Source organism: Pseudomonas sp. Irchel 3E20 (assembly GCF_900187645.1).
GTDB lineage: Bacteria > Pseudomonadota > Gammaproteobacteria > Pseudomonadales > Pseudomonadaceae > Aquipseudomonas.
Genome location: NZ_FYEE01000004.1, coordinates 169073 through 226743 on the forward strand (window position 1 = coordinate 169073; position 57671 = coordinate 226743).

Genomic DNA, 57671 nt, shown 5'->3' on the forward strand with positions numbered 1-57671 from the left:
ATGTATCCTGAAGCATCTGGGGCCTGCATGCTTCCTCCCAGCGCTGCACGACATCCGCCACCGTCCATACCTTCTGGCCGACCTGGAAGACGTGATTTATACCGTTACGAACGAATGGCTGGCTGAACTCCAGGTAGCTTTGCGGAAGGAAGATGTTGAGGTGTGCGTGATCGAGGCTTGCCAGGTTGTAATCCAGCTCTTCTTCAAGGGAATGACGACGGCTGATGAGCAGGACAAGCGCCAAGGTCTCCGAGGGTGAGCTACTCAAACGCTTCAACTCGGCGGGATCTTTGTCGGCGCGTGCTTTGAGATAGCCGAAAACGTTCTCTGCCGACAGCAACGGCTGGGCAAGTCGCCCCTCGTGCTCAACGAGCGCGTTAATCAGCGTACTGACGACCAATTCGCCAAGGCCATTCGCGTCATCCGTTTTAATGGCTGTGAGGAACGCGGCCCAGTACGGTGCTTCGTCTTCGCTCATGCCCGCACAGGCGCTAGCGTAGTGCTCCACCAGTAGAGCACTCATTTGCTCCAGAGCCTCTCTGAGATTAGCGTCTCTGACGCCAAGCTCCCGAGCCAAGTGCACCGCTGCGCCTGCCCAGCCTAAAATTCGAGAAATGCGTTGCGGGAGGTAGAACAGATCGGGAATGCCATGCCGGGACAGCGAACAAGGGTTTTCTCGAAGCCCATTGACGATGTCCCAAAGCCGGTACTCAATCTCTGTCACGATCTCGTGAGCGAGTCCCAGAATGCAGTCGCGAGAGGCATTGTCCTTCTGGGACGGCTGGAGGAGCAGCGCTGCGCACGTTGCGCTCAGTTCGACCCGAGAAAAGCTATTGGTGTGGCGCCATGCACCCTTCTCCAATGATTGCCAGATGCCGCCGATAAACGCGCCGGCTGCGTTCGGTATGTCGGCCAGGCGATCGACGCACGTGGAAAGGACAGGAAAAAGCTTTTCGGCGGTGAGTTCATGTTCCGGGGCAAACATCAGCTTGTACAGCTCGGCGGAATGAGCACTGATGGCTTGTCCGGCCAGGGACGCGGGTGAGATGCCTGTGATCCCCAACAAAGAGGACGCCGGATTGTCGGAAGCATGCGGATTGCCGAACAGTGGCATATGACCGTATAGGTTGACGCCCCACACGGATGGCATCTGCCCTCCCCGCGTCTGCTCCGACACGAACTGTGCAGCTGGTCGGCCTATATCCAGCAAATCGAGCATGCCCGCTCGCGACCCGGTATCGATCTCACCACTCAACACTTTGAGCAGTGCAAGGGTTCCACACCCGCCTTGACTGGTTTCGCTGGCGTACTGATCTGCCGCTGACGATACAAAAAACGACACGCCAAATGTCTTGGCTTTACCAATCACTTCAGGCTTGAGCAATATACCGAGGTTGGACACCATGCCACCGGCGTGGCACGCATCAATGATCACATTGCAGTGGGCAGCTTTGAGTTCGTTGAAGTATTCGAAGAGTCGACTGAGCGCAAAACCCGTGGTGGAGAGACGATCTGCACGGGTATCGCTGAGGCAGAGAAAATAGCTGTCGTTGGCCTCACCGCCATGCCCGGCGAAAAATAGCGTGAAGCTGTCGATTTCATCGTACTTGTCCTGAATCTCAAGCAGCATTGCATCCAACTGACTCCTGACAGGAGAGCGTAGCAAGTACGCGTCCTCTGACTGGATACGGCTCAATGGCCCTATCGAGAGTGCAGAGTGGATGGAGAGCGCGTCACGCTCGGCACCGGACAATTGGCTGAGCGATGGAGATTGGTAATTGTCACAACCGATGCACAGCAAAACCCCGGCGCCCATCACTGCCCCCTACTACGAAATTTAGATTTTCGCGCGGCTTCCGCTGCCAACGCCTGGGTGATTTTGATCTTCTTCACCTCCTCGACCCTGGCAAGCAATTCTGGCTCATGCAGCGAGGGATCTGTGTGAAGGCGTTTCGCGAGGCTGGGATGCATGCGAAACTCTGGAAGCGATACCTGACCATCTCGATCAACCGAGTATTCGACTGTTTCGATAGCCTTGAACATCTGTTCGCCAAGGTTGGACGCGGAACCATCGATGACATTGCCGTGTTCTTCGCAGGTATCGGAGAGCATCTTGTAGAACGCCTTGGCGTAGCTGTCGGCCATGCTGCTGGATATTTCATCAACCGTACGTTCAATGACGTCTAGCCGGCCCCCCATGATGTCCTCAAAGCGCAATCTTGTTTCGTGCTCGATCGTCTGCATCTGGTCGACGCGATCAGGATCGTAACTGTGGTGCGACTGCCACGAGCCACCGTGACTGAATCGCTGGACGTTATCTCCTCCACTGACCTGTCTTTGTGCCCAGTTGAGTTTTTCTCCGGTGGCTTGCATTAACGTCTTCATGACGATTTCTGCTTGCGCATCAAATGGGAAAGGATGGGCTTTATCCCTCATGTCTGACTCCTGACTGACCATGCGCGAATTATTAGACGCCATGATTCAGAGAGATGATCTTTCCAGCTCCCTCTTCGTGGCATGGCAATAGTATGACCTCAATTCTCCATTCAATGCGCTGAACAACCTCCATGGAATGAAGGGGTGGCAATGGATGGAAATTGAAGGCTGAAAGCAACTCAAGCTCTCCTGCGCGCCCGAGTCGCCTTGCCCCCAACCTTCTGGTTTTGAGGCCCGCTACACGCGGAACCTTTTTTTGCCGTATCGATTGCCTGTATACCGAGCTTTCTTCGCGGGCTTTTTCTTGGGAGGCTTGTAATCGCACTCCGGGAAGTTGGTGCATCGAACGAACGGGCCGTTCTTGCTCTCCTGCACGACCAAGTCGCCGACGCAGCAACGGGGGCATGGATGGAGCCTGACCGGAGCTCCGTGTACGTCCTCAACCTGAAGCGCACTGTCGCTCGCCAGTTCCTTTATGAAAATCGAGACCTTGCTCGCAACGGTGTACATCACCACTGTACGTCTAGCCCGGGTCAACGCAACGTAAAAGAGGCGGCGCTCTTCTGCGAACGGATAAGAATCCCCATTGGGCATGACGAGACCAAGGACTGGGTCGTCAGTCATGGTGCTGGGGAAGCTGCGGCCACGCTTCATGCTCACCATCGATGGCAAGATCACGTAGTCAGCCTCGGTACCCTTGGAGCGATGTACGCTTAAGAATGACACTTCAATAAATTGACCGAAGCGCGCCTTCCAGTTGCCGGGGACGAATTTGATCTCTTTGTTGTACCTTCCGAGAATGCAAACCTTGATCAACCGGTCATCTGCTTTAGGGATCGTGCCATCTTTCAGCCCTGCTACCAGGCTTTCCAGGAAGCTGTTGATGCCGTGATCAATACTATCTGCATCCGGCACCATTACCGCCTTAAGCGCAGGCCCCACAGCGGGAGTCTTCGAGTACACCGTCTTAGTCAGCTGCACCGGGTTTCTACTCACGAAGCGGCTGGATACGTCACATAAAGCCTGGGGGCACCTGAAGGTCTGCTCCAGCTTCAACAACTGACCAGATCCGAAGTACTCCCTGAACTCAGTCATCACCGACACGTCAGCGCCGGCGAATCTGTTGATGGATTGCCAGTCGTCGCCGACAGCAAAGAAGTGGCGACCCGGGACGCTCACCAGCGCCCGACAAAGGCGCGCTCTCGCTTTTGATGCGTCTTGAAACTCATCGGCCATGACCAACCGGAAGTTCGGTACGCATCTGCCCTGCTCCACATGCTCGGCGGCCTGCACCAGCATGTCCTCGAAATCGAGACCTTTATCATCCTTGAGGGCCTTGTTCCACGCTTCCATAACCGGCCAGAATATGTCGAGGAACATCTTGTAGCGATGTTTGAACAACCCCATAGGAAGCTCATCCACCCGCTTGAGCAACTCATCTTCCGTCAGGCAGTTACTTTTGACATGGGCGATGAAGGTGCGGATGAGACCAATCAGCTTGGTAGTGGATAGCGGCGGCTGGCGGTCTGGGGGAACGGGACGATCGGGGTTCGGGTCGAGCTCAATCCCCCGGCTGGTGAGTTCATGCGTGAGATGTTCAACCCACGTGTTCTGTCGGATTTGGTGCGATGTTGTTTCGATCAGATGGGTACCACGCTCACGGTGCAGCGCGCGTTTCCATTGCGCGTCTTGCAGATACCCCTCGAAGTGCTCCGGTGGCTGCCCCTGCTCGTCCAAAGCAAAATGCTCGTGATACAAGCCGATATTTGGGTAGTAAAAGTCGGGATGGTACTGGCTATGAGTCGCAGTAGCTGTGTCATGCTCGTAGGGGCGCTCATAGACGTACCCGACACCGTTATAGTGGAGCCAGTTCGCAATCATGCACTCCTCCAGGCTCTTCACCGGATCACCTTGGATCGGGTTGAGCCGGCCAGCTTTTGTCCCGGCCTTTGGAGGTGCTTTCATGGATTTAAAGTCGGGAAGATCCCGACCGAAGACCAGGCGGAACAGATCCCAGCGACTGCGGAATGCCACCGAGTTGTCCTTGAGATGATCGACCAATTCCTCCAGCTTCTTAAATGCCAACGGCTCTTTTACAACCCACTCAGGAACTCGTGGTTTCTTTTTGGTGGCATAGCCAATTATGGCGAGGCCGAGCCGGTGGAACGTCTTGGCGCGTACCGTGACGCCCTCCATCTTCAGCCGCTTGAACGACTGCTCGGCGCGCTCCGCCAGCTCTTTGGCTGCATCCTTGTTGAAGGCCAGCATGACGATTTCTTTTGGCTGAAAAAAACCTCGATCAATCGCGTACGCTGCCTTGGCAACCATGGTCGAGGTCTTGCCGGAGCCCGCTGAGGCCGCAACCAGAACGCGATTATCAAAGCAGATCACCGCCCGCGCCTGCTCATCGTTCAGAGGCCGCTTTTCGACCTTTGACAGGAGCGGCTCACAAGCAACGAGTTCTCGTTTGGTGTGTTCTTTGTTGAACTCGCGCCACTTAATGCTCCAGTCCGCTCGCCAGAAAGTAAGCACGCGCTCGATATCTTCAAGGCGAATGCTCAGAGCAACCCTCAAGTCATGGTCTTGAAGTAGCTCATTCAAATCTGTCTCAGCGATTCCCAGTCTTGGCCTGGTTGCCTGCAAACCCATCTGCTGCTCATGAGTTACCCATCGCCGCTGGGTCATCGCATCATTGAAGATACGAGCAGCTTCCCCAAGCCAGTCTCGAATCTGCATGTACGCGGTTCGAAAGCGTTCATGCCGCGCCAGGGTGCGTTTCTCGGCCTCACGCAGCGTCTCCTCGCGCAATCGGTCGTGGGCCTTGATGACATCTTTAATGACCGCGTTGAGCCCCGAAACTGAAGCTTTCGGTAACCCACCTACGCTGCCGCCCGGGTAACTCACTCGGCCCGAGAACAGACCTCTTGTCGCCTGCATGCTGGATACTTCGTCGGATCGAATCACCACGCGCTCGCCATGAACATTCAGCTCAAAAAAGCCGTCTGCAAGACGCAGTGACCATGGTACTGACAACGACAGTATCCGGCCGAAAAACGAGGGGCCCCAAACGTATTCCTTACTCAAACCTTCCTCCGTTACGACGATTGATCGCGAGCGAACAATTGCTCGCGACCCTGTGAGGTCGTCATTCATACCTTAAAAAAGATTCGGCCCCAACGGCCCAAAATTAAACACCGACCCTAATGAGCCACCCTGATTGATCACAAAGTGGGTTGAAGGCAGAGCAGCCTGGCATCGTGAGTTTCGGTCAGATCACAGCCGTGGTGATCAGTCACAGCGCCCTGCGGGTCGGTTAACAGCCCTATCAACCTCAAGCTGTTGATCCGCAGGCGTACGCATGGCTATAACCGATAATCAACGAGCTCTGCCGCCAACCGACGTATCTCGTCCGCCGCATGCGAATCGGGGGAGATATCCAGGACGGAGTCGAAGTACGAAAAACCTTCCATGGATGGTTGGTCATAGTTGTATTTATCGATCACGACTTCATGAGCGTTGGTCAAGTGAGTCATCAGCCGAGTCAAAGGCAGGGACTTGATGTTCTTGAGAATATGTTCTCGGAATTTATTGGAGCTGAGTCGCCTTGCTTCCAGCCCTTCTGCCAGTGCAGGAGAAATCTCTAAGCCTCCACAAAATTCCTCCAATTCTTGGCTTCTGCCCCCTACATCATTGCACGTGACTAACCCATAGCATCTCGGTGTACGGCGTCCGCCCTTGCTTGTAAGCAATCGCACATTCAATCGCTGGGCGCTATCCACTGATTGATGGCAGGCGCTGTCGATGATGATCACAACCAGGTCTGAATGGGCGCGAATGAGGTCGACCTTGAGATTGAGGTCAAGCAGGACATAGTCATAGTCAGCCTTGATGTCCTTGAACATTCTGGAGGATGCGATCCTTTCGACCATTGAATCCAGCGTTCCACCCATTTCGAACTCCAGTCCGCTGCGATCCATGGGGGATCCATGATCCACGATGTGTCGCAGTCGCTTGGTGAAACTGCTTTTTTCGGCCACGCTAAAAAATACATCTGTATAGCCAAAGAAGTCGACACCGGCAGCCAGTGAATGGGCCTTGGGGTGCTTCCCATTTGAAACGTCATCCTCATAACAACAGTCGTGCGTAATGATTGCGACGTTGCTTCCTCGCTCCACCAAACATGCTGCTACATCAACGGTAATCGGCGACTTACCGACCCCTCCCTTGAGAGATGTAATGCTCAGCACGCGGGCTGATCGCGCAACCTTAAGCAGCTTGGCGATGTTCGGGGGCATCGAAATGCCCGATCGGTCAAAAAAATTTCGTACGACGCTTTTGCGCGGTGAGCGCTGACCCTGCTCGTAATATCTCCAGGTTCGTTCGCTCACGCCTGCGCATTCTGCGGCCCTGAATCTGGACATCGAATGTTCGATCCGGGAATTCATGAGCGCAGTGGCCAGTGGGGACATAGCAATTCTCCTTGTCTGTCGAAACAGCCTAAGGGTTTGCGAGACGAGAAAAAAGATGGCACAGAGTTCCGCAGGATTCGCGCGCAAAGGGCACTAAATTAGTTGAGCGCGGAGTACCAAGCGTGATCGTTGGACTGATCTCGTAAGAGGATGGAGGAAGGGATGGGGATGAACCTGACCACCCTGATGTGGGCCAGCGTCGCAAGTGGACAATCACTCAGGCTCAAACCACCGAGCATCAGGTGATCATGCCGGCGTCAGGGACTAGATCGACTTAACCTCCACCACCTCGACGTAGCGAAATTTCTTCCGGGCAGCCTTCACCGCCTCCTGCTCCGCCAGCAACTTGCTCAGGGTGTCGGCTTGATGGATCAACTCAAACATCTTGCCTTCGTATTCGTTGCCGACCATCAGGGTCACTTGCAACCTGGGTGTGAAGGCCTTTGCCACCTTCTTTTTCTGCAAATACGCCTTCGGTTTCTCGAACTCGAGTTCAGCAGTCGCCTCCGGCACCGGTGGAGGCGTCACCAGCGGTGCGGGCTCAGCATCACCAAAAAGCGCCCTGCGCATTTCCTCTTCACTTAGATCTGAAGTCATCGTAATTCTCGGTGGGGGTCATCTTTAGATGACCAGATTCTACTAGGATTGCTGCACACGGCTATCGGCGATGCTCACGGGGGTAACGTCTGCAGCTCAACCAGGCTGCTCGTCAGAGCCCGGCTAGCTGCGCAGCATGCGCAGATTTCTGGATTGAGAGACCGATCGCGATGCGCCTTGTGTAGTCACGCTTCCGGATCGTGTGGGCAGCATTGGACGTTTACTACAAACTGACCAGTCGTCTACAAGCCCTTCACAAGCCATTGCATTCAAGCGTGGCTCTCGGAGCGGCCCATTTTGGGTAGATGATTGAGCGCCAGTCGATCGGCCTCTCCTGGTCGAATTCCTCGCCCATATGGCGCAGTTGCTTAAGGTGCGGAAAGTCCTTCGCGGCTGCACTCAATGCTGCCAACGCACCAGGCGAGTCGCCAGCCAGTCGGTATCGCTCGGCCAGCGCGAGCCCCATGCACGCTTCCACGTTCTGCGACACCTTGATACCGGTCTTCGTGTGGCGTTTTTTGTAATATTGGTCGAGCTGCTTCTTATGCTCGGAAGGTGCCCAGCCAGTATCACTTCCCATCAGAGCCTGGGCGATCAACGAGTCAACGCCTGGCCGGTTCAAAAGGTCGACTTCAGTTTGCGAAAACACCCTGTACGTCTGCACTGTTCCCAAGAAGAAATCGGACAGGTAGGCAAACCCCAAGAACGACACCCTCATGGCTTCGGGCATCTGGGATTGAATGCTGAACCCCTTTTCGATGACACGCGTTGGGTGATGGAGCTTGCGATTGGGGAAGTCGACCAAGCATTGATCAAGTAGAAGCACAAGCCCTTCTAGATGGTGTCTGGGCGTCCGGGTGCTGAACGCGTCGGGATTGTAGATCCAGAGCGACGGGTCGAGCTTCATTCTCAGCAGGTGTGGATTATCCCACTCGTAATGGTACGGCTCATGATCGACCTTCTCCGCCTTGCGGACGTATTCAATGATCACCGCGCGCGTGAGACGAAATAGCCCCTGAAAGGTAAAGGTGAGCTTGTCATCGTCTTCACAGGTTTCCCGGTGACTGGCGAAATGAAGAAATTCTTTGGTCAAAGGCTTGAGCGTGTGGACGTAGCCGGAGCGCACGCCATAGAGGTTTTGCAGCGCGGCTTCCAAATCGCGACGCCCAATCGGGTGTTTTTGTGCGTCGGCTTGTACGGTGAAGTAATCGGCCGGCAGGTGAGCCAGGATGAACTGCCCAAACCGATAACTCAGGCGTGGATGAATGACGTCCAGTACAGCGTCCTTCACCGCTCGCGCAGGGTCGTGATCGACACCCTCCAAAGCCTTGTCCACCCCTCGCCTCTTTTCTTCGGGAATGTCCGACCACTGGGGGTCGTGTCCATCAAATTTCTGAACCAGGGATTCGATGCACATGACCAGCAATGTGTACGCAAGGTTGAGGTCGTCGCTCATTCTGTGAACGGCAGCAACGTAAGTTCTGATCGACTGAATGACCGCCATGTAGGTCACGCGCTGCAGTCCGATCAACTGTTCGGTGAACTCGTTGAAAGCTGCAATCTCGGCAAGATCGGCCCGGACTGAGGCATCGTAAAAGCGCGCAAGGCGTTCACTGGGATGTGGCTGTCCTGGCCGGCGCCGTTGATTCAACAGGCGCTCGGTAATATGGACGTCAGGCGAGCAAATGACCCGGAGGCTGAAAGAAGCCACGTCTGCAAAGTCATCGATGTAGGCGCCCATGGTTCGCGAGACGAGAACGCCCGGCTCGGGTTCAGCTGCCTCCATGTACTCCGTCATTTCATACGCAAGCGCCGTCGGGGTATTCGAGGTATCCATGCTGATCAGCGTTCCCACCTTGGTCGTGAACTGGTCGACCACTGCGAGATCAAGGTTGGTGTAGACGACTCCCTTGAGGAGCGTCGTCCTTGGATTTTCACGGTTCGTAAACAGCTTTCCGGTCGCGGCTTGCAGCATGGGCACTCCTTGCTCGATGGTTCTCTGGTTTCAGGCCGCGCCTCACGACAACTTCGACGCTTACTCACCACCATTGTGCAGGCCTTCAGGCACCTCAGGCCAGCAGGCGCAGGCGTCAGAGTAACCGGGCTGCATAATTGCGTGGACTTGATCAGCCATTTGCAGTCGAGGTGATCGGCGCCTGCGTTGGACTTGACCCGTACGTTGGATGGCTTCGATCGTCAAAAATCGACCAAAAGCAGACGCCCTGCGTGGGGGTGGGCAAACCGTGGATCCGGGCCTGCCGGAGCGCCGATGTGGCGAGTGGTGTGCCCCGAAGTTTTGGGCAGAGCGCCAGGATAATGTCTACCTTCCCCAAGGCACGGGTAACCGCCACACGTGCCCCCACTCCCACCCTATGGCCCCGGTGTACAATCACGATTACAACTTCCCGAAGCTGAGCATAAGCACTCAATGAGCAAAAGCACCGCGATCGACAGCCTGGATCACGAATTTTCAGAGACCTGCAGGAGCGCCTGCGCCGATTATCTTAAGTACTTGGACACACTCCTCCTCCCCGTTTTTGAAGAGCTCAGAAGCCACTCTGATAACCGCTGCCTGAAGCTGCATCAGGTTATTGGGGCCAATCTCTGCGCCGCACACGCTATCGACTACATCATCGCTATCCGGCGCGCGCTCGGTTTAAAGGAGGGCCGGGGAGCTCTGATCCAGGTGTTTGACGCTGAATATGCAGTTGCTGGTGCTCGGATCCAGGGCGGAAAGATGACGCTAGTGGATGCAGTAAACAACGCCATGAAACATATACGCATTGAGCCGAAACGCTATGAGGAATTAATTCAGCAGTACGGCCAGGTCAGCTTCGAATGCTTAGTCGAGGACGACGGCAGGATCCTTTGCCTCCTGGACGGATTTCGATTTGACTACGTCCGAGTCGTGCTTCTTCCGGTCTTGGAAGCCCTATGCACTTGGCACTTCGAAGACGAGGAGGCAGTCGCGGAGTTCGCCCGAGGCGGTATGAAAGACATGGATTTCGGAGCGCACAGCGGGATCGATGACGACGACCCGATTGATGCCCTGATCAACGCTTGCAACCCCACGTGCATAATCTGCGATGAGGGTGAAGACGATTGCCAGTGTGCGGAGTACGTGTTCGCTGGTGAAACAGGGGAATTTGAAGCCCGGTTTGCGACCAGTGCAGAGCTTGACACCCTCCTCTACGCAGTGTCCGGCGCTTACCGGCGCGACAGGTTAGTCTGAGCAAGTACCTCAGAGGAATTCAAGAGGGCGCGAATTCCTCCGCATTTTTGGTTGCAAGCTAGTACGAGATCGCTTCCGCAGCGTACTGATAGGAGCGGCAGCGTGCGACAGGGTCATAAATCCTGTAATCGATCATCACCTCATCGGCGCCCGTCTGCTTGATGAAGTTGGTGAGCAACTCCCCGATCGCTTCCTTGTCACCGATGGCTGAGTATTCCAGCGTTCGCGCAAGGTCGCACCGGCGGACGTCGTTCAGACCCGCCAAGTACCCGTCGATCGGTTTGCTGAGCGGCCCAGGTCGACCCATGTGCAACTGCGCAAACCAGTGCCTGTGCGACGCACTCGTCATCACTGCACGACAACACCATGAGATGCTAAATCACTGATCAAGGTCTTACGGCGCAGCATTTTCGGGAGTTTGAAAATATTCCTGTAGCTGTAAAAAAGGAACACAGGAATAAGCAGCAAACCAATACCGTACGTGGCTGTGCCAACAATCACCCCTGCGGGTACTGCAGCCAACCCGTACACAATGCCCTTCAGGAAGGTCGATTTGGCAACGAGTCGCATATGATCAAGGTCGTACTCAACCTTCCCATTGCCCTTTTCAAATGCCACAAGCACGATTGATTTTTTTCCTAAATGCTTGAAGAACCAAGTTCGGGGGGTATCAGTAGTCATCGCACCATGTCTCTTGAGGTAGTTCAGCATCACAACCTCTTTGAAGTGGTGAGTATTTCCTTCCTCATCTTCGCATCGCACCATTGTAAAAAGCGCGTCAATATCTCCGCTCGCTTTCAGATTGAAATTCTTGACAACAACTGTAATTTTTTTGAGTTCCGACATGCCTTTCCTTAAATATTTGTGGAACGTTATCTGCTGGGAGTTGGCTATATAAAAGTTTCGAAACAGGTAAGTGCGCCCTTATTGCATGACATAGATTGCCAATCACCAAAGTTCAGGTACTGATACAACTAGTCAGCCAGCCTGCCTCGTGGATCTCGCCCCCTGCCCCGCGCTGGTATTGCAGCACAGTGGTTTCAAGCGTCTCCAGCATCACGTTCCGGGAGCTCGGTGACGATGACATAGTGATCATCGCCGCTCCGGCTACGCACCAGCGTGAAGCCGCCGCGCTGCTCGACAGCGCGAACCGAGGGAGTGACGACAGTCATGCCATCGCTAATCGTTCCTGAGTGGTCTCCGTAGACAGTGGCCGCGTAGCGATCCCCCACCCGCGCTGCGTTTACTAAATAACCATCGACGGTCACGCCCCACCCTATGGCGCTCGCCCGTACAACCCCCGTTGGGAGTTCGATCAATTCACAGGCACTCACGCTGTTCTCCATACCTCATACAATTTCAATGATTTTGCCTGGGTCAAATCCGCAGACTTCACCTGGATAACCTCGTTGGTTCGACACCAGTCGGCACCCGCTCAATACGGTGTCGATGGAGTAATGGGTATGGCCGAACGCCCAGAAGTCGGCCTGCTCCACCAGAGAGTGCCATGTGTTGTAGTACGCGGCGCTGACATGCCCATCGTGCTCATCACCCGCCACCTCAGCCAATGGAGCGTGGTGAGTGACAACGAATGTTTTCCCCGCGAATGGCCGGCTCAACTCCAGGCTAAGAAACTCCCGTGTCGCGTGGTTCTTGGCAATAAGGTCGGCCGGCCGCAGGCGCCGATAATTCGAGTCGGCTCTGATCATGTTGAAGTCGTTCATCACCCGGCCGCAGGTCATGGATGCGGCGACCGTATCGCCCGTCGAAGAAAAATCCGTCCATGCGGTACCCACCAGGAATCTCACATTCCCAAAGACCCACGACTCGTTTTCAAGCACGTGAACGTGAGGGGCCGCTGCCGCTCGCATCTTCTCGATTGTTCGATCGATATGCCCTTTGTAGCACTCATGATTTCCAGCGCAGTACACGACTGGAGCTTTGAAGGTCTCATTTGCCCACAAAACACCCCGCGCTTGCAGATCGATGTCGCCGGCGAGCATCACCACATCCACCGACACATCTGGGGGGATGAAGCGGTCGAATTCGTTGTGCAGGTCTGAGTAGATCAGGACTTTCATAAGCTGGTGATTTTGGCCTTGCTGCCGGGATGCGACTAACCGGGTCGAGGCCCAATTCGATGCTTGGCAGAGCTGATGTTCGATTCAAGCATATATTGATGCGACTGCCTGACTGCGGGCCATACGGGCTAGCGATCGGTCGTCCGTCAAAGGACATGACTATAGGCATTTGCTTTTGACAAAGCAAATTCAGCATATCGTTCCGTTTGCCGGGAACGCTTATGTCACTTCGCAACGCTTACGCCTCTGCCTTGCAATTCCTTCGAATGCGCCGCGAGTCTTCGCAGCAGGCGTTAGCAGAGGCTGCCGACCCTTCCTACATCAGCCGATTGGAAGCAGGCCGCCGTTCAGTGACACTCGACGTTAGCCAAAACCTCGCTCAAGGGCTCGGAGTGGATCCCCTCACCCTGTTGGTACTAGCGTATGCAGCGCAGCGTGGTCAGACACCGCAAGAGGTTCTGCATCACCTTGAGGCAGATCTCTCCGCAGATGGTTTAATGACCTGTGAAATTCCGTCCCAACCTTCCCGAGACCCGCATCCGGGGATTGCTGCAGCGCGGGAACTAAGAGCAAAAATCAAAGCGCTTAGCGATCAAGGGCTGGCTCCTGTCGAGGTGGCCAAAAGCCTGGGCATTTCGAGACAGCGGGTCGCACATCATCTAAAAATGATAAGTGGTGACAAAAGCTGCAGCTAATAAGAATTGATTCTGCATATACGACCGGAGCCTAGAGAGGTGCTCGCACAGGTGGATAAAACTCCCTATGGGAAACATGCAGAGTCCCTGCGGACATAAGGATTCGCGGGCATAGCTTCACCTTACTGTTATTATTCAACGAACGCCGGCATCGTGTGTTAGCTAAAGCGATTACTAAATCCTCAAATACCTATAAGAACCCAGCCGCCATCGCCGATCTGTAAGTACACATAGCCTACCTTGCTCGGAAAAAAAATACTCACCCTGATCGGCGATAAGATCAGGAGATGCATAATTCTCTTTCAAACAGTTGCGTTTGCAACGTAACTCAGTCATCTCTGACAAGTACGTAGGCGCCGGATAGTATAACCCGTAATCGCTAGAGCCGAAGCATTCATCTTGAGTGACAATGTTATCTATAGATGCAATATTGGCTGAGGCCCATGGGTGGAGTCTCACGCTCTCCAAAATAACAATAGTTTCATTCGATTGCTCCGAAACAACAAGACCTGCCCATATTTCATAAAACTGCGCAAGTAAGAGATTCAAATCTTTAGCGAGCAGCGATATTGGTCTAGGATAGACTGGCTCCGATCGAGGTATCCTGTAGGCACGAGCTTTCTTTTTCAAAGCTGAATCAACGGTACGTACATCATGAATATTCACAAGCCAACATGCGTAGGCCACGGAAACACAGCAAGTGTGTTCGTATTCTAAGCCCATGCGATGATTTGCTTTGAGGGAAGCGAAAGACTTGAAGCACCGGCGGTGCCTTGCCAGATACCGCCTTCTGACATATCTACAAATCGATTTGACACACGCAATTTGATCAGTCTTAAAGCTACACTGCATACCCATGTCACGAATTTTTTCTTGGCGAATACTCTGCCAACCTTTAACTAATGGCTCATCCTTTTGACACCAAGCTGTGGCTGCGTGAGGGATATTCAACCTAGATACTGGATAGTCTGTTATAATATCGAAACCCGTCGGCACGTCGATCTTTGGCTCTAAAAACCTTAAAATATAGTCAGTATCTTTAGAACTATAGTATCCCGTTAGCCCCAGCCACCGGTATAGATCATTTCCACACCGATCCTTTGCAGTCTTCAGCCAATCTAAAAAAAATTCATGCCATCGTTCAACAAAGTTAAACACTGGGTTGGACAGATCACATACCGGCATTCGCTCTATAATCGCCTTAACGTGATCGCAATGATTGCCTAATAAAAAATCACGAGTATGTACGCTGGAACGATCTAAATAATCAAGCGCAAAATAACAGCTGCGGCAAGCTAATAACTGCTTTCCATGCCATGGGCAGTGGGTAATTTCCTCAAGAAAAAATAGTGATGAATGATATCCCATAGCAATGCACAATTCACAGTGACGGATGGTCTGCTTCGATCCAACTCGCCTGCCCACTACATTTTCAATGAACGAGTTAGTTAATGCACTTGCAGGCAACTGTATCGCTTTCTCTAATCGCTCCTGACTAATTGAGCCAGCGCCCCACCAGCGAAATTTTTGGGTACCCCAGTCAATATTTTCATTTTTGATCAATTCAACAACTTGCTTACCTTGAACACGGTTGATTACCAAAATTTTTAGCAAGATCAGCCAGAGCGACTCGCAACTAGCCAATTTTCTGATAAACGAAAACACGGAACCCTTGTGCATTATTCGTACCCTGTGGGCAACTTATCTCCCATTAATGCAGAGACTTGCTGCATGTCAGACTTAACGATAGATTTAATTACATGCTCTTTAGTTAATGCAAATCCATCTGCATCATCGTCCCTAGCGCTAATAAGAAGATACGCCAAGGCCAGAAACATGTTCTCGGTGGGAATCAGCGAAGCACCAACGCTTTTGATATGTTCAATGGATTCGCTAAAAATAAGTTCAGCAAGACTATCTAATCTAAACCCTGAGTCGAATGCTTTTGGCAGAAAGAACCTTGTATAACTACACCCACTACCCCGTGGATAGGTCATGTCTTGATCAAATGCGCTCAGCGTTTCCTTCAACCAGTCTGCAGATACACAGCCAACAAACTCCACTTTCCGACTGAAGAATCGGCCCAATAATGCCATGTGCCGTCCTTTATGGAGAGAAGTTATCAATCCTTTTATTTGCTCTTGAGCAAACCCGATCGTCGTCAATTGTACTTCACTAAGACTCAGCCTGTTCTGGATTACTTGCAGATGCTGAAGGTCTTTATAGGTTAAAGCCTGCATTTCATCGACCACGAGAATAAAGTGCGTATCCCCTAAACTTGCCAGCTCGCAAATAATATGGTTCATCACTGCGTCTCGCAGATTGCTTAGCTTCTCTTTAACCCTAGTCTCAAGCTTCATAGCTTTGACCATCGTTTGTATGATGTTTTCTTCACCAGTCACGTCGACAGTTAAAAATAGTATGTATCGTTCCGGAAACTCTTCACGCAGGAACTTGACGATAGCCGTGGCGCACTGCGTTTTCCCCATACGAGAAAGGGACTGGAAATACACGCTTGGCATCCGTAGCCAGACTTGCTCGCTGATCTGATCATATGCCCAGTTAATGGTCGGTGTGACGACAAGGTATTTTCCGAGCACTAGTGGGTGGCTATTCATTAATAAATCACGAGCCTTAGTATCATGAGGTTCATAATCGCTCATCGTATCTCTCCGCTTTAATCAAGAGACTTCTTGCGCGTAATGGTTCGGGGTGGCTTAATAGAATTGTAGCCTTTAGTCGGATCTGGAGTATCCACCTTGGTTGTCGGTCGGCCATCAATCTTTAAACTTCCAACCAGTTGATCAATATCCGCCTGGGCCTCCATCGAAACTTTCTTGAATTCGGTAGCGGCAGCCGCATCTTGCTTAGATTTTGGAGTTACAGCGACTTTATCCTTAGACTTTTTCAAGCCTTGAGCCTTGGCATTAAGATAGTTCATATAAGCCGTGATGGGACAGTCCGAATGCGCGAGGATAATGACTCTATCTCTGATTAGTTTAATAGCCGCTTTTCGCGTAGCCCGGCTATGCCGCATCTTGTCCCATCCTGCCGTTGCCTTGAGCTCTCCGAGTATTTGCCCGTCGGGAAGATAAGCCTCAACAGATCTCATGTCAGCTTCATCTATGAGCACCGTCAGGGTCTCGCCTTTCAACCACATCGAATTACTCAGAAGCTCACTTTTATACCTTACTCGCTCGATTTCGATGAATGGTCGCACGCCATCTTCTGGGTACGCCCTGACCTTGACCTTCTGCGTTGTTTTTTTGAACGTAAGTAGCGGGATAACCTCCTCAAGAGGTCTTCTTGGGATGAAGGACTGATCGTCAGCCGCTAGAATCTGTTCGATCTGTTTCAACGGACTTGTACCATAGTTCCCTTCAGTTGGAAGGCAGTTATACCTAGCGCAAAAGTAGTCCATGATCTCTTCAACAGCATCGGCTTCTACATGGTATTTTATGGCCGTATCAGCAGCCTCTTTACCTTCTCCCGGCTTCGAGCCTGTGGAGTTAGGCAAACGCTGTATCATAGCCGCAACATCTCTAAATAAACGCTCGATACTCGGTCTGATCTCGAACTTGCCTGGCGCACCATAACATAAGGACGACCCGAGCATTCTACGTAGCTCCGTCGAGACATCTGCCGACTGATGTGCTAACGCATTGTCGAAGAATATGCTGGCGGGCAAGGCATTGTGAAGTTGGGGAAATATCTCACCAGGATATCCAGCACCTTCTGGGGTTGTTAAACACAATAGATTCGTACTCGGCCTTGGTAGCTGTGCCCTCAGTGCCTCAGTGATGACCTGAATGATATCTTGAGCATTCACCTCAGGCTTGTAAACTATTCGCCACCACCAAACAGCACCTGAAGCGCGCTCAACTATTGCGATAAAGCACAATCGTTTTAGAGTGACATAAGTAAGATGACCGCTAGGGTTTCTCATCCCGACTACAAATATAGCATCCGTCTTGTACGTGTCTATCTCAAACACATCCATGAACTTTTCGAGTTTAAGGATGGATTCAACTCCAGTCCCAACTGATAGCTGTGCCATGGCACGCGACCGCCCATTTAGCACAACGGACATGGCATAGTTTTTCCCCTCGACTTTTTTTATAAGGCTACAGATGCTTCTATAACCCTGCAAATCGGCATTAAAGGGCCATTCAGTTTCTGGGTGCCCATTATCCTTAAGATACTTAACAAAGAAAGAATGCAAAGCTGCAGGCTTTATATTTCTTTCAACTATCTTGGATCCATTTTTTCTTGGGAGTATTTTTTGAATTAGCTTTTCGTGTAGTTCTGGATATTTTTTCAACAAGGCTTCGAAAGCGCCGGCATACCCTCCGCGTCCGGAGGGCTTATTGCTTTTCGGAGCTGTAACTCTAGTGTAAGACGTGGTTCTGATGTGGGGAATCAAAGCTCGATAACCATACACCAAACCGTCTGAATGAATTTTCATGCACCGTTCAATTAGCCTTGACAAGTCAGACCTTCGAACGCCCGTCTGGCTCTCGATAGAATCAAGCGCCTCACCTTTTATATATAGATCAACTGCAAATTTCCTCTTTTTAAATAGTTCGCCACTGTCCGCAGCTAACAGTTCGATCAAAACAGGAGGCCACGGTTGCGTCGCTATTATTCCGGAAATTATCACTGAACGTGGACGTCTACCTTTCATTTTAGCGCCCATCTTGTAGCGCGCCCTAAGCCTCTGGCCACTATGTCGTGAACCACTACTTTTCCTTGTAGTATGAATTTAGCGAAGACGCCCATTACAATCATAGTGTCATACTGTATGCACTGTTCGATTAATTCTCCGACGGTACCCTCACGCATCATCTTCAAGAGATTAAGAATATTGTCCTGTTCAAACTTCCATGCTTTGCAGCGAATTTGTGCAACAAAAGGCAAGATGCCGAATAATGTCGCAGCATACTTCGAATGATGAGCTATAAAATCCTCCGTTACGGCCTTGTACAGGAATTTTCCAGGCTCACCATTTTTGTCTAAACAATCGACTTCATATGCTGCCTCTTTGTCAGCGGCACTTGAAATATGGTGATATTCTTCCTTACCATCCCTCAATACAACCTTGATCAATTCGAGAGATCGATATTTTTCTGTATCCCCAAGCCTAACCTGTACAATAGAACCAAATTCGAAGCTTCTGATGTTGGGATCAGACTCCAAAATAGAAAGCCAATATACCAACTCATTATTGCTGGCAAGAGAAATATCCTGATCAAGCTTTGGGCTAAAGCAAATCCATAGATTGTTCGAGGTATTAGTTCTTTTCCCGTGGGCTGAAGCTAGCTTGCCACGCATTTGGCTTTTGAGTGAGGGCATGACAAGTTCCTAAGTTCCAGTGAACACTTAAGCTATCGCATAGGTTCACGGCTCCGTCAACGGGTCAGTTCGCCCACAAATCCGTGACATTCAGCCCTCCTTCCCATATACATGCCAACTTATCTAGTGTATACAGGCAGACATATATAACGTATAAGCCGGGACGAGCGAAGCCAACTATCTGATTTAGCTTGAAGGCTAAGTCTGCAGCCCACTGAGAATTACCCAGTTTTTTTATTAAGCGGACTGTATTTTATGTTTTATCAAACTAATCACTGCACATCGATTTTTCGTCCCGCTCGTGATCTTTCCCAGCGAAGGCGGTTCGTGCCCCACATCGCAGGTGGATCGCGATGCGGTGAGTGTGTCGCCAATCTTAGTGCTGTACGCAATACCTAATATTGTGTTCAGGTGAGTGCTGAGACTATTAATTAGTACAAAGGCACGCTCTAATGCATCTTTACTTCAAAAATATTGAAGTCTAAGTTTGGACAAATGCTTTTCAGATTCCTCAAGAGATATTTCGAACCCCTTGATATTTAAAAGAATCGTCCTGAGAAACTTTGCTGCGAGTTTTACTTCAGCGTACTAATCGAGAATGTCACGATTGTGAAGATACAGCCCTATCGCAGTTTAACCCGCCGCCAAACAGCTTGTTCGAGTACTCGGAAGTAATCCTTATTGCGTGTTAATTTCACGGATTGGCTTTACCACTATCGATCCGTCAATCAACTCGATGCTCAATGAGTCACCTGAACCGACGCCCATTGCTGCGAGAACATCCGGTGGGAGATCTATGATGATGTCCCCACTGCTATCGTCAGGATCCTGGCATATCGCAGTCGTTGCCAATGAATCATTCATTAGATGCAAGCTCCGCTCTCGACCGAAAATCTAGGCTATATCCTCAACACGGCACGTTAAAAATTAAACACTGAGCATCCAGCTGGGAAGCCTCACAAGTGCTCGAACAGAATTAATCGGCACCGTGTATGAGAACGATCAGCTGTCTAGCGTTGAATTCGAGAGTCATTGCCACCTCACTCACTGGCAATTCCCATGCCTGGGCCAGCAGCTCAGCCGTTCGGCCTGAGCTCCACGGCATGACCGTGGCACCATCGAACTGGGCGAATGGCCCGTCGCTTTCCGGAACCACGCGATCACGAGGCAGCTTTTTGGCAAGCGCCTTACCAGATGCCGAGTTGAACGCTGCCGGCCCGATGCTGAACCAGCATCCCATATCCGAGGCGGACTTAAGCTCGGCAGCCGTCCCTGTAAACCAATGAAGAACAGCTGTGCCAAAACCAGGGTGGTCATCGAGAATCGCCAGCACCTCTCTCACGGCCTGGCGAGAGTGAATGCTCAGCACGCGTCCACCGACGTTGGCACATTGCGCGACCACAGCAGTGAACACTGTACGCTGAGCGTCGAAGCTGTGCTGGAACCGTTTGGAACCATCCAACCCCACCTCACCGACAGCAGATGCGTACTTGATCTGCTCAATCAGGGTGTCGAGCTCAGCGTAACGCTCATGGACGATCTCCGGATGCAGTCCCGGTGTGATGAGCACATTTGCATGACCACCAAGCACTTTACTGGTGGCGGAGAATGCCCGGGGGCTGGTGGTAACCAGCCAGGTGAACATGTTCCTCTCCACCGCTTGCGCGAAGACCTCCCGTGCATTGGGATAGAGGTCGAGATGGCAGTGAAAATCCATCAAAGCAATCCGTCTCCGGTCAAAAGGGCCTCCAGCTCATGGATGCCATTCGTGAGCACAGATCGATACTGAGGTCGTTCAGGAATAGGAGCGAATGCTAGTGATGCTCCCAAAAACCTGTCGATACCCCTATCTCGCGCCGCAAGTACCGCCAATGCTACAGCCATCGGATCATCTGGCCCGCTGGATTTGTCGCTCCCGACCAAACTTGGGAAGACGTAGCGGGTTGCATCAGCCCCCGATGTCCAGGCACCGAAAGCAGCCCTGCGAATCATACAAGGCACGCAGCGACCGCAGTGAGTTCGATTGTACGTACGGAATCGCCCGCAGCTGGTAGTGTCGGAGGCCAGCGCTTGTAGGCGCGGCTGATCAAGGCACTCATTCATCATCTGCCCTTTGGTCTTGAACCGGTAGGGCAATTCCAGCTGCACCGAGACACCAACACCATCGAGAACCTGCTGCAGTTTGTTGATGAACAGAGGATGAGTCGTGCGAGTACTCAAGCTCGATACCCGCCCAGGAACCAGCGGAGGGTTCACGCAAATGAAGCCGTTTTCTGGGATGTAGATTGTCGGGCGCGCGGCGTCGAGTCGAGACGCGGCCAGCACGGCGAAGGCATAGAACGCCAGTGAACGACCACGCGTCGACGGTTCACGCGGGCCTTTGAAGCTGATTCCATGACTCCACTGATAGTGGGCATCAGCACCACCAAGCAGGGTTGCATAGCGACGTTGGCGTTCAGAGTCCTCGTGAGCCAGCTGAGAAACAAACAGAGGCCGGCGGCCTTGGGCCACGAGATCCATGCCACCGATAAGGCTGTCGAGGCCACCAGACAACAAGGAAACACAATCTTGATCCTTGGCGGTGAAGCGTCCTTGAGGGGGGGGCAGGCCTGCATCCGTGAAAATCAGAGTCCAATAGTCTCCGGTCAGCACCTTCAGTAGTTGCTCAAGCTCCACCTTCCACGGATCCCATCGCAATGGCTCGTGAAGCCCCACACTCAGCTCAATTGTACGAGTCCAGCCATCAGCACTTGTACTGCGCATCGCGCAAAGATCGGTCGCACAGACGGCCAAGCAGAACTGAACGAAGTCCCAAGCCGCAGGGGTTGGGCGGAACCCTTTGCGCTTCAGGGAACCGTGCCAACTCTTGGCGATGGTACCGACACCCTCACGCCTGGCGCTTTTGAAATAGGTAAAGGCGCGCTCCCCTTCGGCGAGTTGTGCGGGAAGACGGGCAATGCTGGTACAAATGACCTTAATCATTCTGCAAATACCTCTAGCGCGGTTTGCAGCACATTATGCGCAAGGGTCTGGGGATCGATTCTCTGCGCCGCTAGAACTTCCATTATTCGCTGCACCTCTCCGTGAACCCATTGCTTGATGTCATTACGGAACGCCTGGATTTCGACTGGCGAATACTTGAGCTTTTCATAAGTCTGGCCCAGCTGCAGGTCCATCCGATTGCAGACTTCGTTGGCGATCGTGAACCCGATGACTGCTGTGATCTGCTGATCATCAAGCTGAAAAATATCGACGTTGGGATCCTGCTCGTACAGCTGCGCTAACGCATCGGCGGCAGCATTTCTCAATGACTCATCGTCGACACTGCCGGTGTCCGGCATGACTTCCTTGATGAGCTCCAGGGCAAGATCGCTGGCTGAAAGGTTCTGGCCGCGAACTCTCTGAATCCAGTCGACTACTTGAGGGTCGGTGCCGGCCCTGACCGCTTCGAGAAACGATCCCAGTTGCCCGGCTCCTTGAGCAACCCCACGCATGGTGTTGCTCGCACGCCCTGCTCCACCCATACCCTTATTGATCATGCTGCTGGCAGCGCCGCGAAGCGCGTCACGACCACCTCCAGACAGATATTTGCCCATCTGGGATCGGGCCGGCATAAACCTGAGATCTGGCGCTATGTCCTGATCTTGGGCGGGCTCTAAGCCGGGCACATCATTTTCAGGTGCATCCTGCGGAACACCCTCTTCACCATCCGGCGCGGGGCCACCAGCAGCATCGCCCTGATCTAACCATTCGGGGTCAAACGGAGAACCCGCCTTGCCGCCACCACTTGATGTAGAGGTACCCATCAGATTCCATTCCTTTGCGCCGGTCGAGGGGCGTTCTTCAATGCGGCCGTAATAGCATTTTTGGTCGGTTTGCCCACTGAAGGGTCATCCAGCCACGCCGTTAGTGTTTCGTTTGCCCACTGCTCAGCTCCCAAGAGAGGAATGAATCCCGGGCCGAGCATTTTGGCAGGCGCGAGTCTGATCAATGCTGCAGCGCGCTTTCCAAGAGCTGGATAAACCCTGCAAGGCTCGATCAACATGATGAGCTCGTCCTTCGATTTCCAAGTGCGGCTGGACGCCGTACCTTGCCACGCCTTTTCCATCGCAAGCTGGACCTGGTTGGCATCGACCAGCTTGATGGCTTGCGTGAGCTGATCGTTCGAACTAGTGGCGACTTTGAGTACATCGCGCAGCTCCCTGGAAGCTGGCGTCATGTTGTCGTCCCCAAAATCTCGCGTAGCTGTGTCACGACTCAGGTGCAACAGAGGGCGCAAGTCCTGACCTCCGCTAACTGCAGCCACTCAATCACGAACGAATCATTACTGAACGGGGTAGGTAGATCTCCTCCCTGCGCCGCAATGGTTTCGGCGTCCAGCAACTCTCGGATTTCCCCATCATTGTCGGAACTGACCATACCAGAGAGTGCTTTGGCGAGATCCTCGTTGTAACGCTCCAGCAAATGCCACTTGGCTAAAGATGGGATATCCAGCGTGATGCCTTGAGGCGCGGCCAGCGACTCTCGCAGAAAAACCGTGTTTAGAAAACGCTTCATGAGCCGTGGATTCGCGCTGATACTAGATGACTTGAACATCAGGCTCGCCAAACCCTCTGCCAGATCCATCAACTGCTGAAGTCTTGTATCTGTCCCCACCAGGTCATGCAGAAACGCTGAGGTGATCGTCTCGCCAAGCCAACTCCTGGCTAACCTGCGCGGTATATCAACTTTGGCTTGGTCGAATTTTTCAGGCGGAAACGTTCCAGCACGGGCCTCTCGTTCCAGCAGCAGAAGCACCAGATACGCCTTGGCTTCGTTCACGCCGATGCGAGGCACATGCAAAGGCACCTGGATCAGCTTGTCAAAGTAGTTGGTGGCGATATCGCTTGTAATGCCAGTGCCTTCGAAATGCTTCTTCACGGCACCGTGGATAAATTCGTTGTCGGCAGCTATCACGAAAGCCGTGCGTTTGAGAAACAAAAGCAGCCTGATGGATTCGAGGGTCGAAATTGCCGTCTCAGGCAAGCACCGATCCAAGTCGTCGACAAACACCACCAAGGTGATGCCAATCTCCTCCAACAGCTTTTCGAGTGCGGATCTAAAGGCATGGATTTCGTTGGGCAGCGACATAGGCTTCGCCGGGTTCAACAGACCATCAGCCTTAAAATCCAGCGACTCCCCTTCTTTCTTGTCGCCCCCCTCAGCCGCATCGCCGTCTGAACTGAGGGCGCTCCATAGACCCGAAACCTTCCCGATCGCCTTCCCGATCGCACCCACGGGCACACCCGTTGTAATCGTGATCGCAGCCTCACCCCCAAACTGCGCCAACCGCAGCAGGTTGATGCGTTTCAGGAGGTCGAGGGCTTTCTTCAGCAGCTTTTCATCACCCTTGGCCAGCTTCAGCACTTCATCGCCGACGATCTGTAGCAACGCACTGCGAGCGCTTTCGAAATCCTGGTACAGCCATGGGTTGAAAGTGATTACGACGTATCGGTGTTTGGTAGGCTGGGGCTGTGCATCTGTGGCAGCAGATGGTGACGGAGCCGCTGAAGCCACCGGAGTTTCGAGGCGGGCGGCGATCATCTTAACCAGAGAGGACTTGCCGGCGCCCCAACCACCTGACACACCTATCGAAATAGGCTCACCACGACTCTGTCGCAGAAGACTGGCGCAAGCATCAGCCACCACACCAAAATTCAGATAGTCGACCGTTGTTTCGTTGTCATGCCACATAGATGAAATCCGTTTCAGTTTTCGTGTTGGAGAACGCTTGCGGCAATGGTTCGCCACTGGCTGGTACGAGCAGTAGAACCTGGGCATCCGTGTATTTAGCTACGCTCCAGTGCCAGCGACAAAACAGGCAACACGCCAAGTGTGACTTCGAGATTTTTAACAATTTTAAGATGGTATCAAAATTTCCCAGCCGCCTGATAGCAACCTGCCACATCCCAAGATCCGGGCTAGCGCCCCGCCACCCAGTTCTGAGACGAGCTTATACAGCTTGGATATCCAGTTTAAGCCTCGGTGCCCACCTCTATCCGAGCCTCGATTCAGTTTTATGTGTCTAGCCGCAAACCGATCAAGCGGATGAAGACCAGAAAGCAACTTGTAGGTCTTAATCGCTACCCTCCTCCTTAGGCCAGATTTCCGCCTTTGAGGATTGGCGGAAATTCGAGAGCTGGCGCGCGCCCCTTTCGCCTGGAAGACTTGGGTCGCAGAGGGTCTTATATATAGGTGATCTAAGCACCTTGAACCCCAGCTGTAACAGCACAGTCCGATCCTTGTCTTCGAGCTTTTTCACCGACGAAATCAATATGTGCTGTAGCCTGGAACTCGCCACATACGCGAACCGCGCAACTTATGATCCGCGATCCCTCAACCGGTCCTTCCAATGAAGACCGGTGAGGCGCGGACTTTTGGAAAGAAACCACACTTTGCCCACTTACTCGCACGGTCACAGGCGTGAGACCCTGCTTTCGCGAGCCATCAGGTTCACACCTCTCAGGGCGCCCAGCTCCTGCAGTAGTTCTACAGGTACGAAGGGCTGATCCGGGAGCGGTCGGACGGCCAGCTTCGCACTGCGCACGCAGGCCGACCAGGTCTGATCGAAGTTGCCAGCACCATTGGCGACCATGAACTCGGGCTCTCATGGATGGATATCCGCCAGGCAAGCCTGGACTCCATCAGAATGAGGCAATGCGGGGCAGCCCTTATGAACTCCAGCTTAAGCTAGTTGGCTGGCCACTTTGCAAACGTCCTCTGCGTATCCTTGAAGTCTTTAGGATCGTCCGTGCTCGCGCTGATGCACGCGACTTCCAGCAGCTCGACTCCTTAGGCTGCTGTGTGGCTCCTCTCCTCTATCTCCCTGAATCGCCCCGGGTTTCGCAGACACCTCTTTGCCTTAAATTCGACAACACCTGCATGCGGTCTAATAGGCTCAATTGCCCAACAGATCTAATGTACCCCTGAAATTTCAGAGCGAAACATCCACAAACTTATTTTCACCTTCTGGATACCGGACCTCGAACGAAGGCCAGTTAGTTAGTATGTTCTGCCATTTCCCAGGCCAGCCCTGCGCATAGTTGAAAATGATCTCAGGCTCGTTACGGGGAGCGACCAACCGCTCGATCAAAGCATGATCCGGGTGATTGTGAGTTTTCCCGCTCGTGCTGATCAGATACTTTTTGCACCTAAGGACGTCCACCAAAGACTTGTCCGTATTGCCTTTGCTGCCATGATGCGAAACCTTCAGCAGGTCAATCGGCTCTTGATTCAGCAGGTGAATCGCTAGCCCCCTCTTGATGACATCGCTGAAGGCATCTGCGGCTAGAAGCACGCGTTTCTTATCGAACGTCAGAAGCAATGCAATGCTGCTTCTGTTGGGTACCGATGTGTCAGACACAAAAGTGGCCCCACCATTAAAAAAGAAATTCTTCGGAGGCCATGTATCACCGCGCCCTAACAGGTCGCCAGGAGCAGATTCCGGCTCCGGTGGAGGTAATACAGGATTGATCCAATGCCTCGCCAGAGCCGTCAATCCATCCTGGTCCGGCGACAGCACTCTTACATCAAGCCCTCCTCGCAACGAGACTGCATGTGAAGACTGAAGAATGGCACCACCGTCCTTGTCATTTTCCTGCTTTCGATAAACTGCATTCCACGCAAGCTTACGACTGCGAATCAACTTGGACAGAGCGTCGCCCTCACGCGGCCCCAAGAGGTCCGAAGGCGTAAGGTGATGATATCCGTTGAACCACACCTCACGGATTTGAAGCCATGGAGGGGTGTTATTGAGCAACTCAATCACACCTTGGATGTGGTCGAGATCATAGTGGGTCACGACCAGCGCTTCCAGCCATAGCTGACCGTCCACGCCCTCAGACTTCAGCACGTACTCTAGTACGCACAGTAGGGTTTTCGATGATCCAGACGGGCCCCCATCGACAAGCATATGGAAAGGCTGTTCATCCTGACCGTAGCTGATCAGCAATGAGTCGCCGTTCTCAACTTGAATTGCTCTAACACGAAACATGATCAATCCCTTGAGTGTGTTCTTTACCTAGCACGATGTCGGCGTCCCCGAACGCAATCACGGCCAATCCCAGGGCGAGCCCGTCGGCCAATAATCGACGTCGTATTGCGCTGATGATCTCTCCGATAGAGGGCGAGTTGGACTGATTTGCGGCCTCTTTCAAATGCACCACCAGATCGCGTGCTACGCGGTTGGCATGACGGCCCAGTATTTTTGTCATTGCCGCCACGACCACGCCCGCGCCACCTCTCTGTAGGATGGCAGGCAAGCTGCTACCAGGCATTTCACCGAGCCCTGAAGAGCAGCCGATGGCGATGACTACGGATGCATTCCTGACATGTTCTGCCCCAATAGAGCCTAGGTTGAGACCTGAATCCGCCCCGATGTATAAAACTTCGTTTTCCTGGTGAACCAGCAGCAACAGCAGTGAGGGAGCGACCTGCGCGAGCCGAATTTCCCAATCGTCCCAATCGGTGATTTTTCTTGCGCCAATTGACGTTTCAATCCCTACGATCCGCACGATTTCATGAGGTAAGACATCGGCGTCCGCGAAATTGTCGGCCTTATCACTTGCAGCAAACGCAATCGTGGACAAATCTTCGATTCGACGCCTCTCTGGTTTTTTTCCTTCCGGACTTCCCCACACACGCGGCACCAGCCCTGCTTTCCATGTATGCCGTTCAATCACACCCGAGACACCTAGAAACCCCATCGGGCAAAGCTGTTTGCCAGCATCTCGAATACTACAACCTGCGATCGCTTGCCCCTTGCTCAAGCATTGTGCACGCTCAGTACACAGCACTGCCTGGGGTGACCTGGGTATCTTTCCGTCGTAAAGGTACTCAATCGGGAAGAAAGCGTCGCTTTGCATCACCAGTTGGACACGCCCTTCACTACCGGGCCAAGCCGGAACGATTGATCGTAAGTGGCTCTGGAGCATTGCACCTCGATTTGCCAATTTAAGCATCAAAGACGCCAACTCAGCATCGGGGTTGGAAACCGCTGCCTCGAGAGCGTCCAATAGATGCTGGCGCGCCATTCCAATGTCATTCTCAGACAGAGGGGAAAAAACGACTTCGCCAGCTCCGGTAACCACGGCAACGCTCGGTTGATTCCCAAGGCTATCGTTCACCAACAATGCAGCGTCAAAAGCCTTTTTCGTACGATCTACCGGCGTGACAATATTTTCGATGAAAAAACGGATCGATTTGCCTGGCGCGGTCTGGTAGCGGGCGGTTTGAAGAATCTGAGCACCGTCGCTTATGAGAAAGCGAAGATCGATTGAACCAGACTCGATGTAGCGAGTGAATGTTGCGGTTGTCGAATCTCCGGTTCTCGAAAGCTCCAGCAATCGGCTTTCCGGCTCACGGCCGTACTCAAATAAGTGAACCTGGAGGAGCTTGCTCTCTTCGCTCCACTCGACTCGGTTATCCGGGAACGCTGGGCGACTGTCCGAATCCCGCAACGGCGTCCTCACGCGAATATCGATGTCGATCTCTACGACACCTGCCTTCGGCCATTCTCGAACCTCTTGCCGGCCTTGCCGAGTGCGCGCGTTCAGGATCCTCTCAACGGGCGGAGCAGGACGCCTAACAGGAGGTCGCGCGACGTGGTCCAGGCTGAGTTCTCGAGGAGTCGGTGGGTCGGAAGTCACGCGGGCGGCTGCACGACCTGACTTGCTTAGCGTCGAATCCGTCAGTAAAAAATCTGTAACCTGATAAGGCAGGCTTTGCTCCATTACATCTGGGTAGTCTGTATTGGAAATTCTACGGTCCACCGAGTCCGGCCCACCAAAGAGTGAGTATCGGCCAGCCAAAAAAGATTGAGTGGACGAAAGAATCACAGCAAACAAGTCGGTTTCTTTTCCCGCAGCTTTGACCGCCTCGGCGAAAGATGCCCCCTTTTCGACCAGTGATGAAATGACTGATCGCAGCCAATCTATGACTCTAAAGTTGTCTACATCAATGTGTACCACGCATTGAGCGCACAGTTCATCCCGCAAGCGACTGACATCTGCGGCCATGGTCCCAACACGCTGTCCGTAGAGAACCACTAGTCGTGCAGCTTTGGTTACGCGAATCGCTTCAATGGAATCAACGATTAAGACATCAGCGACAGTGAAATCCGAGCTCCACTCGAAGTCTCCCAGTTCGTAGTCGATATACGCATAAGGCAACAGGCCCGGGTCCGTTACCACAATCAGCCCCCCCCGCGACCTCGGTACAACCGGAAAGCGCGGCCTGGCATCTCGTTCCCACTCAGGAAACACATACCCGGACCCAACCAAGCTCGACATTTCAGCGACGGCCACGCCGATTGCCTCGGCACCCTCTGGCCAACCCCAGACCGATCTCACTATCTTGATTTTCGGCGCACGATCCCTCAACAACACGTTGAAAGCTTCACCCAATGTGACGGCCAACTGAGGGTCAACCCATTGATCAGCATCCATCACGCTTGAGTCCCCGCCCCACTTGACTGGACTCTGTCGTGGTACAGCTCTTTGGAGAGAGGCCAGCGTTTTACTTGGCGTATCCCACCAAGTCCAATCGTCCCTTTCCAAAAGGATGCCGAGCGCCGCTCGCGCTGCAGGACCGAGATTGGCATCTACATTGCCTAGCCACTGAACGTCTCTTTGATCCATCTCCATCTTTAAATCCCTAACACCTGGGGGTTCATCCTGAATGAGCAGCGTAAGACGTTTCTAAATCGAGTGGACAGTGCAGTCAAAGAGAACCAGGAGAGCGGCTGACCGGCCACTCTAGCCTTGAGTCTATGGCTGGTATACGGAAGAGGACGAGCCCAATACAGCACCTCGCTTTAGCTTTTTTTGCATCTGTAACGAGAGAGTTACGACCCGCCTATGGCCTCTAAAGATAGCGCGCATCCATGGCAAAATGCCACTCAAATGCAAACGGTAAATGATCGAAGGTGCCTTTGATGGATGCCCTGCGTGACGCGCTGTAGCTGACGATACCGCGTACGACTTGGTACGGTGACAGAAGCAGCCCCACTTCCGACCATCCTGGCGTGGATGTCCACCTTGCACCACCTCGGCATTTTCAGAAATCGCCATTTGCGATCCCTCGTGTAGGGCGCTCAAGCGGGGCAAAACTGGAGGCATATGAAGATTTTTTCAAGCTAAAAATGCCGTCCACTCGTGAGGAGCGCGTGATTTAGCATCGAATCATCCCACCCCTCGCAACTGTGCATCGCCAACCCATTGGCAGGCACTAGTCGCCTGACATCAATGCTGTGGAGCTCAATAAACCTTCACATCGTAGCCCAGTGCTCTCAACGCCTTGCTGGTGCGACCGTTGCGCGGTGGGACCACTTCCGGTCGAGCCCAGCCGATCACCTCGGCTAGTGAGTTCAGGCCGTAGCGTGGGATGCTGTACTCCCAGTCGCGCCCAGCATGGTACAGGCGCAACCAGATTTCATTATCTTGCCCTTCGTAGAGCACATGGTGGAGTAGCTTGCGAACATCCCATCCCTTTCGGATGCGCTGACGCAGAATGAGTTCGGCAAAGGGCCGCACATGTTACTCCCTATCCAGCGTCTTCAGCTCAGGAAAGCCAAGCTCGGCGGTTGGCACTTTTATTATGTGCTCCATGGTGGCGTGGGTGTTGCGGCACAGGACGGTGAATTCCTCACTAGATAGTTCGAGCACCTTGTCCTGCGCCAGCAACTCACGCACCGCCGGTGCACTCTCATAAAGCGCGTAGTCTTCGTACGATGGCGCCTCCGACAAAGACTTCCACCACCTAAGTTCAACCTCCAGTGCAGCCTGCGGGTTGGCCGGTGGTGTTCGTGGAAGTCCTCGTATGGCTTGCGCTGGGCGTCGCCGACATGATTGTAATAGTAACCATGCAGAAATTGATCGACATGCCAAGCACTTGGGACATCGGCACTCACCCATTTGGGTCGGTAGTCAACCAGTTGTTGCTGGATGCTCTGCAGAATACCGAGCGTTTCTAACAACTCCTGCTTGAAATTGTCCTTGCGTCGGTCAAAGGCGGCCTTCTCTTGGACAAAGCTCGGACCTTCCCATTCGGGATGGCTGCGCTTCTTGCGCGACTCGTCGTAGATGCCCTTGTTCCAGAGGTTGAAGCGCTCCATTTCAGCGATGTAATCCGCCGAAATAGGGATGGTCACTTCCAGTTCACGCAGGTAGTCGAAGAGGTCTTCCAGCTGATTGTCCATGCCATTTGCGAGCAACTCGTCCGCCGTCAGGAAAACTCCCGCTTCAATGTTCGTAAGCCACCCATTATCGGTATGGTTGGCCGAGCCAATATAGGCGCCGTAACCTTTCCACCAAATAACCTTGGGGTGGAAGCGGTCGGGGACAAAGCGCGTAAATACATTGTCTTTCTGATGCTTGAACAGGCGCTTGAGCAGCTCTACCGAAACAGGCACGGTATGGTCGTAGCGCATCCATAGGTCCAGACGCAGCTTGTTATTGACGCAACGGCCGACCAGATCTTAGGTAATATCGGATGCACTACTGCCATAGGCCACGGCAGCCAATACGCCATCTATCTCGACCTCGGCCCCAGTTAATAGGTCGCGTAGGTGTACCCCGTTAATTCGATTGGCGATCAGCTTCATGTCGACTCCTTTCAACGTATTGCGTCGGACAATGCGCACACGACGCTGCTATATCCGCTCAATCACAAATTGAGCGGTAAGCGACCGCCCAACTCACCTTGCGCAAGTCAGTCCGGTATCCACCGACGTGGCAGCAACTGATCAATCTCACTTACTTGCTGCGTCTGCAGCCGCGTCAGCACATCCTTTAGACAAGCATACGGGTCATGCCCATTAATGCGCATTGACTGGATCAGGCTCATGATCCGCTGCTGAAGCTTATCCGAAGTAGGCGCATACCTTTTGCCAGACTTAATGGCCTTTCGATATCACTTTCGTAATAATCCTTTCAAGAAACGCGCATCGCCGCCGATGCGTTCGGATTGGACTGCCTCCATGCAGGGTCAGGCGCCACCTCGGCGCCCTATCTGAAGGATGAGATGACATGGAAACGAAAGAGACCCTCGAACAGGGTGTTCTATATGCTCAGGCTGGCTTCAACGAACTGCAGAACCAGTTCCTGACCGATGCATTGGATCAGTACTCGGTGATGCTCAAGAAATCGATCACAAGAAAAGACGGTGAGTATGCAAACTGGGCCCTGGACAAGCAGCAGGGCCGAATCGCAGAAGCTCACCACGCGGGCTCGTTCAACATCGAAGCAGCCGGCAAGGGAGCCAACAACCACCGAGCCACGTTGGACGTAGGGCGACATAACGATCCAGTCACCGACATTCGCATCAACACCCCCGATGGCTCTAAGGACTATCAACTCAAGTTCTACAAGACTGCAGAGGAAAGCACCAAAGCCATCAACCACGGTGATTATCAGGACGTAGGCAAAATCGTCCCGGAGGAGCAGCTCGCTGACGCCCGAATCGTTGCCAAAGACGAGGCGACCAACAACGCCCAGAAGCGGCCGGAGGTAAGCGAGAACTACAAGAAGACCTCAAAGACTCTGGATGACTCGATCCATTCGGACGATCGCCCCGACATAAAGAGCAAGCCACTCAAGCGCCGCGGCGAAGGCAGCTCTGAGGAACTCGTCAAAGAGACCACCAAAGAAGGCAAAGGTCCCGAGTACGCAGAGAAAGATCGCGTGCGTGCTGAGTTCAATCGCATGCAGTACGCGAATGCTGCAAAGGCTGGAGCAATCGGTGCGGCCACCCTAAGCGCAGCTTCCGAGCTAATTGGCATCATGCGTAGCGATGATCCCCTTACGATGGAGCAGTGCTATGAGGCAGCCGAGCGCATTGTTCTGAGCTCGATCAAGGGGGCCGGCAATGCCGTTCTGGTCACTGGCATTCAGCACCTTGGCCAGAACCTGATCGACAGCGCCTCGCACACCGTACTCAAGAACGCAGGCGGCCACCTGATCAAAGGCAACGTAGCTTCGGCTGTTGCCAACATCGCGGTGAGCCTCGGTCAGAACATCTACAAGTTCTCGCGAGGCGAAATCGACAGCCTGGAGTTCGGTGGCTCAATGATCAGCGCTACGGTATCGGTGGTGGGCGGATCCTTGGCGTACAGCGCAGGCACCGCAACGGCGACCTTCCTGGGCCAATGGGTGGCCTCCGAGATAGCCACCACAGCGCTGTTTGGCACCACGCTTGGAACCCTTGGCCCCATTGCGCTGGGCGCCGTATTCTCGATTGGGTTCTCCTTCGCTGTCTCTGCTTATGTCGGCCACTTCGTCGGCCAAGGTAAAAAACTGGCGATAGAGGACATGCAGGCTGCGATGTCCCAGCTCACCAACGGCTCAATCAACCTGTCGCAGTACGCGGGGTTGGTCGGAACGATGTCCGAGTTCAAGTTCGAGTGGAAGGACATGCTGCCGTTTTCAGGCAGTATCTCGGTGTTCTCGGAATACCGTGCTCGCAAAGGTCAGCTCATGGCCGTGCAGAAGCAGATCGAGAAGCAGATCGCCAGCCTACCCTCCCAAGAGGCAGAAGCCCTCTATCAGCTTAAGGCCAGCTACCAACAGAAGATTCTGCAGATTGAGGAGGACTACGAGCGTCAACGCCAAGAGATCACTCGGCAAGCGGGTGAGCGCTATCAGATGTTGAGCAAAGACCTGAACGCTCACCTGGAGCTTCAGTTCCTCCTGTTCACCCCAATCAAGAACGCCCTTCTCGGCGAGAACAAGGCGCTCCAGGCTGCCGGCACCGAACAGCAACTCGAACAGGCGCGCATGGATGCCTATCGCAAGGAGCTCAAAACGCTGCAGCAATCCCTTGAGGCGACTGCATTCGAGGGTGGTGACACCGACAAAATCGCACGGACGATGCTGGCCACGATCGATGTCCGTCTCATGGACGTGCTGCCTGAGCAGACGTCGTGGGATCAGGCCTACGATTTTTTTGTGCGCCCGTAGTGCAAGGAGCCCAAAATGCTAAAGAAACTTGTCCATTACTTCACCAGCCGTAGCCTAGATAAACATCTGCAAAAAACGCAGTGCATGATCGATGAGTATGAGCGCGAAGCCGCAGCTAGCCAGGCCCGGGTTAGAGCTCAAGCCGACGCGTACAAATTGCAGATCCAACAGCTCGCCAAGCTACGCGAGGAAGAACTCAAGCAGTACGTTGATTTCCTCAACGATCACATCGAGAAAACCACGGACTACATCGACCACCTCAAAGACCTCCCGCAGGCCATGTTCCTGTGCATCGAGGAATGGTTGCGCAAGAACATCAGCGAGCTGCGCTGGAACCTTGAGCGAGACAAAACCCAGGTCATCCGATCCACGATTTCGTACCTGGATGAGCTCAATCAAGAGATGATCCGGCTTTCGCGCGCCGAGGAACGCCGCACCTGGCAAGCACAAATTGCGAATCGTCCGCCTCGCGTCACAACACCGGAGATCACCAAGTTAGTCAAACAGTTTGCAAGAGATGCCAAGTCCGATGCCAAGGACTATGAGCGCGATCTGAGCCGTATCAAAAGCTATCAGAGCAAGCTGCGAAAGCAGCTAAGTGACCTTCGAATTTCCACCTCAGAGCTCAAGGCAGAGAAGGAACGAAACAGTGAGCAACACCAGCTCGTGAGGCAGTGCGTGAAGACCCTCTACGAGCAGTGCGGTACCAAATTCAGAGCACTGCAGGATATTTTTGAAAACTACTACCAGTTCTCGGACAGCGAGTCGCCACTGGCCAACCTGTGGATTTCACAAATGCCCAATGGCGGTACGCTCAGGGAAATCAATCAGGTGCTCATCGATACGAGGCCCGATTGGGAAGACGCCAAGCGCAAGACATCAGATCTCAAACATCGTAAAGCGATTATCCAAACGCGCATCAAGTGGGCTCATGATTATCAAGAGTTCTCCACACTCGCTGCGGACAAGGCAGCGCGCTCGGAGATTTTCCATTCGCTTGCAGCCGCTCGCGAACACCAGGACAACTTCTACGAAGCTCGTCAGGTGTTCACATCTCGCCGCGATGAAATCAAGAAACTCATGGGCTGGATCAACGACCTGCACCCCTCGAAAACCATCGAGCAGGTATTCACCCTGCTCGCGCGCGACAACGCAGACATCTACTGGCCGGCGATCGGCCTGGCGACCAAGTCAGTACGTCACCCAGCAAGGAGGCTACAGTGAGTACATCAAGCACAGTGCGCGTGAGCCTCAGCTTCCAATGGGGCGCCTGGCAATTCAGGGAGTGCTTCATCGCCATATCCGAGGCCGTACGACTGGGCTACACCACCAACGATGAGCTGATCAACGTCCTGCCCCAATTTACGGTCAACCGCCTCGTCCTGGGTTTGGACAAACTGCTCGCAGCAGAGATGGCTCATCTCAACATGGACACGCTCTCCATCGATGATGACATGCGAATCGTCGAGGCACTCGCGGCTGGCCAGGTACTTGAGTTGCCGCTGAGCATCGAGCAGCTGGAACGAAACGACCCACTGATGAGCAAGATTCTGATGGGCATTGGCGTACGAAACCCGGCGGGTGCATTGTCGCTCTTGAAGCCAAAAGTTGAGGGGGTCTGAGATGACATCCAAAGAACACTTCAACCAGGGTGACCTGAGCACATCCCCCTCCCCTGTCTCACCGGCATCCGACTTCATCGATCACATCGACGACTGGCTGGAGTACCTGGTCAAGCTTGTCAAGATCACAGCCGATCCGATCACCCGCGCAAAGTATGAACGGCAGATCAAGTACGTCCTGCGATTTCGCAGTGGTGCCAACTGTAACGTCGCTCACAATAACACCTTGGCTAAGTATTACACCGAGGCGGCAGGATCCGAAGACGATGGGTCGGGCAGCAAGTCGGCTAAGAAAACCCGCGCTACCGCTCGCAAAACGAAGGTAGGTGCTGAGCTTGCCGAACTGGGCCTGCACGCTTCGATGACCATCCACGCAACGGCACCGGTGCAGGAGTGCTACCTGGCTGACACCTATGCCTACTCCCAAATCCAGAAAGCCCTGGCTTGCGAAGACATCTTCTTCCTCCAAGGGCCTCCTGGTACAGGCAAAACCACCGCAATCGTGGAGATCATTCTCCAGACCCTGCGCAGTAAACCCGACGCGCGAATCCTCATCAGCTCCGAAACACACGTCGCGGTCGACAACGCCCTTGATCGCCTGACCACTCACCTTTCAGTTGCCGATATGTCCATGGTGATGCGCTACCCCCGCTTCATGGTCTCTACCCTGGAAAACCCAGCCTCCATCGAAGTCCAAGCGCTTGATCGGGCTGATGCCGTATGGAGAGATGCGTGGGAGAAAGCGCCGGAGCTCACAGAGCGTTTGTGGCAAAAGCTGGATCGCGGACGCACGAACAGCGATGGGAGCATCGAACTTCCCCGGTGGTTGGTGCGCAACCTCGCCGACCGGCATCAAATCATCGGCGTAACCTGCAACCAGGTGGATCACTTCATCGACAAGGACAGTGATATGTTCGACCTGGCCATTGTCGATGAGTGCTCCAAGGCCACCCTGCCCGAGTGGCTCATGGCACTCGCAGTGGCTCGCAAGTGCGTGCTGGTGGGTGACCACAAGCAGTTGCCACCGACCTTCTGCAAAGAAGAGTCTTCAGCCCTCTCGGCACTCGACAAGGCCCAGGAGAAGCTCATCAGAGGCGGCGTCATCGAGCGCATCTTCGAGAATTTCCCCGAGCACATGAAAGGCACGCTGCTCAAGCAGTACCGGATGCTGCCAGAGATCGGCAAATTCATCTCCAAGCACTTCTACAACAACGGCCTCGACCATAGCCGCACGGAGGGTAATGGCCTGTTCGAGCACTTCGCCTGGCTGACCTACGACTCCAAGGGGTACTTCGTCCCCCCTGAACGCGGACAAGAGGAAAAGACACTGATCAACCAGCGCGAGATTCAGATCATCGTTGATCGCCTGAAGACGATGTGTGAGCAAATCAGCGAAGCAAAGTCTGCTGTGATTGCTGAAGCCTCAGCCCGCGGTGATACCGAGGGCTCTGGCGATGTGATGATGGATGCCAGCACCACCGTTCTTCAAAGCGAAGAGTCCAAGCCCTACTTCAGCGACGGCAAGCGGCTGAGCGTAGCCGTAATCACGCCGTACCGCGCACAGTGCAGGCAGCTCAAGCTCGTCCTGGGCAAACTCGATTTCCGCGAGCACCTGACGATCGAGGTGGATACCGTCGATGCGTTCCAAGGGCGTCAGGCTGACATCGTCTTCTTCTCGTTCGTGCGCACCGTCGGGCCCGCCACGTTCTATGCAGACGACCGACGCATGAATGTCGCCATCTCACGGGCCAGAGACTGTGTCTACCTGGTGGGAAGCATCGAATACATCCGCAGCAAAAGGCTGCCGGCACTAACAGCGCTTGTGGGAAGACCAGTGATTTCTATGGTTGGATGAATCAGGCCGCGCAAGCCACGTTCTCAGCGGCAGCCTAACCTGGTCACGCGTTTTCAGGTGGATCGATAGGGCTGAGAGTTGAATGGATGGGCTTCGAGCCACAAATCTTCTAGCCCCGATTTGCTGACATTTCGTCTTATGGGGCTATTGGGGCTTCTCGGTTAGCGCGCCCCCCACAGTCAAAGCTGGAGACTGCTGACCGGCCATCATTAAGGTCCCCCCTTACCCCCTTCGCCGAACTTACTGCGGGGGCAAATTGGCATCCAGAAATCTCGCGTCCATTTTCTTTGAAGCAGACGAGGATTCCATCCAAAGCCAGTCGTTTCGTAGGGGTAAAAACACTTAAAAATAAAAAGGGGTCGCGAGATAAAATCTCGCAACCCCTTGAATTAAATGGTCGGGACGGAGTGATTCGAACACTCGACCCCTAGTACCCCATGCTCTTCTGCCAGGTACTCGGGAGTAAGCGGGACAAGCTCCCACGTATTCTTGGCAGGCCCCTGCTCAGAACAGAAGATGCCCCAAACACGATCACGGACGCCACTCAAAAAATGACAGACCACATGCCCTCCTGATGAAATTTCCTGAATCGCACCTTTGCCACACACCTTTCCAAAAATCCGAACAAATCTACTCACTCTAATATACAGGGGCTAACGCTAATCCTCCGTCCATAACGTGCAGGGGCACATTGTAGGCTTTCATGGAGAAGTCGTGACGCAGCGGGATGCGAACAACGAGATTCTGTTTTTTAAACAAATATTACGAGGACGATCATCCCGTACTTGTGATTCTCAAATCTGAAAAAATCCACGACCTAACTCTCAATTCTGTTGCACTCTGTTCCTCGATTCAAATGACACGGTCTATCTAAGTCCCTGATATTACAAGATGACATTCTCATTTTTGATGGTCACCTAGGTAAGCTGCTGATTCGACAAACCCGTGTAATGAGGTGGCCGCCAATGAAGCTGGTTCAGTGTCGTTTCTCGTCCGGTCAGCGCGTGCCACTGCTTGTGCAGGATGGTCCAGCGGCGCCATTGCCCATACTCATTCCGTTCATCTACGTCCAACTCAAACTCAGACATCGCGCTTACAGCACTGCTACGGCTCATCTACGCGCGATTCAATGCTGGAGAGTTCGACGCTATCGCGATACTCCGGCACTGAAACCGACCACCCCAACTCCAGACTGATACGCCGGCGCAGCACATCCGACGCGTTAGGTTCCCCGTGGACGACAAAGGTATGTTTTGGAGGTCGCTTGAACCCACGCAGCCACTGCATGATTTCATCGGCGTCGGCGTGTGCGGACAGTGTTTGCATTGGAACTACCTCGGCACCGATTGGCACTTCTTTGCCGTGGATACGAACCGAAGACGCTCCCGCAACAATTTGCGCGCCACGGGTGCCACCGGCTTGGAAGCCAGGCATCAGCAGCGTGTTAATCGGATTGGGAGCCAGTGCCTTGAGGTGATGGACCACCCGCCCTCCTGTCGCCATGCCGCTGGCGGCGATAATCACCGCTGGGGTGCGTTGCTGATCAAGCGCTCTCGAATCATCTACGGTGCGTACGAATTGCGCCACATGGCACATACCTTCGCAGTCTTCCATGGATAATCTGTGCTCGCTCCGAAAGCGCTGGTACAAAATCGTGACATCAGTGGCCATCGGGCTGTTGAGGTAGATTGGGATATCGGGAATCGCCCGTTTGCGCTTCAACTGATACAGGTGATACATCAGCAACTGAGCGCGCCCAACCGCGAACGATGGTACGAGGGTGATCCCTCGGCGTAGCGCCGTGCGGGTGATGACCTCGGCCAATTGCGCCTGTGGCGACTCGTCCGGATGTTGGCGATCACCGTAGGTAGACTCCACCAACAGATAATCCGCTTGTTCGACAGCTTCCGGAGCGAACATCAAAGGATCGTCAGGCCGCCCCAAATCGCCTGAAAACACCAACGTCTGGCCGCCAGCAATCACCTCCACCGTCGCGGCCCCCAGGATATGCCCGGCACAACGAAGTTGAATGGTCATATCCGAGGCAATTTTCAACTTGTGGTGCAACTCCACCGGCCGCAACAGTTTTAGTGCTCGCTCGGCATCTTGCTCAGTGTAAAGCGGCAACGCCGGGCTGTGCTTTGAGAAGCCATGCCGATTGGCAAACTCAGCCTCCTCTTCCTGCAGTCGGCCACTGTCCAGCAGCAGAATTTTCACCAGCTCACAGGTAGCGGGCGTGGCGTAGACCGGGCCGCGATACCCATTGCGCACCAGGACAGGTAAATAGCCGCTGTGGTCGAGATGGGCATGGGTCAGGACAATGGCGTCGAGATCGCTGACCGGAAGCTGGAACGGGTCCCGATTGTGTAATCGCAGTTGTTTGTAGCCTTGGAACAGACCGCAATCGATCAGCACATGTTGGTTGCGATGGTCCAGCAAGTACTTGCTACCCGTCACCGTACCCGCGGCACCTAGAAATGTGATTCGCATGGCCGTTTTCCTTGCGCATTCAGGGGGAGCGCTATTGATCGCTCCTTTTGGCTCACGGCAAGTTGATTTTTATCAACTGCAAGCTCTACGGCGTTGCTTTAAATCGGGCAAGGCTAATGGCTTGACGATCATCAAGCTGCACGGTGCCCGGTTCAACACGCTTTCGGCGGTATCGCCGATAAACCGCTCAGGCCCATGGTGATAAGCCGTGCCCAGCACCACCATGTCGAAAGCATGCTGTTGAGCGAACAGTGCAATAACCTTGTCGGGGGAGCCCGTCAATAAATGTCGGTGGGCATCCTTGATGCAGTAGCGCTCGGCAAGCACATCGAAAGCCTCTTGTTGGGCATCCTCGATAGCGTCTCTCAAATTCTCATCAAGACTGCCTGTCGGTACACTCATCGGCGCATCGCCTATCTCTGACCAACGACTGACGTTAAGCAAGTGCAACTGCGCACCGCAACTGGCCGCCAGAGTAGAGGCCAGGTCGAGTATTCGGTCATTCAATCCCTGAGTGAGCTCCTCCAGATGGGACAGATCGATCGCCGCGAGAATTTTCAAGGGCTTGGGATTTTGGGCGCTGGTCACCAGGTGCAGGTGGGTCGGACACTCGCGTAGCAATCGCCAGTCCACAGGCCGATGAAAGGCGCGGTCCAGAGCCGGCACATAATGGGTGTCCTTGATCACCAGGTCCGGAAGAAAGTCGTTCACGTATTCCAGCAGGTTTGTCAGGTTCGACCTGGCCCAGACCACTTCGGTGGTCACCTGTATGCCGCTGCATCGTTGAAATCGGGCCTGCTGCTCCAGCCAATGACGGTGAACCTGCAGATAGCCTTCTCGTGCCTGTGCCATCGCGTCATGGTCAAGCAGACCGGCTACCGCCAGGGCCTGGACATAATCGAACGCGACAATGTGCAATAAGGCACCGGTTGCACCCGCCAAGGCATGTGCACGCTCAAACGCCGGGGTCAGGGTCATTTCGCTGGGGGCTATCAATAGAATGCGTTTGAGTTTGAGCATCACATACCTCGCCCTGAAACCTGCCTGAGTGCAAACCCGCCTGGTTGTCGAGCCTTGGGTCAAACGTTTGTTACTTCGAGCGAACTCATGACTGCAGCCAGCAACAAGTCCTGTCGACTTGTTGCGACCGGAAAGCGGCAGTTCGATTATTTGGCGTTATGCCGAGGGGGGATCTGACTTTTATCAACTATTCAACAGCTATCGTTAACGGAGCGACTGGCTTTCGATGACTTAAACCCTTGTTGATTCAGCTCAACGATTTTCCGGCTTCCTCGCGCAGAACTACGCAGATGCACTGCCTCCCCTATCGCTGGAGATTTGCCATGCTGGCAGTCACGCTGATCAATACGCTGGTGGTGGTCATCGCCGTAGTGATCCACTACGAATGCCTGTTACGCCTGAATGACTGGCTGCCCCGGCTCAAGGTGTGGAACCGCTTCAGAATCGTGGTTGGCGTATTCGGCGCCCTCCTGGCCCACGCCATAGAGGTCTGGTGCTTTGCGCTGGTCTATTACCTGATGGTGCACTCAGGGGGATGGGGCAGCCTGACGGGCAACTTCGACGGTTCGCTGATGGACTGCGTTTACTTTTCCTTTACGACGTACACGACCATCGGCTTCGGCGATATTTCGCCTGTGGGCAACCTCAAATACTTGACCGGCCTGCAAGCCCTTACCGGGCTGGTGCTCATCACATGGACCGCATCCTTCCTGTTTCTGGAAATGCAAAAGTACTGGAAGCGCAAATAATCCCCTTTCTGACTCGTATCAGACTTAGCTGACGGTCTGGATCAAGTCTGGTACGCACAAGATCTAGACCGCCAGAACGCAGCAGGGCACCTGATACAGAATATGCTCTGTCGTGCTGCCCAGAAGCTTGTCCACACCATGGGACTGGACTCTGCCCATCACGATCACATCCACATTGTGTTCATCGGCAAACTCACTCAACGCCTTTACCGGGTTTCCCTCAATGAAATGCCGACGATCGGAGGGCACTCCGAACCGATCTGCCAACTCAATGAACGACGTTTCCAGGTCTCTGCGAAGCGCGTGGGTCAGGTCAGCGAGGGTCAGGCCGCCCATGTCCGCCAGAAAAGCGGCCGAGATATCGCAGGCATACAGCAAATGCAGCTCGGCGTTGCACTGCATCGCAAGGCTGCAAGCCTGCTTGATGATTCGGTCGTTCAGTTCATTGTCGGTAGACTCGACATCCGATACCTCGACCGCTGCTACTACCTTGCGAGGCAAAACGAAGCTGCTCCCGCCCACCAGAAACACCGGCACTGGACAGTGACGCAACAAATGCCAATCCAACGGGGTGAAGAAGGCCCGCTTGAGCGCGGACTCATGCTGAACCTCCTTGACCAACACGTCGGGTTGCATGTCCGTGACGTGTTCAATGATGTCTTGCTTGATGTCCTCGGCCCAGGCCACCTCGGTGGTCACCTCTATCCCCCTGCCACGCAAATTTTCGGCCTGAGCCTCAAGCCAGCCGCGATGGTCCTGCAGGTACCGCTCCCGACCTGATTCTCGATCGCCCTCTTCAAGCAGCGATAACCATTTGGACGAAGGGCTCAGCGCCGCGATATGCAAACTTGCACCGCTGGCCTTGGCCAGCGCCGCTGCATGATTAATGGCTGAGGAATGGCGCAACGCCGGGTTGATGATCAGTAACAGGCGTTGATACTGGCTCATGAAAAATCTCCCGTGGGGTGGATATTCGGCTCAGCCTGGACGTCATGTGCCTGCAGTTGCTCGGCACTCAGATAATCGCTCATGAACTTCTCCTCTAGAGGATCAGGCCACCAACAGGTTTTTTCGATTCTGAGCGCCTGCAGCGCTCATGACTTGATTTGCATCAAATCTCAAAGACTGCATATGAATTGAATTGCGCATGGGAGCCAGCCGACAGAACGGTTTTCTACCCGTTTGTCTGTTACGTCCACAATAGGTCGGAAAAAACAGTGGTTTGGGCTATTAGCACCTATGCTAAGCCCATCCATACGGGGGCATTTAGATCATGTCTGAAGCCAGGCCGTTTCAAAGTCAAAACCTAAAGTCTGCATGTTCCAACTGCAGCGTCTTGGAGCTGTGCCTGCCGCTTGGCCTGACCGGTCCGGAAATCGAACGTCTCGACACACTGATCGTGCAACGATTCAAGGTCAAAAAGGGCGCGGCGCTTTATCGCGCAGGCGACCCGTTGCGTTCGCTGTATGCGGTGCGAATCGGTTCGTTCAAGACTAGCGTGCTGTCGGTCGATGGTCGCGAGCAAGTCACGGGGTTCCAGATCCCCGGCGAAACGCTTGGTCTGGACGCCATCAGCACCGATCTGCATGCGTGTAATGCCGTTGCTTTGGAAGATAGCGAGGTCTGCCCCATCCATTTTGCTCACCTGGAAAAACTTGCCCGAGAACTGCCTTCGTTGCAGCACAACCTGAACAAAATCCTCAGCCGGGAAATCGTTCGCGATCACGACATGCTGATGATGCTGGGCAACATGAACTCGGATGAACGCCTGGCCGCTTTTCTCCTCAATTGGTCGCAGCGCTTGAAGGCCCGTGGTTATTCGTCCAGCAGTTTTGTGCTGAAAATGCGTCGGGAGGAAATTGGCTCCTATCTGGGCCTGCGCCTGGAAACCATCTGTCGAGGCATTGCGCACCTGCGTGACCAGGGACTGGTGGAAATAAGCGGCCGCGACGTCAACATCCTGAACATGGGCGGGCTCAAGCAACTGATCGTGGGCTGCAATCGCAACCTCCGTTGACACCTCCAACCTGGAGAATCTACATGCGTGCCATGGTTCTGGATGGCGCTGTTGCGCACAGGTCAGTTCAACGACGCGACAATGCTCATTCCCTGACACGCGACCTGACCACCAACAGACTGCCCGGCACAGAGTACAACGCCCGCTCTGTATTGCTGCCGATCAACCGATCGAGCCCCACCCGATGCGCAGTACCCATCACCACGACATCGGCCAGGTATTGCTCGACAAACTCACTGATCACCGGCACCGGCAGTCCCATGACGAAATGCCGTCGCTCCGGTGGCACCCCGTGACGCTCCGCCAGTGCAACAAACGCCTGGTGCAAGGATTGACGCAGTTCTTCGCTCAGATCCACGCCCCAACCGCCCCCGGCCAATGGCGCGTCGCTGTTGAAAGCAGGCGATAGGTCATAGGCGTAAAGCAGGTGCAACGGCGTATCGCATTGCAGGGCCAGGACGTTGGCCGTCTGAATGATGGTGTCGTTCAAACCGCTCAATTGTGTCGACGGATCGAACGGATCCACTGCCGCCACGATTCGGTGCGGCAAGCTGTAACGAACGTGGTTGACCAGATGCACGGGGATCGGGCATTCACGCAACAAGTGACAATCGAGCGGGGTGATGAACACTCGCTTGAGCACAGGTTCAAGGGTTACATCCTTGATCAACAGGTCGGGTTTGAGATCCTCGACCGTCTTCAAGATATCCAGCAGTGCATGGGTGGTGAAGACGGCCTTGACCGTCACCTCCAGCCCCAGGTCGCTGAGTCGATCGAGCTCTTCGGCCTCCCAGCGGCGGTAGCGACGCAAATACCGCTGTTGCTCTGCGTCATCGACTTTTTCTTGCCATAAATGCACCACCGGTGCCGGTTCGACAAAGGCCCGCACATCCAGTACGGCCCCGGCTGCCTTGGCCAAGGCGACGGCACGTAGCTGGGCGGGAGATTGATGCAGGGTTTGGTCAGCGATCAGCAGAAAACGTTGATATTGCCCCATCACACACCTCCGTCCGACTCCGGTCGTACAGTGCCGGGATGTTTTCAAGACTGCGCTCTATCAGCTGGCGCGGTTTGATTTACATCAAGCCCACGCAAACCGGTGCCGCCGGCACAGCTGTCTGATCCAGATCAGATTCAAACGTGGCCAGCGGAGTAGAAAAGAACTCAAACGCGAATTTTTTGCCGCATGCCAATCTTGCAAACCGCACTGGAGGAACACCCCATGCTTACCGTCAAAGACCACAACGATCGGGCCGCGGCCACCTATGCCGCGGTCGACGGCCAATACTGGATAGAAGCGCTCAGGGACGGTCGCCACGTTTTGATCCGACCACTGGCGCAGAAGGATCGCGACCGTGAATACGCTTTCATCAAACGGCTGTCTCCCGAATCCAGTCATATGCGCTTTCTCGCGCAGATCAGCGAACCCGGCGCTGCGATGCTCAATCAGTTGATGGACACGGACAACAAACAGCGTGTGGCCTACATCGCCCTGGTCCATGACAACGGGCAACTGGTCGAGATCGGTATCAGCCGTTACGCGGCCACCCGTGAGCAGGAGTGTGAATGTGCCGTCACGGTCGCCGATGAATGGACGCACCTGGGCCTGGGCGCATTGCTGATGGACCACCTGATCAAGGCAGCCCGCAAAAACGGCTTTCGCCAGATGTATTCAGTGGACTCGTCCAGCAATGCCCCCATGCGCGACCTGGCCAAGGCGCTCGGATTCGAAACGCACAATGATCCCGACGACAGCCATCAGGTGATTCATCGACTTTACCTGTAGAAAATCGCCCCCGCGATGTTCCCGCCAATGGCTCATCGCGGGGCGATCCAGCCCTCAGGACTGCAGCTTTCTTCCTGGCTTGATCGCCAGCACACTGCACGGCGCCCGATGCAGGAGTTGCTCGGCGGTGGTTCCGATTAATTTGCTCAAGCCCCTGTGCTGCACCGTGCCCATGACAACGACATCGGTAAGGTGGTCCGAGACGAATTCACAGATACTCGGCACGGGTACCCCCTCAATGAAGTGACGACGTTCCGGAGGCACGCCGTGACGTTCAGCGATGGAGGCAAATGTCTCATGCTGTGCCGTTCCCAGCATCTCATAAACGCCGGTGGCCAGCGGCAATGCGCCAAAGCCCATGTCTTGGACGTATATAGCCGTCCAGTCATACACATGCAGCAACTCAAGACTGGCATCACAGACCGCCGCCAGTTTCGCCGCTGCCTCGATAATCTGGTCGTTGAACACACGGTCCTGATCTTCATCGCGCAACACATCAATGATGGCCAGCACGTTGCGTGGTCGGGCATTCAACGCAGTCGTCACCAGATGCACCGGTACAGGACAATCGCGCAGCAGCTGCCAATCCAGCGGAGTAAAAAATACTCGCTTGAACGCTGACTCTTCCTGGGCGTCCTTGATGATCAACATCAGCGGCATCTCATTGATGAAGTTCAGAATCTCCTCATAAGGATGCTGTACCCATACCACCTCGCTGGTGACCTCGACACCCTGCTTGCTCATCAATCCGGCCTGCTCCACGAGCCATTGGCGATGGGTTTGCAAATAGCCGTCCCGAGCCCGCTTGAATTGTTCCGGGGCGAACAGCCCGGCCACCGCCAGGGCCTGGGAATAGTCGAACGCCACGATATGCAACGGAAATTGCATCGCGAGCGCCAGCGCAGCAGCCCGGTCAAATGCCGGTGTCCGAGCCATGGTTGAAGGAGCGATCAAGAGTAAACGTTGAGATTGCGACATGGGGCACCTCAGCACACGGCTATTTCAATCCGAGAGTAGAACCACAGATTGATTACTCCTTGTTCCGACCACTTGATTTTTATCAGTTGCGCGCGCGATATCCATCAGAACAGCCCCATTCCTGCCCATAACGCCAGGGTCAGCAACACCTGGCCCGGGATCACGTAAGCGGCGAAGCGGCGCCCGCCGCTGACCCACGCCACCATGCATTTGCTGACGGAGTTGCTGCTGATCGCAATCAGTACAGGCCCGACAATGGCATCAAAGGGTAACTGACCAGACTTGGCCAAGGTGGCAATCGACGCTGTGGAAGCATGTGCGTCGGCAAATCCGCTGAACGTTGCCGTCAACATTACCCCCAGCTGGCCGAAATGGCTGAGCATCACAGACGAAACAAAGGTAATGCCGGTCATGGTCAATGTGACGATCAGGGCCAGCTTGAGGTTGAACGCCCCACCGACTTTAATCGGCTGGTTGGCCTCGATCGCTGACTTGGGAAACATCAGGCATCCCCCATACAACACCGTGGCGGCGGCTCCCGACATCAATGGCCCCCACATATGGCGCAGCAAACCGGGATCGACCGCCCCCAGGATCAAGCCGACCTGCGTAACGGTGGCCATATTGGACAGGATCGCGGCCGCGCTCAGAACCTTGATATTGTTGGGCTGCCGGGCGACGAGATGACCCATGGCAGCGATCGTCACAGTGCTGGAAGCGAAACCGGAGGCAATGGCGCTGATCGCATATCCGTAGCGGGTCCCCAGGGCCCGAACGGCGATATGCCCAACTGCCCCCACTGCCATCAGCAATACGGTCAGACTGCAAATAGTGCGTAGATTGATGGCCGCGTAGGGACCGATAAAACGGTCCGGTGCCAAGGGGAGCACGACAAGCGCAGCCGTCAGCAGGATAAGGCCGTTGCCTAACTCCGCATCAGTCAATTGGCTGCGGGCAAAGTAGTGAAGCTTCTCCCGATAGGTCAGCAATCCTGCCATCACCACACCGACAGCAATCGCCAGCTCGGGGTTTGTGGCACACAACGCCCCCAATACCAACACCGTAAATAATGCTGCTTCGCTAGTCACCCCGGGGTCGTTGCTCAGGCTTCGCCAATAAGCCACGGTGACGAGCAACCCCAGAGCGATGGCCAGGATGCCCACCAGCAAACCACCACCGACCTGCATCGCCACATAACCCAGCAACGCCGTAATGGCGAACGTCCGTAAACCGGCACAAGCGCGGGTTTCACCCTGATCCTTGTGCCGTTCGCGCTCAAGACCGATGAGCATGCCAATCCCCAGCGCTGCGGCTGCTCCTGTCAGCCCAATGGCTCCGTTCATTGGATCGTCAACTGGTTGAACTGCGCCCCACACTGGTCCACGTTGTTACTCCACGCGGTCGACGTAGACACGCTTGCCATTGAAGTAAGCCGTTTGACGGTCAGGCATCGGTCTTGTGTCGTCTGCCCGGCCGGTACCACTTGGCCAGACATGTGGCGCCTCGATACGCGCCTTGAGTTGGCCAACAAACGCCGGTGCTTCTCCCAGCGTGTAGACGTTCACTTGCAAGGCATCCATGCACACGACCCAGCAATGGCTTGCCGGTCTCTCCTTGATATCAATGATCATAGAGACCTCCGTACAGCTTCGAGTAAACGAGGACACCCTCACGGGGTGATCGCGACCTTCATCACGCCATCCCGTTGGTGCGCAAACAATTCATAAGCCGCTTCAATATCATCGAGTTTGAAACGGTGGGTCACCAGCGGCGACAGGTCCACTCCACCGCTTTGCACCACTGCCATCAAGCGACGCATGCGCTCTTTCCCGCCCGGACACAGAGTGGTGACAATGCTGTAGTCCCCCAGCCCTGCAGCAAAGGCGTCCAGGGGAATGCGCAGATCGCTGGAGTAAACACCGAGGCTGGACAGTCGACCACCCGGACGTAGTACGCGCAGGGCAGATTCGAAAGTACCCTGGGTACCCAGCGCCTCGATGGACACATCGACACCGCGGCCATCAGTAAGCGCCATGATCTGCTCGACTACGTTACCGTCCTTGAAGTTGACCACATGGGTCGCACCCAATTGTCGTGCGACAGTCATCCGCTCGGCCACGGCATCCACGCCGATGATCGTCGTCGCGCCTTTGAGGCGCGCACCCGCGACCGCACACAGGCCGATGGGGCCAAGGGCAAACACGGCAACGGTATCGCCGATATTCACCTCACCTCGTTCGGCCCCCGAAAACCCGGTAGACATGATGTCCGGGCACATCAGAACTTGCTCGTCACTGAGTTCATCAGGAATCGGGCATAAATTGGCAAGGGCGTCCGGCACCAGCACGTACTCGGCCTGGCAGCCATCGATGATGTTGCCGAACTTCCAGCCGCCGGTTGCGCGAAAGCCATGGCGGGTGTCTGGTCCTTCCTGGGAGCCGCAGCCACACAGGCAGGCATAACTTTGCCCGCTGGGCGTGATGGCACCGGCAATCACCCGTTGCCCTTCGATAAAACCGCGCACCTGCGATCCCAGCCGCTCAATGACGCCCACCGGCTCGTGGCCCACGGTCAACCCTTTGGCCACAGGGTATTCACCGCGCAAGATGTGTACGTCAGTGCCACAAATAGTTGTGGTGGTGATACGGATCAATGCGTCCAGCGGTCCGACTTCAGGGACGGGCTTGTCTTCCAGTACGATTCGGTTCTTTTCGACAAAAACAGCCGCTCTCATGGTTGCCATGGTGACCCCTCCTTTTACTTATGTAAGCCAAAGTCTGCAGGAGCCCAAAGACTGCGCCTGGGTATCGGACGAAAGATTGATAATGGTCAACAATTTCGTCACTGGACGAAGCCGGGACAACCGCACGTCGGGCAACACCCTCCATTCCCTTCCATTTGACAAAGATCAAACCCGGCGCCCTGAACAGCGGCAGGCTAGATTCAAGGCTTCACTGCCCAATAACACCGCAGCCATCGGGGCAAGCGATTACCTACCGGAGATCTGTCATGTCCGATCAATTACGCTTCATGCTGGTCGTTTCGCCGTTGATGGAAAACAGCCCCGCCTTCGACCGGGCCGCTGCCTTGGCCAAGGCCTCAGGTGCTGCCCTGCACATCGTGGCGTTCGATTATCTTGAAGGGCTGGCGACTGCAGGATTGGTCAATGGACAGGCACTGGAACAGATGCGGCTGGGCTATGTCGAGCGCCATCGTCAGTGGCTCGAAGACCAGGCCCGCCCCCTGCGCAAGATCGGTGTGCACGTCACCACGGAAGTCGTCTGGGTCGAAAGGCCTTTGCAGGAAATCCTCATACATCTCAAAGAACAGCCGATGGCCGTATTGATCAAGGCACTGGAACACGAATCGCTGTTGTCACGCCTGATGTTTACGCCATTGGATATCCACCTGCTACGTGAATGCCCGGTGCCCCTGCATTTTGTCAGTCATTCGCACAACACTTTACCGCGCAAGATCGTCGCCGCCGTTGACCCTTTTCATTCTGATGAGCAATACGAAGGCTTCAACGACCGTATTCTGCGCGAGGCCTCCAAACTGGCGAGCACCTGTAATGCAGAACTGGACGTGATCTACGCCCATGACCTTTCCAGCATCAGTGCGGACGAGTTCGGTTTCAGCAATGGATCGGCGTTTTTCTCCTCGGGAAAAGCCAAGTCGCTGTTCAAGGCGCAGGCTGATGCGTTTCGCGACCTTTCTGAACGCAATGGTATCCCGCCGGAACACCAGCACATGATCATGGGCAATCCGGCCAAGGTGCTGTCCAGCTATGCGCAGGCCTATGACACCGATGTGATTGTAATGGGACGCGTTGGACACCGTAGCATGGAGCGGTTGGTTGGCAGTACGGTAGAACATCTGCTGTACAAGTTACCCTGCAGCGTGTGGGTAGTTTCCCCGGAAAAAATCTGAACGATGGATAAAGCGCGTTTCAACAAAATAGGTAACGGGAGAATAAGGAATGAACGCTCAAATGACCGGGGTTACCTAGTTTTGGCATCCAACACACTTTTCGACTTAGGCAGCACTCCCTCATTAGACTATGTATGCTTAACCACCAATGGCATTGCGCCATAATTTACGCAAAATTCATAACCGTCTTTGAGGTCTAGCAGGCAAACGTAGACCGTCAAACGTATGAAATTCGTCTTTTCAATTAGGTCAAGAGATTCAGTGAATTGAGTCAGAAATCTTTACATTGTCATAAAAATGAAAAGAAGAAAAAAACACGGTGTATTTTCTTCTTTTTGACTCTGAGGAGGGTGTGGACTAGGAAATGCGGGGCTTTCGGGGGGATCGGTTTTCAAGGGCTGGTCACAATCGCCGACTGTCGGCGTTGATAATATCTCTGATAAAGCGGCGCGCCGCCGCCGGCATTCCCAAAGGCGAGTTTTATTGGCCGGCGGTGGAAGCCCCCACCCCCGGGCGTCCTGCCGTATGAACAAAAACCCCACAAGTCGCAGTCTGTATCGACAGCAGATACAATCCGCCGCCTGCAGCTGAACGCAAACCCTACACGCCGAACTGAGGAAGCTATGAAGATTGGTCAAATAACACCGAGTAGAGCCGCGCCCTTCCTGGCTCTGATTGCGATATGGATGTTGCTGGGGTTGTTTATCCACTCTTTCGCTGGTGGTAGCCCATCAAAACCGCACTGGAGTCAAAGATGGTGGAATGATGAAGTGGTTCTTCACTCGGCAGGCATACTGTGTCGATATAGAGCCTTTCCAATCAGCGAACATTGGTTCTCACTAAGTGCACCTGGGATGGAGTGCAATGACCAAGAAAAACCAAACACGGTGAGCGACCTTGCAGATCAGCCCAATCTTCCGATTGTTTCATCTGAAACATTAGGCGGACAATCCGTTTACACGTCATTCCCGCCTGGAGCATTTATCATTGCTTCAGCATTCGTAAATCCTATCGCAAAATTTATGACAGTCTCGGATCTGTCTGCACTCAAAATCTGGAATTGGTGTCTTGCTCTGGTCACTGCGCTAATCTTCGCAGTGACCCTAAGGCGAGTATGGCCTCAAGATCTTAAACACCAGAACACCCTAATTGTTCTAGCGTGCCTACCCTTCTTAATAGCTGTTGAACCCATGCACTCACACCACCAAACACTGTGGGCGCACCAGGTCATGCAGCCAGTTATTGCCACTGCCCTGTATCTAATTGTGGGGAGGATGACGACACGTAGAGCTATTGCGCTGGGAACGCTGTGCTTCGTCGCTTGCTGGATCGAGTGGACAGCGTACCTGCTTTGCATAGCATGCTTCTTTGTCGTAGTAGTAAAATCCGAAAAAGACAGCCAACTAAAAAACGTGACTATATTTTCAATAACTACACTCCTAGGAGGACTTTCCGTTCTTGCTTATTACTGGCAACTCGTCGGAATAGAACCATATTTCCGGTCACTAACAGAAAGATTTACCAGCAGATCCGCCGCTGTCTCATACTACAATTGGGGGGACTGGCTTCTATCTCTGATGCAATCATTTGGCCCATGGATTGCTGCCATCGGCCTCTTGCTAATCGAGCTATTTACATATCGAAAAAATGATAGCAATACAAATATTCCAGCCACCTTAATAGCTGTATCAGCATTTATTCTTTTAGAAAATGCACTAATGCTTGAACACGCCATTGTTTATACGTTCGACAGACTGAAGTGGGCATTTCTTATCGGCCTGCTGATTTACTCAATAGGGCGAAAGGCAATTTCGGCCAATGAGCGGTCTATCGTATGGGTAACAGTTATTCCGCTATTAGCATCCGCCTACTCTATCTACCAGTATATGGACATCTATAAACCATACTGGCGTTAGGTCATCTCACAGCGAGCCACTGCCAGTACGGCGCTCCGGTATAGCGTAAAGCGATACCGAAGCCCGGACTGAGTGTGAATTCACCGGCAGTGGCGTTGAACTGAACGTTATTGATAAAAACGGCCCCTGCTCCAATAAATGTAACTACCTGAACCAGCCTGTTCTATTAATTATTTTTTTACCGCTCCAAAAACCCCACATTCAACGCCGCGATTTGATGCCTGATGCTGTGCTCCCGATCTCTTTCAGAAGCCAGCGGCCATGATGCGGCCCGATGCCAAAGTTGAAAAAGTGTAGCTCTACCCTAAACCCGTAGATCGCCTCTGGTTCCCTAGACACTCTCCAGACCAATGCTCGGGCAGGCAGCAGCAACTAGGCCGCGCCTGCCCTTGGGCATCAGAAATCGACCGTTGCGGACAACTGCAAGGTGCGCGGATAACCCGGCGAGAACGCGCCATATGAAGCGACACCCGACCAATACTCACGGTCAAACACGTTCTGCACCGTGGCGCGGAATGTCGTCGGCCGGCCTTCGATCTTCGTTGCATAACGTGCGCCGGCATCGAAACGGGTCCAGGCATCCAACGCCTGGGCGTTGGCCTGGTTGACGTACTGGCTGTCGGTATAGATCGCACCACCTGTCAGGGTGAAGCCCTCCAGCCATGGCGTATCCCATTCAGCCCACAGATTGGCCTGCACGTCCGGTACGCCGACCGGTTTATTGCCGCGGTTGGCGGCGGTGGCCGAATCGGTCAACTTGCCGTCCAGCACCGTTACGCCCCCCATCAAGCGCGTACCCGGCGCCACTTCGCCGAACAGGCTCAATTCGATCCCGCGGTTGCGCTGCTCGGCTTGTACCGAGAACACGTTGCCCAAACCGATCTCACCGCTGGGTTTCTCGATCTGGAACAACGCCAGTGTGGTCATGAATGTGCCGTGTTCGTATTTCACGCCTAGCTCATGCTGCTTGGATTCGTAAGGCGCGAATGTCTCGCCGGCGTTGGCAGCCGTGCCTGGGGCAATGTCACCTTTGCTCAAGCCTTCTACGTAGTTGTAATAGAGGGAAACGTCTTCCCAGGGCTTGACCACCACGCCCACCAGCGGGGTCGTGGCGCTGTCGTTGTACTTTGAACTGACCGAACCCGCGGCATTGTAGTTGCGTGACTCGATCTGCTGCCGGCGTACGCCAAGGGTCAGTTGGAAGCGGTCGTCAAGCATGGACAGCGTGTCGGTGAACGCAACGCCGGACAGGTCCGACTCGGAAACACGCAACACTTTCGGTGAGCGGATGTGCTGCTTGGGTACATCGATCGGGTGATAAATGTTCGAGTGGATTTCGGTGCCGCTGTTGATCCCGCGGGACAATTCATCCTGATACTGGGTCGCCATCAGCGTGGTCGTATGGGTGATCGGCCCGGTGGCGAACATGCCACGGGCGCCAATATCGGCGGTCGAACGGTCGACGTTGAATTTGTAGTAACCCGGCGTATTGCTGGTATCCCCCGCCGCGTTGAGGATGCGCGGCACCTGGTCGGACAGGCGCTTGACGTCCGACTTGCCGCCACCGGCATGGGCGAACACGGTCAGGCTGTCGCTCAAGTCATATTCACCGCCGAGCAACGCCGACTGCTCCTTGGTGTCCGACCAGCCCCAGGCCTGCGGCAGGTTGGTGCGGCCATTGGGCGCGGACGGAACCTCAACGCCCGGGGCAATGGTGAAAGGCCGTGAAGCACCCTCCCAGCTTTCCTTCTGGCTGATGTAGTCCAGGTTCAGGCGCAAACGCTCACCGCGATAATCCAGGGCGATGGCGCCAACGCCCAGATCCCGCTGTTGATCCTCGATGGCGGTATCACCGCCCTGCAGGTTGCCGTTGAAGCGCACACCGAACTGGTTTTGCGAACCGAAACGGCGGCTGAGGTCCAAGTGGCCACCCACTTGGGAGTCGGATGCGTAAGAAGTGGTGACCCGGGTCAGGTCTTCGTCCAGCGGCCGCTTGGGCACGATGTTGATGACCCCGCCTACCCCGCTGTTCGGCGAGATGCCGTACATCAATGCGCCCGGCCCCTTGAGCACTTCGATACGTTCGGCATATTCGGTGAATACCCGGTAGTTGGGTGCCACGCCGTACACGCCGTCGTACGCCAGTTCACCCAGGTTGCCCTCGCCGATGGGGAAGCCACGAATGAAAAATGAATCGACGATGCCTCCTGTCTGCCCGGTCGAGCGCACCGAAGGATCGCGCTCCAGCGCATCGGCCACGGTCACGGTTTGCAGGTCGGCCAAGGTCTTGGCGGTGTAACTGGTGACGCTGAAGGGCGTGTCCATCACGTCTTTGTTGCCCATCATGCCCAGCCGTGCACCGCGGGCAACCTGTCCGCCGGCGATCACCGGCGTCAATGCGGGCGGGCCGTTGTAGCGGCTGTTGATGTGGGTGATGTCGAGTTCCAGCGCATCGCTGCGCTCGCCCGTCGCCGTTGGGTTACTGGATGACTTGTCGGCGGCAACGTCCTGTTGCTCGGGGCTTGCAGCCCAGGCGTTGGCGCTTCCTGCGACCAGAACAAAATTCAACAGCGCGGTACGGATGGCGAGTGTTAACAAGCGCTCACCGCTGGGAAGACTGACAACAGGCATGACGTGAGGATCCTTTTCAACAAGGGAAAATGCTAATCACTCCTATTGCCAGTCGGTCTGCGAAAAAGTATCACCTTCGAAAGCGTTTTTTTTCATCGAGCCCCGCCAAACCTAGCCGTACAGGCATTCCAGCGGGATGGCGACCACCGGTAACGCGGGTTCAAACGCGTGTCGGGTGGTCTTGTACGCCAGGATCTCGCCCCGGGCGATGGTGCTGAAAATCCGTGCCACATCGAACGCCTGCCCGGTTCGCCAGTGCCACACGCACACCCGCGGATCGGCGTAATCGAGCTGGATGCACGGCACGCGCTTGAGGCCCAACTGCAACGCCGCGTTGAAACGGTGGTTACCGTCCATGACGATGCCTTGCGAGCGCTCGACGATGATGGGTTCCAGCCACTGCCCTGCCCGCGCGATCGATTCGCGCAGCAGCGTGACATTGGCCGGATCGACCTGTTCCGACTGCACAACTTCGCACAACGGCCGCAACGCGATCTGATAAGCGTGTTCCATGGTCAACCTCCTGATTGGCCCGGTTTCAGCAGGCATCGGCGCCAGACACCGGCACGTGTCGGCGGGCGACCTCAAGCAGGCGCTGGGCGTGTTCGATCAGCGGCAGGTCGACCATTTCGCCATCCACTTGCACCGCGTGGCTGCCCGACGCGACCGCCCTCATCACCCGGCCGGCCCAGGCCAATTGCCGTGAATCGGGCAGGAAGGCCCGTTGCACCGGCCTCAATTGCGCGGGGTGGATGCACAGCTTGGCGCCGAACCCCAGTGAACGCGCGTAGTGCGAGTCCTTGGTGACGACCGCCAAATCGCTGATCGCCGGGGTAACCCCATCGATCGGCGCCGGCAGATCAGCCGTGCGCGAAGCCAGGACGATGCGGTTGCGGGCGAATAGAAACGCCTCCGGCGTTTGGCTGCAGTCGATGTCGAGGGAGAAGTCCAGCGAGCCGAATGCCAGCCGTGCCACACCCGTAACGGCTGCGATCGATTCCACCTGTTGCAACCCCTTGGCGGTCTCGATGATTGCGATGATTTTCAACCCGGGTTGCCATTCCAGCAGATGCTCGACCACCCGCGCCAGCGCCTCGGGGCACTCGGCCTTGGGCAGGAAAATGCCATCGCATCGCTGGGGATGCCGCATGTTGCAGAGCCAGCTCAGATCCTGGCGAAACAGCGCACTGCTGATGCTGTTCAGGCGGATGTATCGTTCGCAGGAAACGGTCTCGGCGCCCTCCTGCCAGCTCCCGATGGCAACGCGGGCGGCGGCTTTGCTCTGTGGGTGAACGGCGTCCTCGAGGTCGAGAATAATTGCGTCCGGCCCTGCCCCGACCGCTTTGGGAAACCGTTCGGGCCGATTGCCCGGTACAAACAGGTAGCTGATCGCGAGTGGGGTCGTGCTGCTGAATCGATCGGATTGCATGGCATAGCTCCTAGGCGTGAAACAGTCGTGGTTACTGACACATTTACGGGGCCTCGGGCAGCCCATTTGCGGGCCTGTCCGGGCCTTCTCGAAACAACCGCCAACACCTTGTTGTTCAAGGTATTAAAGGGTTTTTTAATCGGCGGGCGAACGCGTCCTTGAGCGTGTAAATACACGTTCATTGATTCGCCTTGCGCAGGTCTTTATTCAAAAATACCTGAAAATCTTACTTGATAATCATTCCTGTTCGCAATATTGTTCACGCCGTCAAGGGGAACTACCCGAGTTTCTAAACACGCAATTTGCACCTCGGTAAGTACATGGCGGTGATGTCATTTGAAACCCCGCCACCGTGCCATCACCGGGAATTGGCCATCAACTAGTGGCCCGTCGAAACATCCGCACAAACCTTATGGAATGGGGTTGTCATGCAATTGTTCTGTGAAACATTTATTGCAATCGGCGCTATGGATCCAACTTTAGATATCGCCTGGCGCCCGCCTCCGAGTTGCGTGGGCCCTCGTTTTTAACGAGCCAAAACCGCTATCTATCGATAACGAGAAGTTGTCGAACTATCAATGGCGAGATTGTTTTCGACGCCAAGGGGCAACTATGCATGCAATAAATTCAATGCCTGCCGAACAAGCAGCCGAAGTTCATCAGCCAGGCATGTTAAAGCCGCTGATCGACCCAATAATTTCCACGCTTATCAACCAATCCCCGGGGATACTTACGGAACTGGTCAAGTTCCATGGCTCGCCTTTGAATCTGGTATGGCCGCATGCCTTTGAGCTAAATACCCTGGCATTGCTGGCCGTATTGAAACAGCACAACCTGTCTTACGAAATGTTCTACGGTGCCAAGGCCAACAAGTCACAAAGCCTGCTGGAAGCGGCAGCGCAGTCAGCGATCGGCATCGATGTATCGAGCATCCACGAACTGCATGCGGCGCTGCGGGCAGGTGCATGTGCTGCGAAAATCTGCGCCACGGGCCCAGCCAAAACCGCCGTATTTCATCAGGCCTTGGTGGATGCTGGATCGCTCATCTGCATCGACTCGCTGGAGGAGCTAGGTCACCTGCAAGGTGTACTGCAAGCACAGTCGCCCTTCAGCAAAGCCAGAGTATTACTGCGTTACAGGCCCACAAACAGCCCCAAAAGCCGCTTTGGCATGGGCACGGCCGACTTGCTTGAAGGCCTTCAAAAGCTGGCGAAACACACCGATATTTTCAATTTTGAGGGCTTCCATTTTCATCTGGGCGGCTATGGGTTCGAGTCCCGCGCACAAGCGGTGCGAGAGGTCGGCGGATTCGTCGAGGCGGCTCGGGAGATGGGCTTGAACCCGCGGATGATCGATATCGGTGGCGGCTTGCCGGTACGTTATGTCGAGCCGC

The 57671-nt window shown here is 54.4% G+C and carries 48 protein-coding genes and 1 pseudogene (2 of these 49 running past the window's edge); 12 read left to right on the plus strand and 37 right to left on the minus strand.

Translation table 11 applies throughout. From position 1 onward, the window contains the following. The 6 genes from CKW13_RS09495 to CKW13_RS09520 all read right to left on the minus strand — a co-directional run. Window positions 1-1816, minus strand: partial view of a caspase family protein gene (locus CKW13_RS09495; protein ID WP_095108331.1) — the 5' portion only. It extends 89 nt beyond the left edge of the window; only the first 1816 of its 1905 coding nucleotides appear in the window; the start codon lies at window positions 1814-1816; its stop codon lies beyond the left edge, outside the window. After that, on the minus strand, window positions 1816-2436 hold the full coding sequence (locus CKW13_RS09500) for a hypothetical protein (protein ID WP_095108332.1): 621 nt from the start codon (window positions 2434-2436) through the stop codon (window positions 1816-1818). The genes CKW13_RS09495 and CKW13_RS09500 overlap by 1 nt, the downstream gene beginning before the upstream one ends. Window positions 2437-2673: 237 nt before the next feature. Next, window positions 2674-5520, minus strand: a complete 2847-nt coding sequence (locus tag CKW13_RS09505; RefSeq protein ID WP_256576551.1) for a UvrD-helicase domain-containing protein — start codon at window positions 5518-5520, stop codon at window positions 2674-2676. A gap of 278 nt (window positions 5521-5798) precedes the next feature. Next, entirely contained in the window at window positions 5799-6905 is a 1107-nt protein-coding gene (locus CKW13_RS09510) for an AAA family ATPase (RefSeq protein ID WP_095108334.1), read from the minus strand. A 264-nt stretch (window positions 6906-7169) separates the two neighbouring features. Beyond that, complete coding sequence (locus tag CKW13_RS09515; RefSeq protein WP_095108335.1) at window positions 7170-7502, minus strand: hypothetical protein; 333 nt, start codon at window positions 7500-7502, stop codon at window positions 7170-7172. Between the two features lie 253 nt (window positions 7503-7755). Further along, window positions 7756-9477, minus strand: a complete 1722-nt coding sequence (locus CKW13_RS09520) for a hypothetical protein (RefSeq protein WP_095108336.1) — start codon at window positions 9475-9477, stop codon at window positions 7756-7758. 453 nt (window positions 9478-9930) lie between these two features. Here CKW13_RS09520 and CKW13_RS09525 point away from each other — a divergent pair, with 453 nt between their 5' ends. Continuing rightward, window positions 9931-10734: a hypothetical protein gene (locus tag CKW13_RS09525; protein ID WP_095108337.1), complete on the plus strand. Its 804-nt coding sequence runs from the start codon at window positions 9931-9933 to the stop codon at window positions 10732-10734. A 58-nt stretch (window positions 10735-10792) separates the two neighbouring features. Here CKW13_RS09525 and CKW13_RS09530 read toward each other — a convergent pair whose 3' ends face one another. The 4 genes from CKW13_RS09530 to CKW13_RS09545 all read right to left on the minus strand — a co-directional run bounded on the left by CKW13_RS09530 (window position 10793) and on the right by CKW13_RS09545 (window position 12815). Beyond that, on the minus strand, window positions 10793-10999 hold the full coding sequence (locus CKW13_RS09530) for a hypothetical protein (protein WP_141233960.1): 207 nt from the start codon (window positions 10997-10999) through the stop codon (window positions 10793-10795). An 83-nt stretch (window positions 11000-11082) separates the two neighbouring features. Next, window positions 11083-11580, minus strand: coding sequence for a hypothetical protein (locus CKW13_RS09535; protein WP_095108339.1), 498 nt, complete (start codon window positions 11578-11580; stop codon window positions 11083-11085). A 194-nt stretch (window positions 11581-11774) separates the two neighbouring features. Beyond that, the gene (locus tag CKW13_RS24750; RefSeq protein ID WP_256576552.1) at window positions 11775-11906 is read right to left on the minus strand and encodes a hypothetical protein; all 132 of its coding nucleotides are present in this window, start codon (window positions 11904-11906) and stop codon (window positions 11775-11777) included. Window positions 11907-12083: 177 nt separating this feature from the next. Then, complete coding sequence (locus CKW13_RS09545; RefSeq protein ID WP_095108341.1) at window positions 12084-12815, minus strand: metallophosphoesterase; 732 nt, start codon at window positions 12813-12815, stop codon at window positions 12084-12086. Between the two features lie 221 nt (window positions 12816-13036). Between CKW13_RS09545 and CKW13_RS09550 the strand changes: the two genes are divergently transcribed. Beyond that, window positions 13037-13510, plus strand: coding sequence for a transcriptional regulator (locus tag CKW13_RS09550; protein ID WP_095108342.1), 474 nt, complete (start codon window positions 13037-13039; stop codon window positions 13508-13510). 174 nt (window positions 13511-13684) lie between these two features. On the opposite strand, the gene CKW13_RS24195 is transcribed toward CKW13_RS09550, so the two are convergent. The 16 genes and pseudogenes from CKW13_RS24195 to CKW13_RS09620 form a co-directional block, all read right to left on the minus strand. Beyond that, a complete protein-coding gene (locus CKW13_RS24195) occupies window positions 13685-15190 on the minus strand; it encodes a hypothetical protein (protein ID WP_141233961.1) in 1506 nt (501 codons plus the stop codon). Next, window positions 15190-16173 (minus strand): hypothetical protein, encoded by a 984-nt coding sequence (locus tag CKW13_RS09555; RefSeq protein ID WP_141233962.1) that lies wholly within the window; start codon window positions 16171-16173, stop codon window positions 15190-15192. The genes CKW13_RS24195 and CKW13_RS09555 overlap by 1 nt, the downstream gene beginning before the upstream one ends. A gap of 14 nt (window positions 16174-16187) precedes the next feature. After that, window positions 16188-18125 (minus strand): hypothetical protein, encoded by a 1938-nt coding sequence (locus CKW13_RS24200; protein WP_141233963.1) that lies wholly within the window; start codon window positions 18123-18125, stop codon window positions 16188-16190. Window positions 18126-18190: 65 nt separating this feature from the next. Then, on the minus strand, window positions 18191-18862 hold the full coding sequence (locus tag CKW13_RS09565; protein WP_095108345.1) for a hypothetical protein: 672 nt from the start codon (window positions 18860-18862) through the stop codon (window positions 18191-18193). A 678-nt stretch (window positions 18863-19540) separates the two neighbouring features. Then, window positions 19541-19726 carry an AbrB/MazE/SpoVT family DNA-binding domain-containing protein gene (locus tag CKW13_RS24755; protein ID WP_095108346.1) on the minus strand — a complete coding sequence of 62 codons (186 nt, stop codon included), beginning with the start codon at window positions 19724-19726 and terminating at the stop codon, window positions 19541-19543. Window positions 19727-19838: 112 nt separating this feature from the next. Further along, window positions 19839-20579: a Qat anti-phage system TatD family nuclease QatD gene (gene qatD, locus CKW13_RS09575; RefSeq protein WP_095108347.1), complete on the minus strand. Its 741-nt coding sequence runs from the start codon at window positions 20577-20579 to the stop codon at window positions 19839-19841. Beyond that, a complete protein-coding gene (gene qatC / locus CKW13_RS09580; protein WP_095108348.1) occupies window positions 20579-21844 on the minus strand; it encodes a Qat anti-phage system QueC-like protein QatC in 1266 nt (421 codons plus the stop codon). The genes qatD and qatC overlap by 1 nt, the downstream gene beginning before the upstream one ends. Next, entirely contained in the window at window positions 21841-22668 is an 828-nt protein-coding gene (locus CKW13_RS09585) for a hypothetical protein (protein ID WP_095108349.1), read from the minus strand. Before CKW13_RS09585 ends, qatC begins: the two co-directional genes overlap by 4 nt. Further along, on the minus strand, window positions 22668-23081 hold the full coding sequence (locus CKW13_RS24760) for a hypothetical protein (RefSeq protein WP_256576553.1): 414 nt from the start codon (window positions 23079-23081) through the stop codon (window positions 22668-22670). Before CKW13_RS24760 ends, CKW13_RS09585 begins: the two co-directional genes overlap by 1 nt. A gap of 38 nt (window positions 23082-23119) precedes the next feature. Then, window positions 23120-24595 carry a P-loop NTPase fold protein gene (locus CKW13_RS09590; RefSeq protein ID WP_256576554.1) on the minus strand — a complete coding sequence of 492 codons (1476 nt, stop codon included), beginning with the start codon at window positions 24593-24595 and terminating at the stop codon, window positions 23120-23122. Between the two features lie 1240 nt (window positions 24596-25835). Next, the gene (locus tag CKW13_RS09605; RefSeq protein WP_095108352.1) at window positions 25836-26894 is read right to left on the minus strand and encodes a ComEC/Rec2 family competence protein; all 1059 of its coding nucleotides are present in this window, start codon (window positions 26892-26894) and stop codon (window positions 25836-25838) included. After that, window positions 26881-29346: a hypothetical protein gene (locus CKW13_RS09610; RefSeq protein WP_141233964.1), complete on the minus strand. Its 2466-nt coding sequence runs from the start codon at window positions 29344-29346 to the stop codon at window positions 26881-26883. The genes CKW13_RS09605 and CKW13_RS09610 overlap by 14 nt, the downstream gene beginning before the upstream one ends. Window positions 29347-30156: 810 nt before the next feature. Further along, window positions 30157-30432 carry a hypothetical protein gene (locus tag CKW13_RS24765; protein ID WP_256576555.1) on the minus strand — a complete coding sequence of 92 codons (276 nt, stop codon included), beginning with the start codon at window positions 30430-30432 and terminating at the stop codon, window positions 30157-30159. Between the two features lie 62 nt (window positions 30433-30494). Continuing rightward, entirely contained in the window at window positions 30495-31328 is an 834-nt protein-coding gene (locus tag CKW13_RS24770; protein ID WP_256576556.1) for a phospholipase D family protein, read from the minus strand. A gap of 48 nt (window positions 31329-31376) precedes the next feature. After that, window positions 31377-31502: a hypothetical protein gene (locus CKW13_RS24775; protein ID WP_256576557.1), complete on the minus strand. Its 126-nt coding sequence runs from the start codon at window positions 31500-31502 to the stop codon at window positions 31377-31379. 107 nt (window positions 31503-31609) lie between these two features. After that, window positions 31610-31801 (minus strand): annotated as a pseudogene (locus CKW13_RS09620) (transposase domain-containing protein); the annotation flags it as partial. Window positions 31802-31926: 125 nt separating this feature from the next. On the opposite strand from CKW13_RS09620, the gene CKW13_RS09625 reads away from it, so the two are divergent. Genes CKW13_RS09625 through CKW13_RS09640 form a run of 4 tightly spaced genes read left to right on the plus strand, consistent with a single transcriptional unit; the run spans window position 31927 to window position 37332 of the window. Next, window positions 31927-33855, plus strand: a complete 1929-nt coding sequence (locus CKW13_RS09625; protein ID WP_095108354.1) for a hypothetical protein — start codon at window positions 31927-31929, stop codon at window positions 33853-33855. 15 nt (window positions 33856-33870) lie between these two features. Beyond that, entirely contained in the window at window positions 33871-35079 is a 1209-nt protein-coding gene (locus CKW13_RS09630) for a hypothetical protein (RefSeq protein WP_095108355.1), read from the plus strand. Further along, window positions 35076-35477: a hypothetical protein gene (locus CKW13_RS09635; protein WP_095108356.1), complete on the plus strand. Its 402-nt coding sequence runs from the start codon at window positions 35076-35078 to the stop codon at window positions 35475-35477. The genes CKW13_RS09630 and CKW13_RS09635 overlap by 4 nt, the downstream gene beginning before the upstream one ends. A gap of 1 nt (window position 35478) precedes the next feature. Next, on the plus strand, window positions 35479-37332 hold the full coding sequence (locus CKW13_RS09640; protein WP_095108357.1) for an ATP-binding protein: 1854 nt from the start codon (window positions 35479-35481) through the stop codon (window positions 37330-37332). A 1104-nt stretch (window positions 37333-38436) separates the two neighbouring features. On the opposite strand, the gene CKW13_RS09650 is transcribed toward CKW13_RS09640, so the two are convergent. Both CKW13_RS09650 and CKW13_RS09655 read right to left on the minus strand, forming a co-directional pair. Then, window positions 38437-39822: an MBL fold metallo-hydrolase RNA specificity domain-containing protein gene (locus CKW13_RS09650; protein ID WP_095108359.1), complete on the minus strand. Its 1386-nt coding sequence runs from the start codon at window positions 39820-39822 to the stop codon at window positions 38437-38439. A gap of 72 nt (window positions 39823-39894) precedes the next feature. Beyond that, window positions 39895-40842 carry a universal stress protein gene (locus CKW13_RS09655; RefSeq protein ID WP_095108360.1) on the minus strand — a complete coding sequence of 316 codons (948 nt, stop codon included), beginning with the start codon at window positions 40840-40842 and terminating at the stop codon, window positions 39895-39897. Window positions 40843-41165: 323 nt separating this feature from the next. On the opposite strand from CKW13_RS09655, the gene CKW13_RS09660 reads away from it, so the two are divergent. Then, complete coding sequence (locus CKW13_RS09660) at window positions 41166-41591, plus strand: potassium channel family protein (RefSeq protein WP_095108361.1); 426 nt, start codon at window positions 41166-41168, stop codon at window positions 41589-41591. Between the two features lie 63 nt (window positions 41592-41654). Here CKW13_RS09660 and CKW13_RS09665 read toward each other — a convergent pair whose 3' ends face one another. Next, entirely contained in the window at window positions 41655-42539 is an 885-nt protein-coding gene (locus tag CKW13_RS09665; RefSeq protein WP_095108362.1) for a universal stress protein, read from the minus strand. A 325-nt stretch (window positions 42540-42864) separates the two neighbouring features. Between CKW13_RS09665 and CKW13_RS09670 the strand changes: the two genes are divergently transcribed. Then, a complete protein-coding gene (locus CKW13_RS09670; protein WP_095108363.1) occupies window positions 42865-43608 on the plus strand; it encodes a helix-turn-helix domain-containing protein in 744 nt (247 codons plus the stop codon). A gap of 85 nt (window positions 43609-43693) precedes the next feature. Here CKW13_RS09670 and CKW13_RS09675 read toward each other — a convergent pair whose 3' ends face one another. Then, window positions 43694-44605, minus strand: coding sequence for a universal stress protein (locus tag CKW13_RS09675; RefSeq protein WP_095108364.1), 912 nt, complete (start codon window positions 44603-44605; stop codon window positions 43694-43696). Window positions 44606-44830: 225 nt separating this feature from the next. On the opposite strand from CKW13_RS09675, the gene CKW13_RS09680 reads away from it, so the two are divergent. Continuing rightward, window positions 44831-45394, plus strand: coding sequence for a GNAT family N-acetyltransferase (locus CKW13_RS09680; RefSeq protein WP_095108365.1), 564 nt, complete (start codon window positions 44831-44833; stop codon window positions 45392-45394). A gap of 54 nt (window positions 45395-45448) precedes the next feature. On the opposite strand, the gene CKW13_RS09685 is transcribed toward CKW13_RS09680, so the two are convergent. The 4 genes from CKW13_RS09685 to CKW13_RS09700 all read right to left on the minus strand — a co-directional run bounded on the left by CKW13_RS09685 (window position 45449) and on the right by CKW13_RS09700 (window position 49115). Then, window positions 45449-46372 carry a universal stress protein gene (locus CKW13_RS09685; protein WP_095108366.1) on the minus strand — a complete coding sequence of 308 codons (924 nt, stop codon included), beginning with the start codon at window positions 46370-46372 and terminating at the stop codon, window positions 45449-45451. A 104-nt stretch (window positions 46373-46476) separates the two neighbouring features. After that, window positions 46477-47715 carry a DUF4010 domain-containing protein gene (locus CKW13_RS09690; protein WP_095108367.1) on the minus strand — a complete coding sequence of 413 codons (1239 nt, stop codon included), beginning with the start codon at window positions 47713-47715 and terminating at the stop codon, window positions 46477-46479. Between the two features lie 45 nt (window positions 47716-47760). Further along, entirely contained in the window at window positions 47761-48003 is a 243-nt protein-coding gene (locus CKW13_RS09695) for a hypothetical protein (RefSeq protein ID WP_095108368.1), read from the minus strand. 38 nt (window positions 48004-48041) lie between these two features. Then, window positions 48042-49115 (minus strand): NAD(P)-dependent alcohol dehydrogenase, encoded by a 1074-nt coding sequence (locus CKW13_RS09700; protein WP_095108369.1) that lies wholly within the window; start codon window positions 49113-49115, stop codon window positions 48042-48044. Between the two features lie 266 nt (window positions 49116-49381). Between CKW13_RS09700 and CKW13_RS09705 the strand changes: the two genes are divergently transcribed. Next, window positions 49382-50302, plus strand: a complete 921-nt coding sequence (locus CKW13_RS09705) for a universal stress protein (RefSeq protein WP_095108370.1) — start codon at window positions 49382-49384, stop codon at window positions 50300-50302. 623 nt (window positions 50303-50925) lie between these two features. Then, the gene (locus CKW13_RS24205) at window positions 50926-52218 is read left to right on the plus strand and encodes a hypothetical protein (protein ID WP_141233965.1); all 1293 of its coding nucleotides are present in this window, start codon (window positions 50926-50928) and stop codon (window positions 52216-52218) included. Between the two features lie 396 nt (window positions 52219-52614). On the opposite strand, the gene CKW13_RS09715 is transcribed toward CKW13_RS24205, so the two are convergent. From CKW13_RS09715 to CKW13_RS09725, 3 genes are all read right to left on the minus strand, one after another. Continuing rightward, complete coding sequence (locus CKW13_RS09715; RefSeq protein ID WP_095108372.1) at window positions 52615-54849, minus strand: TonB-dependent siderophore receptor; 2235 nt, start codon at window positions 54847-54849, stop codon at window positions 52615-52617. A 111-nt stretch (window positions 54850-54960) separates the two neighbouring features. Then, complete coding sequence (locus CKW13_RS09720; protein ID WP_095108373.1) at window positions 54961-55362, minus strand: ParB N-terminal domain-containing protein; 402 nt, start codon at window positions 55360-55362, stop codon at window positions 54961-54963. Window positions 55363-55387: 25 nt separating this feature from the next. Then, window positions 55388-56278, minus strand: a complete 891-nt coding sequence (locus CKW13_RS09725; protein ID WP_095108374.1) for a CoA ester lyase — start codon at window positions 56276-56278, stop codon at window positions 55388-55390. Between the two features lie 630 nt (window positions 56279-56908). Here CKW13_RS09725 and CKW13_RS09730 point away from each other — a divergent pair. Beyond that, a protein-coding gene (locus CKW13_RS09730; protein WP_256576559.1) for a Y4yA family PLP-dependent enzyme crosses the window boundary here: on the plus strand, window positions 56909-57671 show its 5' portion. The gene runs 614 nt beyond the window's last position; only the first 763 of its 1377 coding nucleotides appear in the window; the start codon lies at window positions 56909-56911; its stop codon lies beyond the right edge, outside the window.

Coding starts and splice junctions, on each gene's coding strand:
- CKW13_RS09500 (WP_095108332.1), bottom strand. CDS start 2,436: ATGAGGGATAAAGCCCATCCTTTCCCATTTGATGCGCAAGCAGAAATC.
- CKW13_RS09510 (WP_095108334.1), bottom strand. CDS start 6,905: ATGTCCCCACTGGCCACTGCGCTCATGAATTCCCGGATCGAACATTCG.
- CKW13_RS09515 (WP_095108335.1), bottom strand. CDS start 7,502: ATGACTTCAGATCTAAGTGAAGAGGAAATGCGCAGGGCGCTTTTTGGT.
- CKW13_RS09520 (WP_095108336.1), bottom strand. CDS start 9,477: ATGCTGCAAGCCGCGACCGGAAAGCTGTTTACGAACCGTGAAAATCCA.
- CKW13_RS09525 (WP_095108337.1), top strand. CDS start 9,931: ATGAGCAAAAGCACCGCGATCGACAGCCTGGATCACGAATTTTCAGAG.
- CKW13_RS09535 (WP_095108339.1), bottom strand. CDS start 11,580: ATGTCGGAACTCAAAAAAATTACAGTTGTTGTCAAGAATTTCAATCTG.
- CKW13_RS24750 (WP_256576552.1), bottom strand. CDS start 11,906: ATGACTGTCGTCACTCCCTCGGTTCGCGCTGTCGAGCAGCGCGGCGGC.
- CKW13_RS09545 (WP_095108341.1), bottom strand. CDS start 12,815: ATGAAAGTCCTGATCTACTCAGACCTGCACAACGAATTCGACCGCTTC.
- CKW13_RS09550 (WP_095108342.1), top strand. CDS start 13,037: ATGTCACTTCGCAACGCTTACGCCTCTGCCTTGCAATTCCTTCGAATG.
- CKW13_RS24195 (WP_141233961.1), bottom strand. CDS start 15,190: ATGCACAAGGGTTCCGTGTTTTCGTTTATCAGAAAATTGGCTAGTTGC.
- CKW13_RS09555 (WP_141233962.1), bottom strand. CDS start 16,173: ATGAGCGATTATGAACCTCATGATACTAAGGCTCGTGATTTATTAATG.
- CKW13_RS09565 (WP_095108345.1), bottom strand. CDS start 18,862: ATGCCCTCACTCAAAAGCCAAATGCGTGGCAAGCTAGCTTCAGCCCAC.
- CKW13_RS24755 (WP_095108346.1), bottom strand. CDS start 19,726: ATGAATGATTCATTGGCAACGACTGCGATATGCCAGGATCCTGACGAT.
- qatD (WP_095108347.1), bottom strand. CDS start 20,579: ATGGATTTTCACTGCCATCTCGACCTCTATCCCAATGCACGGGAGGTC.
- qatC (WP_095108348.1), bottom strand. CDS start 21,844: ATGATTAAGGTCATTTGTACCAGCATTGCCCGTCTTCCCGCACAACTC.
- CKW13_RS09585 (WP_095108349.1), bottom strand. CDS start 22,668: ATGGGTACCTCTACATCAAGTGGTGGCGGCAAGGCGGGTTCTCCGTTT.
- CKW13_RS24760 (WP_256576553.1), bottom strand. CDS start 23,081: ATGACGCCAGCTTCCAGGGAGCTGCGCGATGTACTCAAAGTCGCCACT.
- CKW13_RS09590 (WP_256576554.1), bottom strand. CDS start 24,595: ATGTGGCATGACAACGAAACAACGGTCGACTATCTGAATTTTGGTGTG.
- CKW13_RS09605 (WP_095108352.1), bottom strand. CDS start 26,894: ATGTTTCGTGTTAGAGCAATTCAAGTTGAGAACGGCGACTCATTGCTG.
- CKW13_RS09610 (WP_141233964.1), bottom strand. CDS start 29,346: ATGGATGCTGATCAATGGGTTGACCCTCAGTTGGCCGTCACATTGGGT.
- CKW13_RS24770 (WP_256576556.1), bottom strand. CDS start 31,328: ATGCGCTACGACCATACCGTGCCTGTTTCGGTAGAGCTGCTCAAGCGC.
- CKW13_RS24775 (WP_256576557.1), bottom strand. CDS start 31,502: ATGAAGCTGATCGCCAATCGAATTAACGGGGTACACCTACGCGACCTA.
- CKW13_RS09625 (WP_095108354.1), top strand. CDS start 31,927: ATGGAAACGAAAGAGACCCTCGAACAGGGTGTTCTATATGCTCAGGCT.
- CKW13_RS09630 (WP_095108355.1), top strand. CDS start 33,871: ATGCTAAAGAAACTTGTCCATTACTTCACCAGCCGTAGCCTAGATAAA.
- CKW13_RS09640 (WP_095108357.1), top strand. CDS start 35,479: ATGACATCCAAAGAACACTTCAACCAGGGTGACCTGAGCACATCCCCC.
- CKW13_RS09650 (WP_095108359.1), bottom strand. CDS start 39,822: ATGCGAATCACATTTCTAGGTGCCGCGGGTACGGTGACGGGTAGCAAG.
- CKW13_RS09655 (WP_095108360.1), bottom strand. CDS start 40,842: ATGCTCAAACTCAAACGCATTCTATTGATAGCCCCCAGCGAAATGACC.
- CKW13_RS09660 (WP_095108361.1), top strand. CDS start 41,166: ATGCTGGCAGTCACGCTGATCAATACGCTGGTGGTGGTCATCGCCGTA.
- CKW13_RS09665 (WP_095108362.1), bottom strand. CDS start 42,539: ATGAGCCAGTATCAACGCCTGTTACTGATCATCAACCCGGCGTTGCGC.
- CKW13_RS09670 (WP_095108363.1), top strand. CDS start 42,865: ATGTCTGAAGCCAGGCCGTTTCAAAGTCAAAACCTAAAGTCTGCATGT.
- CKW13_RS09675 (WP_095108364.1), bottom strand. CDS start 44,605: ATGGGGCAATATCAACGTTTTCTGCTGATCGCTGACCAAACCCTGCAT.
- CKW13_RS09680 (WP_095108365.1), top strand. CDS start 44,831: ATGCTTACCGTCAAAGACCACAACGATCGGGCCGCGGCCACCTATGCC.
- CKW13_RS09685 (WP_095108366.1), bottom strand. CDS start 46,372: ATGTCGCAATCTCAACGTTTACTCTTGATCGCTCCTTCAACCATGGCT.
- CKW13_RS09690 (WP_095108367.1), bottom strand. CDS start 47,715: ATGAACGGAGCCATTGGGCTGACAGGAGCAGCCGCAGCGCTGGGGATT.
- CKW13_RS09695 (WP_095108368.1), bottom strand. CDS start 48,003: ATGATCATTGATATCAAGGAGAGACCGGCAAGCCATTGCTGGGTCGTG.
- CKW13_RS09700 (WP_095108369.1), bottom strand. CDS start 49,115: ATGGCAACCATGAGAGCGGCTGTTTTTGTCGAAAAGAACCGAATCGTA.
- CKW13_RS09705 (WP_095108370.1), top strand. CDS start 49,382: ATGTCCGATCAATTACGCTTCATGCTGGTCGTTTCGCCGTTGATGGAA.
- CKW13_RS24205 (WP_141233965.1), top strand. CDS start 50,926: ATGAAGATTGGTCAAATAACACCGAGTAGAGCCGCGCCCTTCCTGGCT.
- CKW13_RS09715 (WP_095108372.1), bottom strand. CDS start 54,849: ATGCCTGTTGTCAGTCTTCCCAGCGGTGAGCGCTTGTTAACACTCGCC.
- CKW13_RS09720 (WP_095108373.1), bottom strand. CDS start 55,362: ATGGAACACGCTTATCAGATCGCGTTGCGGCCGTTGTGCGAAGTTGTG.
- CKW13_RS09725 (WP_095108374.1), bottom strand. CDS start 56,278: ATGCAATCCGATCGATTCAGCAGCACGACCCCACTCGCGATCAGCTAC.